The 57,671-nt window shown below is 40.1% G+C and carries 47 protein-coding genes, 1 tRNA gene and 2 pseudogenes; 46 read left to right on the top strand and 4 right to left on the bottom strand.

The genetic code is table 11. The annotated features are described in order from the left end of the window. Positions 1-122: 122 nt before the first annotated feature. From A2536_08435 to A2536_08505, 15 genes and pseudogenes are all read left to right on the top strand, one after another. Positions 123-452 (top strand): annotated as a pseudogene (locus A2536_08435) (antirepressor). A gap of 151 nt (positions 453-603) precedes the next feature. Further along, positions 604-828 carry a hypothetical protein gene (locus A2536_08440; GenBank protein ID OGF46791.1) on the top strand — a complete coding sequence of 75 codons (225 nt, stop codon included), beginning with the start codon at positions 604-606 and terminating at the stop codon, positions 826-828. 39 nt (positions 829-867) lie between these two features. Then, entirely contained in the window at positions 868-1,533 is a 666-nt protein-coding gene (locus A2536_08445; protein OGF46792.1) for a hypothetical protein, read from the top strand. A gap of 85 nt (positions 1,534-1,618) precedes the next feature. Further along, on the top strand, positions 1,619-2,149 hold the full coding sequence (locus A2536_08450; GenBank protein OGF46793.1) for a hypothetical protein: 531 nt from the start codon (positions 1,619-1,621) through the stop codon (positions 2,147-2,149). Positions 2,150-2,621: 472 nt separating this feature from the next. Beyond that, positions 2,622-2,879 carry a hypothetical protein gene (locus A2536_08455; protein ID OGF46832.1) on the top strand — a complete coding sequence of 86 codons (258 nt, stop codon included), beginning with the start codon at positions 2,622-2,624 and terminating at the stop codon, positions 2,877-2,879. Continuing rightward, a complete protein-coding gene (locus A2536_08460) occupies positions 2,876-3,493 on the top strand; it encodes a hypothetical protein (GenBank protein OGF46794.1) in 618 nt (205 codons plus the stop codon). The genes A2536_08455 and A2536_08460 overlap by 4 nt, the downstream gene beginning before the upstream one ends. A gap of 142 nt (positions 3,494-3,635) precedes the next feature. Further along, on the top strand, positions 3,636-3,824 hold the full coding sequence (locus tag A2536_08465; GenBank protein ID OGF46833.1) for a hypothetical protein: 189 nt from the start codon (positions 3,636-3,638) through the stop codon (positions 3,822-3,824). After that, complete coding sequence (locus tag A2536_08470; protein ID OGF46795.1) at positions 3,794-3,994, top strand: hypothetical protein; 201 nt, start codon at positions 3,794-3,796, stop codon at positions 3,992-3,994. Before A2536_08465 ends, A2536_08470 begins: the two co-directional genes overlap by 31 nt. A 21-nt stretch (positions 3,995-4,015) precedes the next feature. Continuing rightward, a complete protein-coding gene (locus A2536_08475) occupies positions 4,016-4,330 on the top strand; it encodes a sulfur reduction protein DsrE (protein ID OGF46834.1) in 315 nt (104 codons plus the stop codon). 15 nt (positions 4,331-4,345) lie between these two features. Then, positions 4,346-5,470: a cysteine desulfurase NifS gene (locus tag A2536_08480; GenBank protein OGF46796.1), complete on the top strand. Its 1,125-nt coding sequence runs from the start codon at positions 4,346-4,348 to the stop codon at positions 5,468-5,470. Positions 5,471-5,690: 220 nt separating this feature from the next. Beyond that, positions 5,691-7,115, top strand: a complete 1,425-nt coding sequence (locus A2536_08485; protein ID OGF46797.1) for a hypothetical protein — start codon at positions 5,691-5,693, stop codon at positions 7,113-7,115. Positions 7,116-7,538: 423 nt separating this feature from the next. Next, the gene (locus A2536_08490; protein OGF46798.1) at positions 7,539-8,294 is read left to right on the top strand and encodes a hypothetical protein; all 756 of its coding nucleotides are present in this window, start codon (positions 7,539-7,541) and stop codon (positions 8,292-8,294) included. Between the two features lie 61 nt (positions 8,295-8,355). Beyond that, complete coding sequence (locus tag A2536_08495) at positions 8,356-10,032, top strand: hypothetical protein (protein ID OGF46799.1); 1,677 nt, start codon at positions 8,356-8,358, stop codon at positions 10,030-10,032. 3 nt (positions 10,033-10,035) lie between these two features. Beyond that, on the top strand, positions 10,036-10,884 hold the full coding sequence (locus tag A2536_08500; protein OGF46800.1) for a hypothetical protein: 849 nt from the start codon (positions 10,036-10,038) through the stop codon (positions 10,882-10,884). Between the two features lie 26 nt (positions 10,885-10,910). After that, positions 10,911-11,711 carry a hypothetical protein gene (locus A2536_08505; GenBank protein OGF46801.1) on the top strand — a complete coding sequence of 267 codons (801 nt, stop codon included), beginning with the start codon at positions 10,911-10,913 and terminating at the stop codon, positions 11,709-11,711. A 189-nt stretch (positions 11,712-11,900) separates the two neighbouring features. Here the strand turns inward: A2536_08505 and A2536_08510 are convergent, their stop codons facing one another. Beyond that, on the bottom strand, positions 11,901-13,475 hold the full coding sequence (locus A2536_08510; GenBank protein ID OGF46802.1) for a peptide chain release factor 3: 1,575 nt from the start codon (positions 13,473-13,475) through the stop codon (positions 11,901-11,903). Positions 13,476-13,687: 212 nt separating this feature from the next. Between A2536_08510 and A2536_08515 the strand changes: the two genes are divergently transcribed. The 15 genes and pseudogenes from A2536_08515 (at position 13,688) to A2536_08585 (ending at position 31,137) form a co-directional block, all read left to right on the top strand. Next, a complete protein-coding gene (locus A2536_08515; GenBank protein OGF46803.1) occupies positions 13,688-14,569 on the top strand; it encodes a hypothetical protein in 882 nt (293 codons plus the stop codon). A gap of 152 nt (positions 14,570-14,721) precedes the next feature. Next, on the top strand, positions 14,722-16,506 hold the full coding sequence (locus A2536_08520) for a hypothetical protein (GenBank protein OGF46804.1): 1,785 nt from the start codon (positions 14,722-14,724) through the stop codon (positions 16,504-16,506). Further along, the gene (locus A2536_08525) at positions 16,503-17,498 is read left to right on the top strand and encodes a hypothetical protein (GenBank protein ID OGF46805.1); all 996 of its coding nucleotides are present in this window, start codon (positions 16,503-16,505) and stop codon (positions 17,496-17,498) included. The genes A2536_08520 and A2536_08525 overlap by 4 nt, the downstream gene beginning before the upstream one ends. A 211-nt stretch (positions 17,499-17,709) precedes the next feature. Further along, entirely contained in the window at positions 17,710-18,234 is a 525-nt protein-coding gene (locus tag A2536_08530) for a hypothetical protein (GenBank protein OGF46806.1), read from the top strand. Next, on the top strand, positions 18,227-18,541 hold the full coding sequence (locus A2536_08535; protein ID OGF46807.1) for an NADH-quinone oxidoreductase subunit K: 315 nt from the start codon (positions 18,227-18,229) through the stop codon (positions 18,539-18,541). The genes A2536_08530 and A2536_08535 overlap by 8 nt, the downstream gene beginning before the upstream one ends. Positions 18,542-18,546: 5 nt before the next feature. Further along, positions 18,547-20,613 (top strand): annotated as a pseudogene (locus A2536_08540) (hypothetical protein). Further along, the gene (locus A2536_08545; GenBank protein OGF46808.1) at positions 20,601-22,106 is read left to right on the top strand and encodes an oxidoreductase; all 1,506 of its coding nucleotides are present in this window, start codon (positions 20,601-20,603) and stop codon (positions 22,104-22,106) included. The pseudogene A2536_08540 and the gene A2536_08545 overlap by 13 nt, the downstream one beginning before the upstream one ends. 20 nt (positions 22,107-22,126) lie before the next feature. Then, positions 22,127-23,575: a hypothetical protein gene (locus A2536_08550; GenBank protein OGF46835.1), complete on the top strand. Its 1,449-nt coding sequence runs from the start codon at positions 22,127-22,129 to the stop codon at positions 23,573-23,575. A gap of 37 nt (positions 23,576-23,612) precedes the next feature. Further along, positions 23,613-24,263: a hypothetical protein gene (locus A2536_08555; GenBank protein OGF46809.1), complete on the top strand. Its 651-nt coding sequence runs from the start codon at positions 23,613-23,615 to the stop codon at positions 24,261-24,263. Between the two features lie 202 nt (positions 24,264-24,465). Continuing rightward, the gene (locus A2536_08560; GenBank protein ID OGF46810.1) at positions 24,466-25,329 is read left to right on the top strand and encodes a YicC family protein; all 864 of its coding nucleotides are present in this window, start codon (positions 24,466-24,468) and stop codon (positions 25,327-25,329) included. Further along, positions 25,319-25,939, top strand: coding sequence for a guanylate kinase (locus tag A2536_08565; GenBank protein OGF46811.1), 621 nt, complete (start codon positions 25,319-25,321; stop codon positions 25,937-25,939). The genes A2536_08560 and A2536_08565 overlap by 11 nt, the downstream gene beginning before the upstream one ends. Before the next feature lie 185 nt (positions 25,940-26,124). Continuing rightward, positions 26,125-26,328 carry a hypothetical protein gene (locus A2536_08570; GenBank protein ID OGF46812.1) on the top strand — a complete coding sequence of 68 codons (204 nt, stop codon included), beginning with the start codon at positions 26,125-26,127 and terminating at the stop codon, positions 26,326-26,328. Positions 26,329-26,422: 94 nt separating this feature from the next. Further along, positions 26,423-27,082: a uracil-DNA glycosylase gene (locus tag A2536_08575; GenBank protein OGF46836.1), complete on the top strand. Its 660-nt coding sequence runs from the start codon at positions 26,423-26,425 to the stop codon at positions 27,080-27,082. Continuing rightward, positions 27,054-28,910, top strand: coding sequence for a primosomal protein N' (locus A2536_08580; protein ID OGF46813.1), 1,857 nt, complete (start codon positions 27,054-27,056; stop codon positions 28,908-28,910). The genes A2536_08575 and A2536_08580 overlap by 29 nt, the downstream gene beginning before the upstream one ends. Positions 28,911-29,235: 325 nt before the next feature. Beyond that, on the top strand, positions 29,236-31,137 hold the full coding sequence (locus A2536_08585) for a hypothetical protein (protein ID OGF46814.1): 1,902 nt from the start codon (positions 29,236-29,238) through the stop codon (positions 31,135-31,137). 269 nt (positions 31,138-31,406) lie between these two features. On the opposite strand, the gene A2536_08590 is transcribed toward A2536_08585, so the two are convergent. After that, the gene (locus A2536_08590; GenBank protein ID OGF46815.1) at positions 31,407-33,752 is read right to left on the bottom strand and encodes a glucosamine-6-phosphate deaminase; all 2,346 of its coding nucleotides are present in this window, start codon (positions 33,750-33,752) and stop codon (positions 31,407-31,409) included. 212 nt (positions 33,753-33,964) lie between these two features. Between A2536_08590 and A2536_08595 the strand changes: the two genes are divergently transcribed. From A2536_08595 to A2536_08615, 5 genes are all read left to right on the top strand, one after another. Next, positions 33,965-34,771 carry a hypothetical protein gene (locus tag A2536_08595; GenBank protein OGF46816.1) on the top strand — a complete coding sequence of 269 codons (807 nt, stop codon included), beginning with the start codon at positions 33,965-33,967 and terminating at the stop codon, positions 34,769-34,771. 189 nt (positions 34,772-34,960) lie between these two features. After that, the gene (locus A2536_08600) at positions 34,961-35,515 is read left to right on the top strand and encodes a hypothetical protein (protein ID OGF46817.1); all 555 of its coding nucleotides are present in this window, start codon (positions 34,961-34,963) and stop codon (positions 35,513-35,515) included. Positions 35,516-35,659: 144 nt separating this feature from the next. Then, positions 35,660-36,187, top strand: a complete 528-nt coding sequence (locus A2536_08605; protein ID OGF46818.1) for a hypothetical protein — start codon at positions 35,660-35,662, stop codon at positions 36,185-36,187. 86 nt (positions 36,188-36,273) lie between these two features. Then, on the top strand, positions 36,274-36,903 hold the full coding sequence (locus A2536_08610) for a Zn-dependent hydrolase (protein OGF46837.1): 630 nt from the start codon (positions 36,274-36,276) through the stop codon (positions 36,901-36,903). A 590-nt stretch (positions 36,904-37,493) separates the two neighbouring features. Beyond that, positions 37,494-37,679 (top strand): hypothetical protein, encoded by a 186-nt coding sequence (locus A2536_08615; protein OGF46819.1) that lies wholly within the window; start codon positions 37,494-37,496, stop codon positions 37,677-37,679. 271 nt (positions 37,680-37,950) lie between these two features. On the opposite strand, the gene A2536_08620 is transcribed toward A2536_08615, so the two are convergent. Next, positions 37,951-38,886: a hypothetical protein gene (locus tag A2536_08620; GenBank protein ID OGF46838.1), complete on the bottom strand. Its 936-nt coding sequence runs from the start codon at positions 38,884-38,886 to the stop codon at positions 37,951-37,953. A gap of 357 nt (positions 38,887-39,243) precedes the next feature. On the opposite strand from A2536_08620, the gene A2536_08625 reads away from it, so the two are divergent. From A2536_08625 to A2536_08655, 7 genes are all read left to right on the top strand, one after another. Next, positions 39,244-45,462 carry a hypothetical protein gene (locus tag A2536_08625; protein ID OGF46820.1) on the top strand — a complete coding sequence of 2,073 codons (6,219 nt, stop codon included), beginning with the start codon at positions 39,244-39,246 and terminating at the stop codon, positions 45,460-45,462. A gap of 104 nt (positions 45,463-45,566) precedes the next feature. Next, positions 45,567-46,709 (top strand): hypothetical protein, encoded by a 1,143-nt coding sequence (locus A2536_08630; GenBank protein OGF46821.1) that lies wholly within the window; start codon positions 45,567-45,569, stop codon positions 46,707-46,709. Positions 46,710-46,722: 13 nt separating this feature from the next. Further along, positions 46,723-48,159, top strand: coding sequence for a hypothetical protein (locus A2536_08635; protein OGF46822.1), 1,437 nt, complete (start codon positions 46,723-46,725; stop codon positions 48,157-48,159). Continuing rightward, positions 48,152-49,483: a hypothetical protein gene (locus tag A2536_08640; GenBank protein ID OGF46823.1), complete on the top strand. Its 1,332-nt coding sequence runs from the start codon at positions 48,152-48,154 to the stop codon at positions 49,481-49,483. Before A2536_08635 ends, A2536_08640 begins: the two co-directional genes overlap by 8 nt. 112 nt (positions 49,484-49,595) lie before the next feature. Then, positions 49,596-50,483 carry a hypothetical protein gene (locus A2536_08645; protein OGF46824.1) on the top strand — a complete coding sequence of 296 codons (888 nt, stop codon included), beginning with the start codon at positions 49,596-49,598 and terminating at the stop codon, positions 50,481-50,483. A gap of 125 nt (positions 50,484-50,608) precedes the next feature. Continuing rightward, positions 50,609-50,685 (top strand) — tRNA-Arg (locus A2536_08650). Between the two features lie 178 nt (positions 50,686-50,863). After that, positions 50,864-51,091: a hypothetical protein gene (locus A2536_08655; protein OGF46825.1), complete on the top strand. Its 228-nt coding sequence runs from the start codon at positions 50,864-50,866 to the stop codon at positions 51,089-51,091. 174 nt (positions 51,092-51,265) lie between these two features. On the opposite strand, the gene A2536_08660 is transcribed toward A2536_08655, so the two are convergent. Then, positions 51,266-52,150, bottom strand: a complete 885-nt coding sequence (locus A2536_08660) for a hypothetical protein (GenBank protein OGF46826.1) — start codon at positions 52,148-52,150, stop codon at positions 51,266-51,268. 198 nt (positions 52,151-52,348) lie between these two features. On the opposite strand from A2536_08660, the gene A2536_08665 reads away from it, so the two are divergent. From A2536_08665 to A2536_08680, 4 genes are all read left to right on the top strand, one after another. Continuing rightward, positions 52,349-53,491 carry a hypothetical protein gene (locus A2536_08665; protein OGF46827.1) on the top strand — a complete coding sequence of 381 codons (1,143 nt, stop codon included), beginning with the start codon at positions 52,349-52,351 and terminating at the stop codon, positions 53,489-53,491. A gap of 405 nt (positions 53,492-53,896) precedes the next feature. Next, on the top strand, positions 53,897-54,958 hold the full coding sequence (locus A2536_08670) for a hypothetical protein (GenBank protein ID OGF46828.1): 1,062 nt from the start codon (positions 53,897-53,899) through the stop codon (positions 54,956-54,958). A gap of 322 nt (positions 54,959-55,280) precedes the next feature. Then, complete coding sequence (locus A2536_08675) at positions 55,281-56,375, top strand: hypothetical protein (GenBank protein ID OGF46829.1); 1,095 nt, start codon at positions 55,281-55,283, stop codon at positions 56,373-56,375. A 326-nt stretch (positions 56,376-56,701) separates the two neighbouring features. Continuing rightward, a complete protein-coding gene (locus A2536_08680) occupies positions 56,702-57,457 on the top strand; it encodes a hypothetical protein (GenBank protein OGF46830.1) in 756 nt (251 codons plus the stop codon). Positions 57,458-57,671: the final 214 nt, after the last annotated feature.

A 57,671-nucleotide genomic window follows, 5' to 3' on the forward strand; every position in this document is an offset into this window, starting at 1 on the left:
GGAAATAGGATATGGCAAATCTAAACGGGCACGAAGTTGGAAACGACGGATACAGCCAAGAAGAGCCTGTAATCACTACGTCACCGTTCTACTCGACTAAAATATCTTACAAGAGGTGTGAAATGACAGATAACGCGTTAGCTGTATTTGAAAACTATAAAATTCGGCGGCATTACGATGAGGAAAATGAGATGTGGTACTTCTCGGTGGTTGATATCATTTCCGTGCTAATTCAACAGCCGGATTATCAATCTGCAAGAAATTATTGGAAAGTATTGAAAAACCGGTTAAAGAAGGAAGGAAGTGAGTCGGTTACAAAATGTAACCGACTGAAATTGGAAGCTGCTGATGGCAAGAAATACCTTACTGATGTAGCCGGTCCGGAACCCCTTTTGCGTCTTATTCAATCTGTACCAAGCCCAAAAGCTGAGCCTATCAAATTATGGTTTGCAAATCAAATTAGGGACAGCGACCAATAAAAACACGAAAGTGAACGCATAAATAATAAAACGAAATGACAAGTGCCCTTGCTACATTGGTGGTCAATATTGAAGATGCTGTCTGTGTAAATGAGAACATTAATTTCAGATTCAGGAGAAGAAAATGGGAAATAATAAAAAGAAGGATGAACTCTGGCAGGAGGCGTACAGAAAATGCCGGCTTTCGGCAAGACATATTCAAATGGCGAAGGAGATGGGACTTAATCCTCTAAGTTTAATTAAAAATATTCCTAATCCCAAGGATCAATGGAAACTCCCTGTCAGAGACTGGATAGAAGAAATATATGAAAAAAGATTTAAAAAAAATATCGGAGATAGCCCCTCTTGAGACGGGCAAACACAATAAATGTTTGGTTGAGGAGGATATTTGTTTTTTGAAAGCGAAATCTCGAAATATAGAAAATGGAGAAGCGTTGGTTTAGAACTGGTTAATAACCGGATATATAAAGGTTTGCCAAAAGAATATATTCTTGAAGCTGCAAAAGACTTGCGTATATTGAAAAATGAAATAATTGTTTTTGGAGAAAATGATACAAACTATTTGCCGGATAGAGCAATTTATGATATTGAAAGAAACGGCGAATTCTGGATTGATCAATATATAAAGACACTTGGAAGCAGTTTAACTCGCAAAGAATACAAATTTGCAGAGGCGATGAAAGATTCTTTTTATTCATTGTTTTTTATCAATGATTCTGAAGAAGGCAAGTTGCTTCATGTAATGGATGTATTTTCAGGGGAGAAATATCGGATAATGGATATTAATTTGAGCCAGTCAGATATGGAGTCCGGATTTTTATTGTCTGCAAGAATTCTTTCCATTGATGGGATAAATTTCGCATCCGGAGCAAGTTGTATCTTCAGAAAAGAGCATCTTGCGGAATTAAAGAAAAACTTTACGGAGCTTTATGAGAAAAAGAAGAATGAAATGAGCTGGCAGAAAATGATGAGAAAATACAGTTTTTATTTTTATCTTATGGCGAAGAAATATAATGAAGTGAAAGTATATACAGATACAGGAACGTCTTTATGAGGAGCCGATCCAAATTAGGGACAACGACAAAAAATTGGGGACAGCCCCAGGGTCGGTGCAGTCCCCTGACAGTTTGTGAGGAAAAATGATTATAAGATGTACCGTAAAACTTATGAAAGAGATGGGGATAGAACCGAAAATGGCGGCGGTTGATGCCGGCGGCAGTACAACTCTTGGGGATTGGCATGCTAATTTGTTTTATCTGGATAGGAAGAAGAATGTTATATTTATGAATGATAAAACGGTGTATACCGTTATTGCTTTTCAGGTGAACAGGGAACAGATTCGGGATTTGGGGAAGATTTTGAGGCGGGAACTGGGGAAAACTCTTCTTCAGGACGGTGTGGACGGCGCTTTGATACAAAAACTGGTTGAAGAAATAAAAAATGTGAGTTTTGGCCCTACGAATAACAGAAGAGTCGTAGGGGCAATGGTTGATCATACTAAATATATGTGGAACTATATAGATAACCCGGATACCGGCTGGAGCGAGGAGAACTTGAGCAATACCATCAAGCTGATGAACAGGACTCCGATGCTTGCTCCGGCGTATGTGTATGCCGTTGATTTGCTTGGAGTGCTTCTTGGAATTAAAATATCCACAAAAAAAGATTGAAAATATAAATTCATCAACAAGGCGGAAAGATATGAGCGACAATAAATTTAAGGTAATTGAAGGCGGCGCGGGGAAAACTCCGGGGTTAACTATTTTGTTGACCGAAAAAGAGCGGAAATTTCTTCTTGACGAATGTATTATTGATGATCCCGATATAATAGAGGCAATTGAAACTGCTCCCCTCAATGGCAAAAATTACACCCTTACACTGCCCGATGAAGATATGGAACATCTGGACGGGTGCGTGAGTTTTGTTTATGGCGAGTATGCCGCAGAAAACCACGGAGGTAACTCCGTGGATGAATGCGGCATGAATAATAAATTGAATTCCACTTGCCGAAACTCCGGACGTAAGTCCGCAGAGGTTTATAATCATGAGAAATCAAAGAAGAAATTAAAAATTTGTGAAGGCATCTTAGATAAGACAGATCCTGCGGTCTACGGTGAAGACAGCATTTATGGAGATGAACTTATTCGAAAAGAGCTTCTGAGGCAGCAGCTCATTGAGGTAATAAATACGCAGATAAGCGAAAATAATCCTCCGGAAACAAAACTGACCTACGACAGGCTGATGAAACAGTTTAAAGACCATGATGAAGTTATGAGGCATATCGGCTGTGTTATCGTTGCTGAAATATTTGATGTGCTAAAAAAGAAGGAACCGTACAACAAAGAAAGATATGTGGAAAAATTGAATAACCTTCCCGACCTTTCCTGGATGAATGAATGAAAAAAATTAATCTGAAAAAACGCGCTCTACTTTTGTCTTATTTCACTGTCTTATATAATATTGCCGAAGGGCTGATATCGGTTTTTGCAGGGGCTGCGGCGGGGAGTATTTCGCTTGTCGGGTTTGGGTTGGATAGTTTTGTTGAATCTTTATCCGGAGGGGTGATGATATGGCGGTTTTCTCCGGGGAAAAAAGTAAGTGAAGAGGAAGAAGAAAAGATAGAGAGAAGGGCGGAAAAATTCGTAGCGATGACGTTTTTTATCCTATCCGCTTACGTTTTATACAGTTCCATAAGTAAACTCGTTTTACATGAAGTGCCGCAGACAAGTATCCTGGGGTTTGCTATAACAATACTGTCGCTCATTATTATGCCGATACTATATGTTATGAAGTACAGGACCGGCATGCAGTTGAAAAGCCGCAGTCTTATAGCGGATTCGAAAGAAACTCTTGCGTGTTGTTATCTTTCCGGAGCTGTTCTAATAGGTCTGATTCTTAATGCGTTGATTGGATGGTGGTGGTCGGATCCTGTGGTCGGGCTCATTATAGTGTATTTTCTTGTAAAAGAAGGAATAGAAGCCTGGAAAGGCGAATGTGAATGTTGTTTGGAGTAATGTGACCTGGATCATATAGGGAAAACAACTTCCATGAGATTATTTAGTAAGGAAATATTTTAAGTTAATAAAAAAAAATGATCCCCACCCTATCCCTCCCCTTAGAAAGGGAGGGAAGTATATGGAAAGGAGAGAGAAAAATATGGCTGAAAATGTGATAATAAATGAAGTAACGTGTACGGGGTGCAAAAAGTGCGTTGATATGTGCCCGCAGGGAATACTCTATATTGACGAGAAGACGAAGAAATGCAAAGTGACGGATGCCTCAAAATGCGACCGTCTCGGGGGTTGTGAGAGAGTATGCAAAAGCAAATCCATAAAAATATCCTAAAGGAAAAGAAAATGGTATTCAAAGTAATTATCGGAGTTGTCGTCGGTGCCTTAATCGGCGCGGGAAGCGGATACTTGTTCAGCTGTGCCGGCGGAACCTGTCCTTTAGCCGGAAGTCCCTGGCGCGGAGCCATTACGGGAGCTATACTGGGCTTGATTTTTACAATTTAAAAACCGGAGGTCTCTATGAAACTGGGAATAGTAATATATTCAAATGAAGCAGAGGTGGTTTGGAACGCGTTCCGGCTGGCAAATTTTTCGCTTGGAGAAAAGGATGATGTAAGTGTATTCCTCCTTGCCAAGGGTGTGGAGTATGAAGCCCTTTCTGGTGCAAAATACAATATAGTTGAGCTGGCGCAAAAGCTTTTGGATGCAGGCGGCAAGATACTTGCATGCGGAACCTGCCTAAAACAAAGGCAGAAAGACGGCAGTCAGTTGTGTCCTCTTTCAACAATGAAAGATCTGTACCAGATGATAAAAGAATCGGATAAGGTTGTAACATTCTAAGGAGTTATTTCCGTTATGGAAAAAATCTATCTGGATTATAATGCTACAACGCCTATACATCCGCTCGCGGCAAAAGAGATGGAGAAGTATATTTATGAATACTTCGGTAATCCTTCGAGTTCGCATTGGGCGGGGAAGAAGGCGCATGACGGGGTTGAAAACGCGCGAAAGCAAGTTGCCTCTCTTCTGGGATGCTTGCCGGAAGAGATTGTTTTTACGAGCGGCGGTACGGAATCAAATAACTATGCTATTCGCGGCGCAGCGGAACTGCTTAAACATAAAGGTAATCACATAATTACTACCCGGATAGAGCATCCTGCGGTCCTAAAACCGTGTCAGTACCTTGAGAAAAAAGGATTTGAGGTGACTTACTTGCCTGTAGATAAGTATGGCCGCGTAAGTCCTGATGCTGTCAGGAAAGCAGTAAAACCTTCTACAATTTTGATAACTATCATGCATGCGAATAATGAAGTGGGAACGATTCAGCCGCTTAAAGAGATTTCTGAAATTGCAAAAAAATATAAGATATTATTTCATACGGATGCCGCTCAAAGCGTCGGGAAGATACCGACTAAGGTTGAGGAGTTGGGCGTTGACCTTCTTACGGTAGCCGGGCATAAGTTATATGCGCCGAAAGGTATCGGTGTTCTCTATATCAGAGAAGGCGTAGGTCTGCAGCCGCTGATATTAGGAGCGGGTCATGAGCGTGGTCGCAGAGCCGGGACGGAGAATGTTATACAAATCGCAGGCCTGGGAAAAGCTTGTCAGCTCATGGAAAAGGAAATGGAGAAACACTCTAAAAAGATAAAAAACCTGAGAGACTATTTTTATCTTGGAATAAAGAAATTGAAAGTTGAAACGATGTTTAACGGGGATCCGGAAAACGGTCTTCCTAATACCCTGAATATAAGCTTCAAAGGTATTAACAGCAATAAACTACTGGAAAAAATACCGTCCCTGGCGGTTTCCACCGGCTCGGCTTGTCACGCGAATTCTTCTGAACCTTCGAAAGTTCTTATGGCTATGGGGATGAAAAAAGAGGAAGCCTTTGGCGCAATAAGATTTAGTTTGGGCTTGTTCACGACAAAAAATGATATTGAACATGCATTAGCAATACTAAACAAAGCCCTTAAGAAGTAAAAGTAAAGTTATAGCTCATTTCTTAAACTCTGAAGTTCATTAGGATTTCGATAGGTCTAATTTCCTCCCTCTTTTCTCTAATCCCTTTGCCTTTCCTTTGTTTTTGTAGTAAAATACAGATGTAATTGATTTATTGGGTGAAAAGAGAAGGGGCGTTGTTTAATAGGAGAGACTATTGTCTCTAATTTTAAAGAAACAGCAAATTTTATAATGAGGTTTCATGGAAATTAAGCAGGTTAAAAAGCTTATAAGGCAGAAAGAGGGCTTGCACCTTGAGTTTAAATCCGGACGCGATGGTGTTGGGAATTCTTTTTATGAGAGCGTTTGCGCGTTCATGAACACAGAAGGGGGGGACATTTTTGTCGGCGTAAACGACAAGGGCATTGTGGACGGGGTAGATCCTGCTTCCTTGGAAAAAACAGGGACAGAGATAATAACCACCCTGAGCAATTCCAATAAAATTGATCCTGCGGTATCTCTGGAGCCGGTACGATATGAACTCAACGGGAAGAGCATCTTGCACCTTTCGGTTCCTGAGAGCTCAAGAGTGCACAAGCTAAAGGGAGTTGTTTATGCGAGACGGGGCGAGAGTGATCTCAAACTCGCTTCTCAGGACGAAATATCAAAAATATATATAAAAAAACAGAACTATTACGCGGAAACAAAGGTTTACAAGGATATAAAGTACAAACAACTAGACGGGAAGACCATAGCTAAGGCGCGAAATTATATTGCCTCAGGGAAACCGGGACATCCCTGGCTGGCTTACAAGAATGAAGAGTTCCTTGAAAAAGCAGAATTGTATAAAAATTCAGGAAGGTCTGCTGATAAGGGCCCGACTCTGGCTGCAATTCTTCTGTTTGGTAAAACAGAAACAATACGCTCGATTATGCCTCAATATAAAGTGGACTGCCTTGTAAAGAGAATCAATGTTGACAGGTACGATGACCGCCTTGAGATCAAACAAAACCTTATTGAAACATATTTACTTATGATGGGGTTTGTTGAGCGATATCTTCCGGATCCGTTTTATATGGAAGGTTATACAAGGTTAAGTCTCAGGGAAAAGATATTCAGAGAGATTGCAGGGAATTTGCTTGTACACAGGGATTATACCAGTGCTTTTCCTGCGGAATTGATTATCTATAAAGATAGGGTTGAAGCAACGAATCCTTGTATTCCGAGAAGGAAAGGTCCGATAACACTTGCCAGTCACTATCATGTTCAAAAGAATCCTCTAATATCAGGATTTTTTCAGCAACTTGGCTGGGCGGATGAAATCGGCTCCGGCATTGTCAATGTAAATAGATATCTGCCAAAGTATGACACCAAAGGCAAAGCCGAGTTTTTTGAAGATGAGATATTTAAGACGGTTATAAGCTTGGGGGGTACCCCTCAAGCTACCCCCCAAGCTCGGGAAGAAGAAAGAACCAATGCTATCCTTGAATATTGCAGGGAAGCCAGGAGTATGAGTGAGATTCAAAAACAACTAAAAATAAAAGACCGAAAATATTTCAGAAGAGAAATAATAGCTCCGCTTGTGAAAAATAAAATATTGGAACTGACAATTCCGGATAAACCAAACAGCCCGAATCAGAAATATAGGGCTACAACACATGGAAAAGCCTTACTTGAAAACAAATGATAATAAATACTGTCAGTACTAGTTGAGTGCCAGTACAGTATCAGTCGATACTAAGTTGGATGTAAGGTTGAGTGCAAACAAAAGGAAGATAACTAATCTATGCTGAAAAGATATACAAAATATAAAGATCCAAGGATAAATGGATGGGGGAGATTCCTCATGATGGTTATTTTCGTAGTTTTGTAGTTACTCAACTATAGGGCGCCTTTAAAAAGCTCAATATCATGTCTTAGACAGATCCGCCTCAGGCGGAAATTGAGCAACTACAAGAAAAATCACGTATTTCCCCCTTATTTAGACTAATCAGAGAAACAGTAATGTTTAGCAAGGGAAAATAAATGGTATACTAATTTAGCTAACGGTATATTGACGGCTTGTCAGTATACCAATTAAGTGAATTGATATGACAACGAGGGATTTCTGATGACGGAATTTAAGGAAACTGTGAAGGTTGTTTGCATAAGTGATACTCACGGACTTCATAAATCTATGGAAAAGAAACTGCCTGCTGGGGATATGATTATTCATGCCGGGGATTGTACAAATGTCGGAGAATTGGGACAGATTGCTATGTTTTTTGATTGGTATGCTGAACTGCCTTATAAACACAAAATACTGATAGCAGGTAATCATGATTTTGGGTTTCAAGATAGATTTAATGATGTACAAAAGTTTTTAGAAGGAAGAGGAATAACCTATCTTCAGGACTCCTGTGCGGCAATAGAGGGCGTAAAAATATTCGGCAGTCCCTGGACGCTGGCTTTTCAAAACTGGGCATTCATGACAAATGAAACAGGTTTGGAAGAAGTTTACAGAAAACAAATTTCTCAAGAAGGAAGTCCGGATATTATAGTAACTCATAGTCCGTTGAAAGGTTTTCTTGATTCAACAGTCACTGAAGGAGAACATCTGGGTTGTAATGCCTTGCTTACGCCAATTAGGTTGCACTTTCCTCAATATGTCATTCACGGGCATATTCACGGCGGGTATGGTAAGCACAAGTTAAATAAACAGACTACTCTAATCAATGCGTCTATCTGTAATGAAGCATATGACCCTGTTAACAAACCAATAGTGATTGAAGTTATTAAAAACAAAGATTTGAAGAAAGAGAACAAAAAGCTGCGGGAATTATTTAAAAAGACGCTGTCCGCCTGCAAGGCGAGATCTCGCCAATGAAGTATTGGCGGGGATCCCTGATATCCCAAAAAATCGGATTTCGGGATGACAAAGGGAGAAAATGAATATACTGAACATTGGACATATTGAAAATCTGGCTTTGCCTCTGGTTTATGAGCGGGGGCGGGAAATATTTGATTGTGAAATAATAGAGGATTTCAGAGAAGACAGCCGTTCTGTTACCGCGCGCGTTGAAGCCAGTGGGGGTGACGTATTTTATACTGTGCATATGGAAGAAGATGACTCTCTTGAACTGTCGGCGCATTGCAACTGTCCCTATGAAGGTGAAAAGTTCTGCAAGCATATTATTGCTGTCTTTTTGGAACATAACAGCCGGCATGTGTCCGGAAATATTGAAGCCGCTAAAGAAGAAAAAGACAAATTTGAAGCGTCGCTTCTTGCAAAGTCCAAGGAAGAACTTGTGAAAATAATTAACGAGGGTTTGCCGGAAGAAAAGAAAGAGGAATTATTACTCCGTTCTATTATCGGTGGAATTGAGATAAAAGAAGCCTCTGCTATAATGAAAAAGAAAATAAACGAAACTTTCAGGAAAAACAGGTATTTTGGATACAAAGGCGCGTACATCGTTGCCGAAAAGTCGTCTGAAATAGTCAACGCAATCGCGCGGATAGGATCAAAAAACACAGAAGAAGCGCTTGAGCTTTTAGGTCACTTTTTCTCGAAAGCGAAGAATATATTTAATGATGTAGATGATTCAGGCGGTAGTTTTGGCATGGAAATATCGGCTGCTGCCGGATATCTGACAGAATTACTGGATATTGCAAAAAGCTCTGTAATGAAGAACAGGATAATCAAGACTCTCTACAAAGAATGGTGTGACGACGGTTACGGGTATTATGACTGTCTGAAAGTCGTACTGGAGTCCGTTCATCTGACAAAAGAAGAAACAAATCTTTTAATCCCGGATATTGAGAAAGCAATAAAAGACGCTGAAGAAACACTTGGAAATGAAACAGACGGGTTTAATAAAACCAGTATGAGGATAGACATTCAGTTTTGTGTCCAGCTTTGCGCTTTTTTGCGCGTTAACTCCGGAGAAACGCAGGAAGGAATAAGTTTCATGAAAAAGCATCTGGCCATTACAGAAGACTATGAGACTCTGGGGCAGATTTTAATGCAAAAAGGATATCTTGAGGAAGCCGAAAATGTGTTAAAGGAAGGACTTCTTAAACAAAGAGGATTAAAAGACGATTTGTTTAATAAACTAATAGCTCTTTATGAAGATAAAGGAGATTCTAAAGGGTTGGCTGACATATTGATACAGAGATATAAATATAGACCTTCTTTAGAATATTATAAGAAAATTAAGTCGTTAAGGCCCGATAACTGGCAAGAGATCAAAGGAAAACTTATTTTAATAGCAAAAAAAGACAGATCGCCGGATATCATTGTTGATATTCTTATAGAAGAAAAAGAACTGCTGCAGGCGTATGAACTGATACTAACGTATCCGGAAGACAGATATGCCATGGAAAGATTCGGCAAGTTATTCTCAGCTTCGGATCCTGAGAAAGCAATATTTTGTTTTCAAAAATGCGTGGAATACATTGTGCCGGACGGAAGCACGCATTACTGGAAGGCCGTAGGATTTATAGACCGGATAGAAAAACTCTGCAAGAAATTAAAAAAAGAGAGTGTTTTTCAACAATATATTGATACCATTAGAATTAAATATAGACTCAAAAAAACTCTGATTGAGAGGATACGCAAATATTAAATCATGGAAAACAGAGAACTTTTTAGACATATGGCAGAGGAGTTTGTAGGGAAAGTTAAGGGATTTGAGAGCGTCCTGGAGATTGCCCTTGCCGGCTCGGTGGCGGGGGGAGACCCAAACCCGCTTGACCTTGATATTGCCATGGTTTTGAAAGATGTTAAGGATATTATTGATATAGCGAAACTTTCAAGACAGACTCGCGCCAAGATACTGAATCTGGATATTTTTGTCTTTGATAAATCCGCGGAGTATCTGGGAAGAATATGTCATAGAAAAGAATGTCCCGGAGGTTCTGTTGATTGTTATGTCGAAAATTGCGGGAAAGTGAAGCATTTAAGGATGCTGGAAGAATTTGTGTTTGATCAAAAATCATTTTTTAGAAAGAAGATAGAGATATTATACTCGGAAGGGGAAAGCGTGCTGTTGAAAAAACAAATAGAAGTAATGAGCGCCCTTGACCTTAAGGAACCGGAGGGTAAGGAAAATACGGAAACTAAAGAACTGAAATGTCTTGAGTGTGGTAGATACTTTAAGTTTACTCCGACTGAACAGAAAAAATTTACCAAAAACGGATTTAAACCGCCAAAGCGGTGCGAAAAATGCAGAGACAAACAGTTTTTTGAAGAAATGGGAGTGGAAGAAGCAGACCTTGAGGAACTAAAGATTGAAGAAAAAGACGGGTACTTTTTGGATGATGGGACGCAGGTGGAACCAAAGTATATTCCAAAGCCGGGTTTGTGTTTGCTTTGCAGGTATGACAGTGATCCGGAGCAAAAAATTCTCTGTAATTTAACGCGCATTGACGGGCAAAACGGTAAGGAGTTTTTCTGTGAAGGTTTTGAAAAGAAGTAAATATCTGACAGGAGAGGCGGGTTGAAATGGGGAAGGAAGTTTTAAGCTTCAGAAGAGCTAATGAAAAAAATAATTTAAAAGTGAAGGATTCAAAGCTTGCCAAGGAATGGCACCCCGTTAAGAACGGGAAGCTTACCCCTGATGATTTGCAGGCGGGATCAGGAAAGAGCGCCTGGTGGATGTGCAAAAAGGGACACGAATGGCAGAGCGTTATCAGAAATAGAAATAAAGGAGCGAGATGTCCTTATTGCTCTAAGATAAAAGCCAGCAAAGAGTATTGTCTTGCCGTGCAAAGGCCTGATGCTGCAAAAAATTGGAATAAAGAAAAGAACGGGAAGCTGACGCCAAATGATGTAACCGGCGGCTCAGGAAAAAAAGTATGGTGGATTTGCAAAAATGGACACGAGTGGGACGCTGCAATATCAAGCAGAAATCAAGGATTTGGCTGTCCCTGCTGCAGTCATCATAGGGTATGTAAAGATAGCTGTCTGGCGACGAATTATCCGGATACGGCTAAAGATTGGCATCCTTCAAGGAATGGAACACTCACTCCTTATGATGTGATGCCGCACTCGTCAAAAAAAGTGTGGTGGAAATGTGAAATGGGCCATAATGAGTATAGGCCTATAGGCGTAAGAAGAGAGCTCGGATGTAAAGATTGTAACTATGCTTTAAGGCAGAGCTTGAAACAAAAAGTGGTTATGAGTTCCGGCGGAGGTATAGCCCGTGAACTCACTGCGAAGCTTCGCAGGACGTCTAAAATAAAAGCAAAATATATGAATAAAGAGATATTTAACCGGCCGTTTGAGAAATTAAAGAAAAAGTAAAAAGACGCTGGATTCCGTATCTAGTACGGACATTACCCCCAACCGTACCTTCCTGGTGGAGCAGAGAATCGAGAATAGATAAGAAGAGGATAATGAATAGATCAGGGGAACGTTAAGCAAAGGTTTAAATATTAGACCATATATTCTTTGCGAAATCCACCTGGGCGGATGAACTAGGGAAAGGGGAATTTAACCTTTCTTAAACTCTGAAGTGAAATGGAACTCTACGTCCGGGTACTTTTCCATGAAGTAGTTGAGGGACCATTCTGATTCCGCAAAGAAGACCAGGTTCTTATCCTTATCGTAGCCCAAACTGTCGGCTTTGAAACGGCAGAAATCCTCAAACATTACCGGGTTTTTAGAGGTTATCCAGCAGGCTTTGTAGAACTTTAGCGGCTCAAAACGACACTCGGCGCCGTACTCGTGTTTTAAGCGGTATTGAATTACTTCGAATTGTAGTTGACCTACTGTTCCGACGATCTTGCGGCGGCCATAGGTAAAGGTGAAGAGCTGAGCCAGACCTTCATCTGTGAGCTGGTGGATTCCTTTCTCCAGCTGTTTTGCTTTCATGGATGTGTGGATTAGTTCTTTAAATATCTCCGGAGAGAAGCTGGGTATTCCGTGGAATTTGAGCTCTTCGCCTTCGGTTAAAGTATCTCCTATCTTAAAATTCTCCTTGTCATACAGTCCGATAACATCTCCGGGGTAAGCTTCTTCAATGAGCTCTTTCTTCTGTCCTAAAAAGCTTGCGGGGGTGTTGAAACGAAGTTCTGTTCCTAAGCGGACATGATGGTAGAATTTATTCCTTTCGAATTTTCCGGAACAGACTCTGAAAAAGGCAATACGGTCCCGGTGACGGGCATCTAGATTTGCGTGTATCTTGAAAACAAAACCGCTGAAAGCCGGTTCTTCCGGAAGGACCTTACGGCTTTCGGTCATCATAGGCCCCGGTCCGGGCGCAATTTCGACAAACGTATCCAGAAGTTCTTTAACTCCGAAGTTATTAAGCGCGCTGCCGAAGAACACAGGCGCCAGAGTACCCGAAAGATAATGAAACTTGTCGAAGGGATCATAAACCCCGTCAAAGAGCTCCATATCTTCTCTTAACTGCTTTGCGTGGTTCGCCCCTATCTGTTCGTCCAGTAATTTGTTTTTGAGGTCAGAAACTGCGATAACATCTTTTCCCTGGGAGCGCATAAGATAAAGGTTTTGATTGTGGAGGTTATAAACACCTTTAAAGTCGGAACCCCTGCTTATGGGCCAGCTTAAAGGCCTTACCTTTATATTAAGTTTGTTTTCCAGCTCATCAAGGAGTTCAAAAGGGCTTCCGCCTTCTCTGTCGAGTTTGTTTACAAATATAATAACCGGGGTATTTCTCATGCGGCAGACTTTCATAAGCTTTTCTGTCTGCTCTTCCACGCCTTTGACACTGTCTACCACGAGGATCACACTGTCAACTGCTGTGAGCGTTCGATATGTATCTTCTGCAAAATCTTTGTGACCCGGAGTATCCAGAAGGTTGATATTCATTTCCTTGTATTCAAAACTCATTACCGCCGAGGCAACCGAGATTCCTCGTTGTCTTTCTATTTCCATAAAATCGGAAATTGTGCTTTTTTGGATCTTGTTTGATTTTACCGCGCCTGCGCTCTGTATTGCCCCCGCGAAAAGCAAAAACTTCTCCGTAAGGGTTGTTTTCCCTGCGTCAGGATGACTGATTATTGCAAAAGTCTTTCTTTTATTTATCTCATCTATTTGGCTCAAAAATACCGCCTCTTGAAAAAAAATAACCAGCTTAAGCCGGCTATGTTAATATCTTTCCCTGTAGTCCGGGGACTAAAGCTATTATAACTGTTTTGATCTTGTTTGTAAAACTCAAAATCATTTATTTGGGAATACTATGTATGTTACAATAATTAAATATATTATGAATAGCCGGAGTAACACTCCGGTTTATGATTAAAAGGAGTAACCTCATGTTAAGAATATTTTTACGCCCGGTATTATTTTGCATGCTCTTTGTGTTTTCGGCTTCAGCCGAAACTAAAAATGCTATCCTGATATCTCTTGACGGAGCGCAAAGAGCGCATCTTTATGAACTGCTTGGCGCCGGTAAGTTACCTGCAATAAAAGAGTTAAAAGCAAACGGTGCTCTTGTGGAGATAAGAATTGAGGGACATCAGACGGAAACCGGCCCGGGACACGCAGAGATGTTAACAGGGCTTTCAAAAGAGATTAACAATGTAGTAACCAATGGAAACTACAAGGCTATACCTGAAGGATTCACTATTTGTGAGAGATTGGAAAAAGCTGAGGGGAAAAATAATATTATAACGGTAATGGTAATGGGAAAAGAGGGGTATATGGGTGCGAAGAAATCTTCCCAGCCATATTTTAATGCAAAAAATAATATTGATGTCTGGGACGGGGATGAAACGAGACTCGTAGAAGTTGTCGGTCCGAAAGCCTTAGGTTATCTGGAACAATATAAGGATAAAAGATTTTTTATGTTCTTTCATTTTAAGGATACGGATACAGAAGGTCACGGTTATGGTGAGAACTCTCCGGAATATGAAGCCGCTTTTATCCTTGAGGATGCCTGGATCGGGAGAATTATGGAGAAGCTAAAGGAGTTGAAGATCTACGATAAAACCCTCATCTATGTTACGGCTGATCATGGTTTTAACGAGGGGTCAAAAAATCATAATAAATCTCCGGAGATATTTTTAGCTGCAAATGATAAGACGGTTATAAATAATGGTACTCAGGCGGATATTGTGCCTACTATTTTGAGTCAATTTAATGTAGATCTGTCAAAACTCGAACCGCATTTGTCCGGAAAGCCGTTGAATAGGTAAGTATCTTCGTAGCAAATTGACTTAATACATTTGTTTTACTTGCTTCTTTAATTGTCTGAAAATTTAATTAATAGCAGGTGATTTAATTCATTGGATTTGATAAAATAATCAGCCATAGCTTGTAGGCAAATATCTTTTTGGAGGATGAATGTATGTTTAAAAAAATGATTTTAATATTTGCAGTTATCTTATCGTGCATTTTCATCCAGGCCGCGGAAAAGCTCATTCTGGTAAATTCGACAACTTTTGACGGATTGACTCCGGCAAGGCAGTATATAGAGGTAAATGGTGTCTGGATTAAACATATCTACCCTCCTTCGGTTTTGATTGTAGATGATAAAAACAGTGAAAAAATAAAAAACATTCACGGAATAACCGGGATTTATACGGATAAAATTGAAAGTCAGGTAATAAGTGCATTAACCGGCTCGGCAAATATTGGCGCAATTGCCTGGAATCAAAACCGGGATTCTCTTAAAAAAGCACCTGCGGCACCAGAAGTTCTTCCTTCCTATTTCTTTGACGGGAGTGATTGTCTTATTTCGCCTGACTACAATGCGGCAAAATATAAAAGTCCGGGTTTTTTTGGTAAGGTGCTTCCTGAGCCTGCTACTTATATGACTACCGGTTATCTTCTTGGGAGTACTGCAATAGGTATTATCTTTCCTCAATGTAACGGGACTAGTGAACCAATCGTGCATACCTGGACCTTGGGTGAAATTGCTACTTATACAAGCACTTATCAAACTGAGATGAATAAATTTATTGCCTCGGAGCCAAAAGCGCATATTACTTTTATCTATGAGATTAAAACAATCCCTGTAGACTTTGAGCCGGCTAACTATGGGAGCACTACTATAAGCGTTGAAACAGCGGGTATTGCCAAATGGATGCCTCAAGTGCTAACGGCTCTTGGTGTTTCCGGTCAAAGAGCGTATTGCAATACTTTGCAGAAGAATTATAAAACGGATTGGGCCTATATGGATTTTGAGGTAGAAGCTACAAATGGAAGATCGTTTGCATACTTTGGCGGGCCTTATACCGTTAACTTTAACCATGCTGCTGGAGCCCATGAAGCGGTTCATATCTATTATGGTCAGGATGAGTATTCGGGAAACGGGAACTCGGATGCTGCTACAACCAGCGGGTATTATTCCACACCGAACACTAATTATTTAGGTGCTGTTGAACCAAACTGTATAATGAAAACAGGCACAGGTACAACTTTTTGTACCTACACAAGAGCTCAGCTGGGTTGGGTTGATTTGAATGCAAATGCTGTTATGGATTTGCTTGAAGTACCGCCTTCCGGAACTGTATCTTTAGGAGGTAAAATATTAACGGGAGTAGCTAAAGCGGGAACCCCTCCCGGTGTTTCTTCTGATTTTGGACCTTGTTGGGGTCCGATATCAGGCTTTACCATAAAAGATATATCTTCCGTCATGTATCGTGTGGATGGCGGAGATTGGGTACCGGCTTCTGCCTCAGACGGGAAATTTGACAGTGCGTACGAACCATATTCCTTCTATCCTACTGCGGAGCATGAAGGTACTACTCATACTCTTGATATAAAATTTACGGAGGCCGCAGGTCTAAGCACTACTATATCAACCACCGTCGGGGTTCTTGATATTCTGGCTCCGGTAAGCAAAGCGGTTTGTTATCCGATTCCGTTTAATCCGAGAGAAGAGGGCGCAAAGTTAAATATTGCCACCGGGGCTGTAAATCAATCCTTTACAGTTGCCATATATAGTATGTCAGGAGAGAAAATAAGGACACTTTCTGAAGCGGGAACAGAAATTTATGCGGATACCGGTTTTGCTTCCTGGAACGGAAAAAATACGGCAGGAGAGGAAGTTGCGAGCGGTATATATTATGTTGTCGCTACGTCAGGTACTAAGACTGCCAAAGGTAAACTATTGGTGAAGAAAAAATGAGAAAACATAAATTTAAAGCACTGATAATTCTTGCTTTTGCCGCGCTCGTTCATGCCGGCGCCGGAAGCACAGGAAATGAAATTTTAAAAATCAATGTTGGTGCTAAGCCTATCGGAATGGGCGGTGCATTTACCGGACTTGCAAACAATGTTGATGCGATATACTATAATCCCGCGGGGCTTGTTCAAATAGAAGAAATGGAGCTTTCCCTTATGCATTCGGAATATATTGTAGATACCCGTTGTGAGTATGCAGCAGTGGCTTTGCCTGTTAAAAATATGACTTTTGGTGTTAATACGGTTTTTGTTTGGAATAGTTTTGAAAAGCTGGATGATTCAGGAACCTTACTTGGAACTATTCTTGTTTACAACTCTGCTACAACTTTTTCCTGGGCTATTGTTCCATTACCTAAGGCAATGCCCGAGCTTTCACTCGGATTAAATGCAAAATATACTTACATGTCTCTTGACGATTTTTTTCAAAGCGCGGTATTTTTTGATCTTGGATTGCTGTATCTTATTGATAAAGATCTGAGTATCGGTTTTATTGCAAAGAATTTCGGGGCGACATTAAACGAGACGAGTGATCCGGCTCCTATTACTGTGAGAGCGGGAGTCGCGTATCTGCTTTCTGTGAATGAACCTGAAAAAAAGAAGATAAAAAGTGTCGGGAATACCTCAATGAGCTCCGGAGTTAAAAAATTCAATAAAAGACAGGAAAAAGGCAGGAATGACGGAAGATTCCGGGGAAAAGATTTAATGCTTACGTTAGATGTGGAAAGGCCCCGCGGCGGTATTTTTTCGGAAGCGTTTGGCGCGGATTATCTGTTTATGGAGGATTTAAATATTCGTGCAGGTATTTCTCTTAAAGGCACGGAAGCAAATATCTCTGCAGGAGTCGGTTTTGTCTATGAAAACTTAAAAATTGATTATTCTGTTATCCTGTCAACTTTTGGACTGCTGCATTACCCGTCTTTGACCATAAACTTTTAGTTGAAATTCGAGTAGATTATCTGTTGTTAAGACGGATCTTTTGACGAGATGCAAATGCGATGTCACAGATAAAACAATATCTATCAATAGTTTCATGTACCACACGTAATTTCTCCTTGAAAAAATGCTCCTATAAATGATATAATTTTTAGATTAACGGTGCTTTTGTATCTTGACGCCGTTACTTGTTTTTTTAAGGAGAAAGTAAAGCATGGATTTGTCTTTTATAAGTGTAGTTCCGGTAACTTATGGGATATTTCTTTTATTCGCAGTAATTGCTATTGCTTCTGCATTTTTAGTGGTTTCGGTCAGAAGCGTCATGCATTCTGCTTTGTTTTTAGCGGTTTTTTTACTTTCTGTTGCCGCCATGTTCTTTGTTTTTGATGCGGATTTCCTCGGGATTGTCCAGATACTTCTCTATGTCGGAGGGGTTATTGTTCTTATTCTCTTTGCCGTAATGCTTACCTCTAGGGTACAAAGTCATCTTTTACAGCAGACAAACGAACAGAAATTTCCGGCAATCATTGTTTGTGTTCTGCTTTTTATAATGCTTTCTTATGCTATTTTGACCTCCGGTTTACAGGGTTTTGAAAAATCAGTTTTGCAGGGAGGAATTACCGGAGATGTCGGACGGCTTTTACTCACGGTATATGTGCTTCCTTTTGAAGTGGCATCCGTAGTTCTTCTTGCCGCTTTGATAGGTGCAATGGCAATTGTAGGTAAAAAAGATGAATAGTCTGTATTTTTATACAATATTAATAGTCAGTCTGGTGCTTTTTTTAATCGGTGTTTACGGCGTATTGACCAGAAGAAATGCTATTGGTATTCTAATGGCGATAGAGATTATGTTTAATTCTGCAAATATTAATCTGGTTGCGTTTAACAAATTTCTTAATTTGGAAAACTCTATCGGGATAATATTTCCGATATTTATTATTACGCTTGCCGCGGCGGAGACTGCAGTCGGGCTGGCTCTTATTCTTTCAATATATAGAAAACTTAAGTCTGTGTATGTTGAGAAAATGGATCTTCTAAAATGGTAGAAAAAATGACGCTTCTTTTATTGATACTTATCCCACTTTTGCCGCTTCTGGCGTTTGTCGTTAACATTTTCTTCGGCAAAAGGGTCGGAACTAATGCGGCTTATGTTTCCCTGGCGGCAATTTCGGTATCTTTTGTTATATCTTTGTATCTCTTCTTTGGCATGCTGGCGGGTGGTGAGAAAATAGTCGAATACACCTTTGACTGGCTTAATTTCGGCAGTTCGGGTGTCAAACTCGGCATAATGCTGGACGGTTTAACCGCTGTAATGCTTGTGGTCGTGACGACTGTAAGCTTGCTGGTTAAACTCTACTCCATCGGCTACATGAACGGGGATCCGAGGTACTCCAGGTTTTATGCATACCTTTCCATGTTCACCGTCGCGATGCTCGGTCTGGTGCTTGCGAACAATTTCCTGCTTTTGTTCATCAGCTGGGAACTTGTAGGGCTCTTTTCTTACCTCCTAATCGGTTTCTGGTATGAAAAAAAGAGCGCTTCAGATGCGGGTAAAAAAGCTTTTATAACGACTAAAGTCGGTGACCTGGGTTTCTTCGCGGGTCTTTTACTTTTGTTTACAGTTTTCGGCACGTTTAATTTTAAAGAGCTGGGAGAACTTGTAATCGCGAATTTAGCTTCCGGCAGTGTGACTGTCGGCATGCTTAACCTGATTGGGATCTTGATCTTCTGTGGTGCGGTCGGGAAATCGGCGCAGTTTCCTTTACACGTCTGGCTGCCTGATGCGATGGAAGGTCCGACACCTGTTTCCGCTTTGATTCACGCTGCTACAATGGTTGCCGCAGGTGTTTATCTGGTGGCCCGGACTTTCTTTATTTACAAATGCGCGCCTTTAGCCATGGCCGTTGTTGGTTATACCGGTGCTTTCACCGCGATCTTTGCCGCTTCTATGGCGCTTGTAGCTTATGATATTAAAAGAGTACTTGCTTTCTCCACCGTGAGCCAGCTCGGGTATATGATAATGGCACTGGGCGTCGGCGGTTATACCGCGGGAATGTTCCACCTCACGACGCACGCTTTCTTTAAAGCCCTTTTATTCCTCGGTGCCGGTTCCGTAATTCACGGCTCAGGAACACAGGATATAAGGGAGATGGGCGGCCTCGGGAAGAAGATGAAGATCACTATGGTGACTTTCCTGATCGCCTGTCTGTCTATATCCGGTATTCCGGGTTTCTCCGGCTATTATTCCAAAGAAGAGGTTCTTTCTGCCGCGTTCAACAGTGGAAATATGGTCATTTATTGGGTGGGTACGATTACCGCTTTTATGACTGCATTTTATATGTTTAGATTATTCTTCATGACCTTTACCGGAACATCGCGTACAGAGATCCATGCGCATGAGTCTCCCAAAACTATGACGGTGCCTTTAATTGTGCTGGCAGTGCTTTCTATCGTTGCCGGCGGGCTTTTTGTTATGGGACATTCTTTTGAACATCTGGTGTATTTTGGTGTCGAGGGAGCGGGGGAAGGCGGAGCGGAAGCGGGTTCTCATTTTGTCAGGAACATGTCTATAACCGTTGCCGTGCTCGGTATCACTCTTGCTTTCTTTATGTACTACCTTAAAAAAATATCCCCGGAATATCTGGCTGAAAAACTGGCTTCAATACATAAACTTCTTAGTAATAAATATTATATAGACGAACTGTATGAAATAATATTTATAAAACCCGTGAAAGGATTAGGTAACTTCCTTTTTAAGTTTGACCAGAAGGTTGTGGACGGCGCGGTTAACGGCTCCGGCTTTATGACGGTACTTATGAGCAAACTGCAAAATCTCTTTGATAAAGTAATAGTGGATGGTGCCGTAAATGGTACCGGTTGGATCGCGAATAAAGGCGGAGAGATACTAAAACAGTTACAGACAGGATTTATACAAAATTATATTCTTATTGCAGTATCCGGACTCTTCGTTATCGTCTTGCTCCGGATAATATTCAAGTAATTTGCTTTAATTGTAAAAAATAAAGAATTATTAGAGCTGTTTGGGTTTGTATCAGTGGAATCCAGTAGCTTTGAAATCTGTGGAATCTTTTTAATGGAGGTTGTATGCCGATTTTAACATTAATTACATTCTTACCGCTTGTGGGCGCTATAGTAATACTCTTTGCGCCGAAGGGGAAGGATAACCTAGTGCGCTGGGTCTCAGCTGTTGTCACGTTCCTTACCATGGTGCTCGGTTTCTATGTGTTCTTTACATTTAATAGAGGGACTGCAGACCTTCAGTTTGTTGAAAGAGCAGCCTGGATACCTTCTTTTGGCATCTCTTACTTTATGGGGCTGGACGGCTTGTCGATGGCGATGTTAGTCCTTACTCCTTTTCTGTCGTTTCTTGCTGCGGTATATTCTTTCAATATAAAAGAGAGAGTGAAAGAGTATTTCTTCTTTTTCCTTCTTCTTGAAACAGGAATGATCGGCGTTTTTGTGGCATTAGACTTCTTCCTTTTCTATATATTCTGGGAGATCACTTTGGTACCGATGTATTTCTTGATAGGGATCTGGGGCGGACCGAGAAAAGAGTACGCCGCTATCAAGTTTTTCCTGTATACGTTGTTTGGTTCCGTAGTAATGCTCCTTGGTATACTGGCTCTTTATCTTTCGAGTCCTATTACTGCTGCAAATCCTACACATACTTTTGACATTATTGAATTATCAAAGATTCACGGTCTTACCCCGGGTTTTCAGCAGTATATTGTTTATGCTGCTCTTTTTCTTGGTTTTGCTATCAAAGTCCCGATTTTTCCGTTCCACACCTGGTTGCCGGATGCTCATGTGGAAGCTCCTACCGCAGTTTCTGTAATACTTGCGGGTGTACTCCTTAAGATGGGTACCTATGGACTGCTCCGTATCAGCTATACAATTCTTCCTGAAGCGACTAAATACTTTGCTATTCCGCTTTTAATACTGGCTTTTATAAATATAGTTTACGGTGCGTTTGTCGCCATGGCGCAAAAAGATCTAAAAAAGATGATTGCGTACTCCTCTGTAAATCACATGGGTTATTGTCTTCTCGGTATGGCGGCCTTATCGACCGTAGGTTTAAACGGAGCAATACTTCAAATGGTGACTCACGGAATTATAACCGGGGCGCTCTTCTTTTTAGTCGGTGTTATCTATGATCGCGCGCACACCCGTGATATCGAGGGCTTTGGCGGACTTATGACTAAAATGCCTGTTTATGCAGGTATTATGATTCTGACCTGCCTTGGTTCACTGGGTCTTCCGGGACTCGCCGGTTTTGTCTCTGAATTTATGTGTTTCTCAGGCGCATTTAGTTCTACCGTAAATCCCGTGGTTTTTAAAATATTCACCGGGCTTTCTGTTGCCGGACTTGTTATTACGGCAGCCTACTTTTTGATAATGATACAAAAGGTGTTTATGGGCCCGCTTAACCCGAAATGGAAAGACCTTCCTGATATGACGGTAAGAGAATATATTGCAATTGTGCCTTTGATTGTTCTTATGCTCCTTCTTGGTGTAATGCCTTTAATAGCTTCTGGTATATCTGTTGAAAGCGTTAACTCCCTTGTTGCGCTGCTCGGGGTAAAAATATGACGGGAGTGATACCTGTTGAGATGCTTCAGGGTCTACTTGCTCTTACCCCTGAAGTATTTGTCTTATGCCTGGCGTTCCTTGTTATTGCGGCAGATATTCTTCTTCCGGTTAAATCAAAGAGGCTTATTCTTGATATTGCAGCTTTTGGATTTGTTTTTGCTCTTATATTGACACTGGGAAATCTCCGCCAGCAGGGCGCTTATTATTTTTATAATGCTATAATAGTTGATTCCTTTGCAGGTTTCTTTAAAATAATAATTCTCGTCTCTGCAATATTTATGCTCATGATGAGCAGGGATTACAAGCCGCTGGAAGATAATAAAATAGGGGAGTACACCTCTTTGGTGGTTCTTGTAACCCTCGGGATGATGCTGATGTCGGGAGCTTCCGATCTTTTAATGCTCTTTTTAAGTGTAGAATTTGTAAGTATAACTTTTTTTGTGCTTGTAGGGTTCCTTAGAAAGGATATGAAAAGCGGGGAGGGAGCGGTAAAGTATTTTCTTCTTGGCGCTTTCTCTTCCGCAGTCTTTGTTTACGGTGCTTCCTTTATAGTCGGAATTACAGGAGCCAGTTCATTTCTTTCTATTCAAAAATATATTATAGCAAACGGTGTCAGTCCGTTATTTATTATTGGTCTAATAATAATGCTTGTAGGGTTTGGCTTTAAAATAGCTCTGGTGCCGTTTCATATGTGGGCGCCGGACGCATATGAAGGAGCACCTACTCCGGTTACTGCTTTTCTTTCTGTAGCTTCAAAGAGTGCGGGAGTTGCAGTACTGGTTCGTACCTTTTTGGCTATCCTTCCGGAAAATGCCAATGTTAATCTGATACTTGCCGTACTTGCCGCGATTACAATGACGGTCGGAAATCTTGTTGCTATTACACAAAACAATGTAAAGCGCTTGCTGGCTTACTCCGGTATCGCCCATGTCGGTTATATTATGATGGGTTTTGTGGCTTATGGTTTACTCGGCGTGGAGTCTGTGCTTATTTATACTCTCGCGTATCTCTTTACAAATATGGGTGCTTTCGCTTTTGCGATAGCTATCTATAACAAAACCGGCAGCGATGATATAAGAGATTACGCCGGACTTTCGGTTGTAAGCCCGGGTCTTTCATTCGTATTTTTTGTTTTCCTCCTTTCACTTGCGGGAGTTCCGCCTACGGCGGGATTTTTTGGAAAATTGATGGTTTTGGGTGCGGCCATTGAAGCGCATTATGTGTGGCTGGCTGTAATAGGCGTGCTTAACAGTGTTATTGCTCTTTATTTCTACGCCCGCATCGCCTATTATATGTACTTTGCGAAGGAAATAAAAATTACTGAACCTTTGAAATTGTCAAGGCCGTTAAATATTATCATTTACAGCTCTTTATTTATGATACTGTGTATTTGTATCCTTCCGGAGCAATTTTTACTCCTTGCGACCCGGACGGTCAAACTGCTTATAGGCTCTTTTCATGCTTTTTAGGACACTATTTGCGTGCATACTTTTTCTAGGGCACTTATTGGCAGCGGAAAGTACTTCCGGTACACCGGCTACCACGACTTCTATGATAACTTCCGTACCTGTGTTGCCAAATTTAAAACCGGAACTGGATAAACAGGGCCAGGAAATAGAACAAATAAAAGTTGCGCACGAAAAAATAGAAAATTCTTATAAAGAATTGAATGCAAAGTATGAAGCTCTTGTCAAAGCAAACTCCGAAATACTGAAAACTTTTAAGGCTTTTGAGGCCGGACTGAAGGTTAACGGTGATAAACTGACAATTGCGGAAAAAAACCTGGAGAATCTAAAGGTAACGCTTGATGTGGTTAATGAAGCGCTGGCCGAGACAAATAAAAAGGCTGAAGCGGATAAACTCATTTTAACCGGGTTGAAAACACAGACAGAATCTTTTAGAGTAAAACTTGATATTGCCAAAGATGATATTAAGGTGGGGTCTGATGAAGCCAGGGCTCTTAAGGATGCCTTATCGATCATGAGAACAAATTTTAACTCTAATATTACTGACACAATAGAATTGAAGAAAAGTGTAAGTGAAATTAAAGTAAAGGAAAGCGGCAAGCCGGCAGAAGGTATTATGGCATGGGAATACCTGGGGATTGTTACTTCAGGAGTGGCAGTGCTGGCGTTGGTGCTATCAATTACGAAGTAAAAAAGTTGCGGGTGACGGGTCGCGAGTTACGAGTGCTAATTAATGAGTTGTGAAATTGAATAATGACACCGTTAAAAAAGACTTTATCTCGGTTTGTCAACGGATGCTGACAAGTATATATTATACATATCGAGAAAAGCTTTGCTTACAAACTTTAAAAACTTTATGAACCTTATAAACTGGAGCTCACAGGAGCGGCACTATGAAAAGCATGACGGGATTTGGCAGGGGGAAGAACGAGTCCGGGAATATTAAATACGCCGTGGAGATAAGCTCGGTAAATCACAAGTATTTTGATGTTAATTATAGGATGGCTTCCCAGCTTATACAGTTTCAGGAGAGAATGAAAGAAATATTAAGAAAAGAAATTGACAGGGGAAGGATTGATCTTGCGATATTTATCCTTGAGGGCTATAAAAATCAAAGAGTTGCCATTAATCATCATCTGGCAAAAGAATATATAAGATCTGTAAATGATTTGAAAAAAAATCTTCATATTAAAGGGGATATTACACTGGCCGATGTAATCAAGCTTCCTGACATATTTAGAGTTTACGAAGAAAAACAGGTAGGCTGGGATCAGATTAAAGAAGCCCTTGAGAAGGCCCTCTCAATGTTTGTGAAAGCGAGAGAGCGTGAAGGGGGAAGAATTAAGAAAGATTTTGTTGCCAGAATTAATACCTTGAAAAAACTCTTAGAGGGTATTGAGAAAACTAACCATAAATCGAAGGGTGACAATAAAAAGCGCATAGAAGATAAAGTAAAAAGCAATTACAAGGATGTTAAAATGGACGCCGGCAGGGTTTACACCGAGGTTTCCCTCATGGTTGAGAAAAGTGATATTTCCGAGGAAATCACGAGACTTAGGAGCCATATTAATGAATTCTACCACATAATAAATTCAAAGGGTACCAAAGGTCGTAAATTGGATTTCCTTGTTCAGGAATTTCTGAGAGAGGTAAATACGATTGGAAGTAAATGCAGTAACAGCGCAGTTTCGCATATGGTGGTTGCTTTTAAAGAAGAACTGGAAAAGATCAGGGAGCAGGTCCAAAATGTTGAATAGCAAAACTTTTAATTCAGTTGTTAAGCGAGCCGTGAAGCCGCAGGGTTTACTGGTTGTAATTTCCTCGCCTACGGCAGTCGGGAAGACTACAGTTTGTAAGGAGCTGGTAAAGAGAGGCAAAGGTTTAATTGTTAATTCTATTTCTGCCACCTCCAGGTTGCCCAGAAAAGGAGAGCAGGAAGGTCTGGATTATTTTTTTGTAGGCAGGAAATTTCCGGAACTTATCAAGCAGGATTACTTTTTGGAATGGGAACAGGTCCATGAGAGTTATTATGGTACGCCGAAAAAATATATTGAAGAACAGGTGGCAAAAAATAAAGCGATAATTTTGACGATAGATGTAAAAGGAGGAGCCACAATAAGGAAAAAATTCAAAAATTCAGTCCTGATATTCCTTCTTCCGCCGTCGCTGGAAGTAATGAAAAAACGTCTGGAAAAAAGAGGTACAGAAACTGCGGCGCAGATCAAAGTGCGGCTTAATACTACCGTAAAAGAGTTGGAATATCTTAAAAAGTATGATTATTTAGTGGTTAATGACAGCTTAAATGAAACGGTAAAGACAATTGAAAGCATAATCCTGGCAGAAAGACATTGTATTGGCAAAAAATAATTTGGGTAAAAAAATGTAGTACAGACAGGGTTTATCTGGTATAATAACGCTTTCAAAATATAAAAACTGGTACTGGGTACTAGGTTCGCATTTTGGAGTTATTAATATAGTAATACCACATTAATGTAAGACTTTATGAACTTTAAAAACCTTACAAACTTTACAAACTGTTTTTAGGAGGAAGAATGAGTACATTTTATCTGGAAAAGTTACTTGATAAGGAAACGAATAAATTCAGGGTTTCTGTTGTTGCAGCACTACGGGCAAGAGTGATAAATGAAAGGGAAAATGATGATAAGAAGTCCTATGCCAGAGTTGCCACACAAGCGCTTGAGGAAGTTTTGAATCATAAAGTGAAGTATGTTGAATCAAAAAAGAAATCCAAGTAATAGTATCTCTGAAGTAGTCAAAGCGCTTCAGAATGAAGCAAAGCAATCCCTGGAAGACGGGTTTGTTTACTTTAAGGAAGATTTAAAGGCAAGTATGAAGGAAACGGTAATTGTGAATAAAAATAAAACCAAAAGCAGGATAGAGCCTGTCTGCCCCGTTGTTATTACCAAACAAGGTAAAGCCAATGCAAAAGTTCTAAAAGCTTATTTCGAAGAGATAAAAAACTGCAAAAAATGTTCTCTTTGTAAGACCCGTACTAATTTTGTTTTCGGAGAAGGCAGTCCTGAAGCAAAGCTTATTTTTATCGGGGAAGCTCCCGGCGCGGATGAGGATGAACAAGGAAGGCCTTTTGTCGGGCGGTCAGGGCAGCTTCTTACCAAAATAATAGAGGCAATCGGGTTTAAAAGGGAAGAAATATTTATTTTAAATATCTTAAAATGCCGTCCGCCTAATAACCGGGCGCCGGAACCGGAAGAAATAAAACTTTGTATTCCGTATCTTTACAGGCAAATAGAGATATTAAAACCAAAACTCATCTGTACTCTTGGAAATCCGTCAACTCAGACTTTGTTAAACACTAAAGAAGGAATTACAAAGCTTCGCGGCAGGGCGCTCGACTGGAATGGAATAGAGGTGGTGGCGACTTTTCATCCGTCGGCCTGTCTTAGGAATCCTGCTTATAAGGTGGATGTATGGAAAGATGTAAAATTCCTAAGGAAAGAATATGACCGTCTATGCGGAAGTAGCAATTAATGCCCCTTCGGGGAAAACTTTTCACTATATAGTACCGGAATACCTTGCCTCTAAGCTTAACTTATTTCAAAGAGTAATAATACCCCTTGGTTTCCGTAAAACAACGGGTTTTGTGGTGTCTTTCCCTAAAGAAAGTACAATTAAAGGGTTAAAAGAAATAATCGGGCTTTATGATCCGTTTCCTGTAATTGCACAGCCTCTTTTCTCGCTCGCAAATTGGATCTCAAAAGAGTATTGCGCTTCGTTAGGACTTACCCTGCATGCCATGTATCCGGGAAAATTGAAATATTTCCCGACGAGAAAAAAAGAGTGGCAGCCGGAATGCGGACTTATAATCAGGAACGGGAAAAATGAAGTAAGCGGGATTGAAGCTCCCCTTTCTGACCGGGTTGATTACTATCTGAAAGAAATAGAAAATATTTTACAGGAGAAAGAGACTGTACTCCTTCTTGTTCCGGAAGTTGCACACATAGAGACCTTTGCGGCACAAATTGAAGAGCGGTGTAAGTCACCTGTTATCCGTTTTAGTTCGCGGCTCAGTCATGGCGCAGCTTTTGAAGCGCTCAAAGGGATGCTTTATCCTTTTCCGAAGGTTATTGTTGCAACCAGGCAGGCGGCATTTCTTCCTATAAACGGGCTTTCGACTATCATTGTGGAGGAGGAGAACTCTTCCGCGTATGAAAGTGATGAAACTCCGAGGTTTTCAACGGTTTCTGCGGTACTTAAGAGGGGTGAACTTGAAGGGTTAAAAGTACTTCTGGGGTCATACTCTCTTTCTCTGAACGCGGTGAATAAGTATCCTGTTGTTCTGAGAAAGTCACAAGACTATGCCTGTCTTGAACTGGTTGATTTCTATGATAAAAATAAAGTGATATCTTTCAAGCTGGATAATGCTTTCAAAGAAGCTTTGAAAAACGGGGGCCGTGGTGTTTTACTCGCAACCCGCAAGGGTTTTTCCACTTCACTCCGTTGTAATGATTGCGGGGAAACGGTTAAATGTGAAAAATGCGGTGTCGGTGTGACTATTCATAAAGAGGATAATACCATCCGGTGCCGTTACTGCGGTAAAAAAAGTAAGATACCTGACAGCTGTTCGTCTTGCAAAGGAATTTTGCTTTATGCCGCGGGGCTTGGTGTTGAAAAAGCTGCCCAGGAGATAAAGAAGACTCTGAAATATGTCCCGATGGAGAGGATAGATTCTGAACTTTTAACCAAGGGGTCGGAAAAGAAGGCCGCTTTAAAAAGATTTGTTGATGGGAAAACTGAAATCATCGTCGGGACTCAGTTGGCGATGCCTTATGTGAGAGAGATGAAAAAGGGAGTCGTGGGGCTTCTTGGTTTTGATTATGTAACAAATCTTCCTTCGTTTGATTCCACGGAAAAAGCTCTGGAACTCGTACTTTCTATTTTGGATGCTTCAAATCCGGGCGTAAAGGTGTTTGTCCAGGTGATGAAAAAAGAAAACAGGATAATGGAAGCACTCATTAAAAAGGAAGTAGAAAAGTTTAAGAACGAAGAGCTTAAAATGCGGGAAGTGCTGAAATATCCGCCGTTTTACCGGCTGGGCGAGATCCTGATTTCAGGGAAAACCGAAGAAGAAGCAGGAGTGAGAGCAGTAGAATTTATGGATTGCCTGGCAAGAAAAGGGGATAAGAATGTTGAAGTTTTAGGTCCTATCCCTGCCTGCCTCCCGTCAAAAAAAGGCAAAGCCGTGCAGATACTGGTCAAGGGTAAAACCGGAGTCAGCGAAGCGGTATCTTATGCTATTGCTCTTCTTGAGAAAAAATATACAAATGTAAGAAAATGCTTGGATGTTACAATAAAGTAAAAATAGAGTAATAACTAAGAATAAAGCACTAAGCACTAAATAGGAAGTTTATTAATAATAAGCACATTGATTTTGTTTAGTGCTTGAGAATTAGTTATTCAGACTGTGTCGCAATTAGAAAAATATATTTTACTACACAACAGATTGTAGTTGCTCGATTTATCAAGCCTATATATTGTGGCCGTGAAGCTAAAAATTGAATTGCGACACAGTCTGTATTAGTGATTAGAATTTAGATCTTAATTATTGAGTTTAGATTCGTCTTGCAAGTAATTAGTATTTGACCTATAATAATCTTATTAAATGAGCTCTAAAAGGAATAAAAATGAAAAAACATCTCTTTCTTCGTTTACTTCCCCTTCTTTTTTTGCTTTCCTTACTTCCCTTGAACGTCTTCGCTGAAAAGTATGTTTTTAAAGATGGGACGCTGATAAACGGTAAGCTGGTCTCAGAGACAGGTATGCAGTATACGGTTAAGACGGACATCTTCGGGGACGTCACTTTTTTAAAGGAACTTGTTAAAGAGGTGGTTAAAGAAACTCTCGGAATAAAAGAAGAAGTTAAAGATGTTCCGAAAGTGTATAGCAAACCGGTAAAGATCTCGATTATGGACTTTGAATTACAGTCAAATAATCCCATGTACGCCTACTTCGGTAAGGGTTTTGCCGAGTTTATAAGTGTTGAACTGTCAAAGTCGAAGGATATTGCACTTGTGGAAAGAGAAAAGAGACGTGAAATAATTGAAGAGCAGAAATTCACGCTTACCGGACTGGTTGACGAGAAGGATAGCATCAAGATAGGAAAGATGCTGGCGGCTAACTACCTGGTCACCGGAAAAATAATTGATATTGTTGGAAGGATCTTTATAACTTACCGCGTGGTAGATACCGAGACGGGTTTGGTGTTATTCGACGGCAAACTCGAGGAAGATCCGGGAAAATATGACTACATCTCGGCTTTTATTGCAAAAGCAGTTCTCGTTAATTTCTCGGCAGTTGTCCCGGCTGATACTGAGCTAAAGATTGCCAGAGCACAGTCAAAATCGGTTGAAGTCGCAGTTAATTTCTCTCAGGCCGTTAATTCCTATGATAAAAAAGATTATGTCTCGGCGAAGAAGGACCTGGCGGAAGCAAAAAAACTTGACCCGACCAATGACGCTGTTAAATTCTATATAAACAAGCTTTTTAAAAATACGACTAAATTTAAAGTTATGCCTGAGCTTTATGTTTCCTATCAGAATCCGGCATTTTTGAGTTTCCTGGATTCAGATACTTTCTTTTCTTCAAGCAGCGGGATAACCCCGGTAAATGATCCGACACTTTTAATTGCCACACCCGGAGCAGAGCAGGGAGTTGCTGAAAGCGCAACAAAGGGCTTAAACGCTTACTACTTCCCTGTACTTTCGGGTTTTGGTGTGGGTTTTGAATACTTCTCCTTTGCCATTAAAGATGCCATAAATGGACAATATAATAGTATCGGTTCCGCTCAAAGCGGGGGAAAGCCATATTACACTGTTGTTGCAAACAACAATATCACGGACTCCGGAGTTATCGTTACGGCAGGAGTTAAAGTTAATAAAAATTTCTCACTTGGGCTCGGAACAAGTATGTACAATCAAACAAGGAGTTTTTACCTGCTCAATAAACTGTCATTACCTCCTTTGGATGAGAATAGCTCCGAGTACAGCAAGAGAGCGTCTACGGCTCTTGCCTGGCAAGCAGGATTGGTGCTGATGGATGATACGGCTTCCGTGCTCTTTGATTCTTACTATGCCGCTACGAACGAAAAACTGTATAAGTATTCATTTTCTCTGGATGATTTTACCGCTTACAATGTTCCTGCCGTTTTGGAGAACACGCTCAGCTTCTCTTTGAATGACAGGCAGACGTTCCTGGTATTAAAGCAGAATAATTATCTGTACAGTGATGTCAACTATTACATCGGTAATCTTACGCCGGCGGCCGAACAGTGGTTCTTTAACACTTTTTCGCTTAGGGCGGGGTATGAGCTTACGTATATGTACCTTCTGGGAGTGAAATCAACAGGCGGAGGCTATACGATTGGCTTTACTCTCCCGTTTGAGTTTCTGGTAAAACTTAATCTTGATATAAATTATACCGCAAGGCAGCGTCCGTCAAGGAATCTCGAAGGTCTCAAAATTGACGAGAAAATACTTTTTATAACGGTATCCGCAAGCGAGCTTTTCTTTGGCACCAAGAAAAAATGACCCGGAAAATCAGGTCTTCCGCCGCGGCGGATGCCGAAATATATTTATGTTAAGGAAGGCAGATGGCACAGATAGAACAATGATCTATTAGGGATAGGTCAAACATTATTAGAACTATATTAATATCGTTACAACGCTTTTACTTTCCGCCACAAAGCGTTGGCGGACTCCGTTTCACTTCGCGAGTTTCGAATTCGACTTTCCATTAAAACAAATATTTAGTCGTCCGCCGGTCTTTTTGGAGGATAGAGCTTCGAATTTGTTTTATGTTATTCCGTCAGCTTCTTCAACGACTGCGCGTGGGTGAAAAATTCCTTTGGTGTCATGGATTTTAAGAAGACCATACCTCTGGTTGCGCGTGTTCTGGCGACCGGGTGCGATAAAAAGAAGTCCCTGCCAAGACAGGTCTTTATTACCGAATACTGCTCCACCATTATTTTCTGCGCCAAGTCTGAGAAAGGTCCGTCGTATTCGTAGCTCGGGAAGGATGCGGATCTTTGCGAACCGAAACAATCGATAAAGGCGGTACGCATGATTGCGAGAGAATTCATTGAAACCGGTACGAAAATGTCGGCTTCCGAGGGGTGGAACCTGAACCAGACATTCCTGTAACCCCAGACTGTTACTTTTCTTGTTTTATCCTCGTTAAGATATATCTTTAGGGCTTCCGCTATTGTCTGTAGTATCTTGTAATGTGTATCCGGTCCGCTGGCTTCCGGGTCAAAGGCAACGGTAACTATCGTGGGTTTGGTTTTTCTAAGGAGTTCAAGCGTCGGCTGAACATCACGTTCGACTTCGGGGTTCTGTGTGAAAATATCCCCGGTATAAAAACCGAGACGGAGATGGAAGATATGGTCACAACTGAACCCGAGATGACCCCAGGTAAGTTCTTCTTCCCACTCACGCACCGTCCCTTTTAGTTTCTGGACGAGCGGACTGTCTTTTTTCCCGGGATAGCTTGTTGAAAAATAGTCGTTTAGCTTCTTAATTTCTTTAAGTATCTCCACGGGAGTTGTTTTTTCTGTGAGTTCCATCAGATTCCGGAGTAAACGCCTTGTTTCACCTTCTACCTGCATCTCTTTCTTGTTGGCCGCGACACCGTCCAGATACTGATAAATATCCCTGTTACGGCTTGCCTGGTTGTCTTTTGCAAAATAGCCTTTCGAAAGAAGTTCTCCAAACTCTTTATTTATAAGCTTTTTCTCCAGATTATTCATGATGGAGAGGATATAGGAGCTGGTAACAGAAGTAAAACCGCTTGTTAGAGTCGCAAAATAATGTTCGTTCTTCGGATTTCTGACCAAGTGAAGGATGTAAGGGAGATAGCCGAGCATTATATCGTCATGATGAGGCGCGGTATGCAGTATCACCTGATCGGAGAGGTTTTCCGAACCCTTTAGCATCTTTTCTTTAATATCGCAGGCAATTTTGGCAGCGGTGTCTAAAATATCCCTGTCATGTTTTAAAAGATGATTCCCGAGTTTGTCAGCCGCGAGATCCTCCGTTTCCAGTTCGATAAGCCGTTTCTTATTCTTATAAGCTACATCTATTAAGATCTTTTCTTTTGCTTCAAGGGGTATATTATTCCCGTAAGCTTTTAGATTTTCAAGCCGTCTTTCTGTGAGCCGTGCTGCTGCGCCGTGGGTAATGTAAAATGCCGCGCCTTTTAGATTTTGGAGGGCGGTTGCCGGATAAAGGACCGAAGGGGTATTTTCCACTGCATCTTTTACGACCTTTGCTTTGGATTCACCTGCCGCAATGATAATTGCAGTTGCGGTTGGGTTTGTGGTAATAGTCTTAAGTCCGATGGTTATAACTACTTTCTGGCGTGATATTTCAATGCCGCCCAGATCAGTTGCCGCGGCCGCCGCTGTTTCATAATTAATAGGAATAAGCCTGGTCGTAGAGAAGTGGTCCGAACCTCTGATGTTAAACCCTATATGCCCGTCCGGACCTATACCTCCGAGAAAGAAACCGATACCTCCGGCCTTGGATATTTTTTCTTCGTATTCCATAGAGAACTGATCAGCCGCGGTAATGGCATTATACTGTAACCTGTCCGCTTCGGTTACCGGCTGTCTGAATCGGAGGGAGAGGTCAACTTTGTTATTTCCAAAGACCGAGCCGAGATTTTTACCCTCAGGTGCGCCGTTAACCCAGGTGTCAATTAGAATGGCTTTTTTTGCATCGAGGCCGAATTCTTTAAAATAAAATTTGTGTATGTAATAAGCAAAACTATTTTCCTGAGAGGGATTTAGCGGGTAAAATTCGTCTATTTGTACGAAAGTAAAAGAGGAAATATCCGGTTTTTTGGATGTATCTATGCCCCAGCTTTCGAGATCTTTTTTAACTTCGGCTTTACTCCAGTTGGAGAGGTAATGATTGGTCCATTTGATGAAATGCTCCGGAGTCTTGCCGGTAGGAAGTGACACAACACCTTCCGGATTTTTGATCATCCACTCTACAAAACGAAGAGCTGTAAGCTTGCCCAGAGAGGGAAAGTCGGAAACTTCTATTACTTTAAGCTTTTCTGTCGGAGTGTAAATAGCTTTCTTTTTTGTTTTTTGGATGGCAGTTGCTTCTACTTTTGAACTATTATCATAATTTCGCATTATTTGCCTTTCTTTTTTCTAAGATGTTTGATAAAATTAACAGGCTGTAGAAAATATAATAATGGTACTAAATAATGGTCATAACACAGCCTGTTATCTCACCATTTGCTCTCAAATGGCGGATAAAGCAGAAAGGTATTATAACATTATTTCCTGGATATAACAAGTAACACTTAACATTTGTTTGACTACATTTAACATATGGAGCTTGAAAAATGAAAATAATAGACGTTCACACTCACTTCTTTCCTGACAATATCGGACCATCTACGGTAAAGATGCTTGCCGAGAAGGCAAAGATCAGCGCTTCCGGAGACGGGACTGCAGCTTCAATGCTTGAGTATATGAAACTTGACGGAGTTACAGTTTCGGTAAATGACCCGGTTGCGACCAAAAAAGAGCAGGTGAAAGGTATTAATAAAAGAATGATAGAGTTTAACAAAACTTCAAAGAACATTATCGGCTTTGGAGCTATGCACCCGCTTTACATGGAGATAGGCAATCCGGTGGAAGAGATCGAGTTCCTTGCCGAAAACGGTATAAAGGGTATCAAACTTCACCCCGAATATCAGACGTTCTATCCTGATGACCCTTCTATGAAAAGTATTTACGAGGCTTGCGCGAAGAACAATATAATTACACTTTTTCACGCCGGAGTTGATTTTGCTTACCCCGATCTGGTGCATGCTACGCCAAAACGTCTGTTGGAAGTTTCCAAGGTAACCGGACTTAAAATGATACTCGCACACACGGGTTCCTATCAGATGTGGGATGAAGTACTCGAGGTCCTGGCCGGCAGGGATATTTATTTTGATACTTCGTATTCCGCTGAGATAGACAAGGATACGATGAATAAAATAATAAGAAAACACGGTGCAGAAAGAATGATTTTTGGTTCCGACTTCCCCTGGATGAGAGCAAGAAAAGTGATAGACATGATAGAAAGTTTAGGGCTGGATACAGATACGAAAGAAAAGTTGTATTATCGGAATGCGGAGAAACTGCTGAATATAGAGATTTAGTCTATAACGTCTATAAGCAAAACTTTTCTCGATAGGAAATATATTTAGTTGTCAACATTTGTTGACATGCGAGATAACGGTCGAAAAGTCCGTAAAAGTAAAATCGTTGAAGAATTTACTTTTATAGACCTTTAAGGACATTTCTAGACTTTAATGGACGGCGGACTGTAAAATAAAGGATGGAGCAAAATGAAAGCCCCGGAAAAAATAAATGGTAAACGTCTAATTCTTCGTCGTTTCAATCACGTCGATGCTCCTGCTGTTTATGAATATGCCAGACTTGAGTCGGTGAGCCGTTGGACAATTTATATGCCTCATCCTTATCCTAAGATGGGGGCGTTAAAGTTTATAATGGATGCCAATATTAAATTCAATAAAGGCCGGCAGTATAACTATGCTGTTGTACTAAAAGGCGGAAAAGATGAGCCGATAGGCGGATGTTCTATCCATGATATTGATACCGCAAATAAAAACGCCTATTTTGGTTATGTGCTCGGAAAGAGACACTGGGGCAAGGGTTATGCGACGGAAGCTGCGGGTATGATGCTGGAACTCGGGTTTAAAACCCTTAAATTTCATAAAATGTCCGCAAATGTCTTCCCTGAAAACCCTGCGTCGGAACGTATACTTAAAAAATATGGTATGATACTTGAAGGAATACAAAGAGAAAAGTATTTCAAGAAAGGGAAGTGGAGAGATTTGCTGAATTATGGAATACTGGAGAAGGAATACAGGAAAAGATAAGTACGAAGTACTAATGACTAGTGACTATTTTGTTCAAGTATTCAAGATCAAAACAAGCTGTGCTTATTTAATGTTTGCGGAGAAAAACTTCCGCTTTCCTTAAATAGTCCTTAGTCATTTGATTTGTTTTCTTGGAGGTATATAATGGGTCGGAAACTTGTGTTTATATTATGTCTTTGTTTTATGATGTCTGCTCAGTTCGGGACTGCTGAAAAAGAAAATAAATCAAAGTCCATTGAAGAAAAGTTTTTTGATTATGTAACGGGAAAGGGGAAGTCGTATAAGGAGTTGAAAGAGTATCAGGAGGATTATGAGTATCATTTGAGATCGGGGCATATGCTTTCTATGGCCTGGTTTTATAAAGGAGAGATCCGGATCGCGATGATATTCATGCTTGATAACTTCGGGAATTATGTTCTGGTAAAAAATCTTTTTGATTGGGAGAAGAAGACGGTAAGAAAAGGAAAACTTACTCCGGAGAAATTTCAGCAGATAAAAGATGAGATAAACAAAATCAAGGCAGAGAAAGCAGCACCTAAAATGGGTAAAGAATTTTATCTTTCATTTAGAAAGGGGTTGCGCTGGAATAGTAACACCTGCGATATAGCAAAGCTTCCGAAGTATGTTGAAAACATGATAACCTCTGCAGGCATAGCTCCGGATTTTAAATGAGCAGGATACTTTCTTTTACTCTGATGGCGGTCTTAGTTATTTTATTTGCAGATTTAAATGCGGCAGAAGAAGGGGCGAATATGAAGATGGCTGAGAATATTATCTGGCTGGGGCATGACGGGTTTTTAATTAAAGGGGAGAATGCGTCTGTTTGCATAGATCCGTATAAGGTAAAGGTTAAAGACAGTTATCCTCCTGCAGACATTATAATTATTTCACACGAGCACGGGGATCATATGTCTCCTGACGATATTGCGAAGTTTGTCGGCGAAAAAACTGTAATTATTGCGGCTAAGGATGCTGCAGAAAAGCTTAAAGGAGCAAAGGCACTTCTTCCCGGAGAAAAGATTAAGATTGGAGATATAGACATAGAAGCGGTTCCTGCGTACAACATAAATAAGAAATTTCACACAAAAGAGTCAAATAAAAACGGTTATATCGTTACAATCAACGGTGTGAGGATATATCATGCCGGAGATACTGATTTTATTCCGGAGATGAAAGATATTAAATGTGATATTGCCCTGCTTCCGGTCTCCGGAAAATATGTGATGACTGCTGAAGAAGCAGTTGAAGCCGCAAAGACAATTAAGCCAAAAATAGCTATCCCGATGCATTATGGTTCAGGCGTTGTGGGGACAATAGAGGACGCTAAAAAGTTTAAAGAATGGCTGAAAGGTACAGGAATAGAGGTTGTTATTAAAGAAAAGTACTAAGATCAAAACACTAAGCACTAAACTTAAGAAAGTCCATTAATATAAATACTAAGATGTTGTTTTGAATTTAGAATTTGTTTTTGCTATCCCTCGATCCTTTCTTCCATGAAGAAACTGGCATCACCTGCAGAAGTATTTTTAATTGCATGATTTACATCCACGGAATCTGATGACTTCGCCTTCTTTTAGCTGGGATTTACATGAGCCGGATCTCCGCATTCAAGGGTAAGCCAAATAAAGTCGATTCCATCAGTTATAATCTGTTTGATTTTCGCAATTATTTAGAATCCTAAAGATAGTTGGTGCATTTGCTTTGGCAATGCTATAATAAATAGTACTAAAATATTTTCAAAAAGATATGGCTTAATTCATTTGTTTCGGAGCCTCTGGGAAAAATATTGCTTGTTTTTTTGAAAAAAAGTAGTAAAATACAATTAAATAGAGTTAAACACTGGTAAAGAGAAGCCGTAAAGGGGGCTAAAGAATATTAAAAATGAAACTTCCGCCCTTCTCTTTAAGACTAGACCGGAGTATTAAATAATTTGTTTTTGTATGTAATTTATTAAAGGTATTCAAAAAAAGGAGGAATCATGGCGGTAAAAAAAGTAAATGTTTCACCTGCTGCAAATAACAGTGTCAGCAAAGAGAAGTTGTTGAAGGAAATAGAAAAAAAGGCGTACGAGCTATTTGTCAAAAGAAATGGTAAACATGGAAACGATTTGCAGGATTGGCTGGAGGCGGAGAAAATAATAAAAAAACAGTATAAAATTAATTAAAATAGTTAAAAAAAACTATTTTTTACTGCATAGAAAAGTATAGAAATAAAGATGGGGAGATTTTCAGATTTTAGTTCATTGTACCCATATCTTGTATCAGTGTCCACCTGTGGTGATATCTCGTCCGCTATAATGCTGTTTGAGAGCTCGCCAATAGGCGGGACAAAGGCGGAGAATCATATAGTATTGTAACAATCAACCATTCATGTTTCAGGTTCATAGCCCTGTACCCGAATGAAAAGAGTGGTACAGGGTCAGTGAAATAGCTTTTTTAAAAGTCCTTCCAGAATTTTTCTGTCTTTTTTATAATTAAGAAAGTCACAACGCCTATAATTATCATTCCCAGGACAAAAAGCGAGTAGCTGAGTGTTGTGTTTTTTGCTCCAAAAATATTCATAAATTCGGACATACCGCCTACGCCTGCAAAGAAGCTTGGGACAGCCACTGCAATCACCAGTGCGTTTAAATTCTTCATCATGAAATTAAGATTGTTGCTGATGAGTGAAGCTCTTGCGTCCATTAAGCCTGATATAACCTGAGAGTATATTTCCGCCATTTTATAACACTGCACGTTTTCTATCGCCAGATCGTCTAAGAGTTCAAGATGGGCGGGTGAAAAATTAAATTTGGCGGCATTTATTTTTACTTTGTCAATGACATGACTGTTTGAACTTATAGCGTTCAGATAAAAAACCAGACTTTTTTCCAGTTTAAACATATTAAGGAGCTGCTGGTTTGTTACGGAGGTGTTTATTTCGCTTTCCAGTTCGTCATTTACCATATTAATTACTTTTAGATGGGCTTCAAAGTGCCCGATAGACTGATTAATAAGTTTTAAGATAGCATCCTGGATATTTCCGATATTTTTAAAATACTCGCTCTCGAAAATTGGAAAGTCGTCTGCAAGACACAAAATAAGATGGTCGCTGAAAATAAAAAGTCCGAATGACTTGACTTTGAAAAGAAAATCATCTTCAGAACAATAGCTTTTCGGAGTTTTTAGGATTAAAGTTATATGGTCCGCTACAAATTCAATACGTCCGAGTTCATGAGGGTCCAGAGCGGATAAAATAGTATGTTCGTTAATCTTTTTTTCTGTTATTAGGTATTTCTTTTCCTGTTCGTCGGGATCCACATATATAGAGATCAAAGCGGGCTGGTTAACTGCTTCTATAAGTTTGCCGTCAGCGACAGCATATTTTTTTATCATAAGTACTCCTTCAAAAAACATTAGACACACGGCATACTTGCTAAACCATTGGTATATTTTACTATAAAAAAGCAGCTTAATACAAGAATACATTATTATATAATGAAAACATCCCTTCTTTGAGCCAAAGGTAAGATAAGGATTCTCTCTCTCCTTGAGAGTATTAAGTTAAAAGAGATATCCGACTGTAATCTATATAACATTGACATATTTGGTATTTTAGGGTAAAATAATTAAAATTGCTTATTTTTCAATGTAAACTGTTAAACAGTAAGAGGTTAACAGTATTATGTTACCGGGCTTAAGTGCCTTAATTTTATTAAAATGATAGGGAAATGCTAAAGGAAAGGAGCAATGCATCAGTGTAATAAAACCTGTTATTTTGCATTTGCACTATTTCCTATTGCTTTATTTCATGCCTTGAAGAAAATCAAACTCACAAAAATATTATTATTAATATTTATATTATTTGCTTCTACCTTTCAGGCTGCTGATTACGTTTGGGATGGCGGCGGCGGTAATTCGGATTGGTCTACTGGCACTAATTGGGCTCCGGATGCCGGGGCAGGTGGTCCCGGAAGCGGTGATAACGCGTTAATCGACACGGGTGCGACGAATGTTACAATAACAGGCGCGGCTTCAGTACTTTCTCTTGTAATTACTAACGGGGCAACACTTAAACTGGACACCACTTTGAATGCTTCCTCCGGTATTGCGATTGGAAATACCTCGGTATTAATTTGCGGGGCAGCAACTGTATCAACGGGAAATCTTACCAATACCGGATCTTTAACTTCCTCAAGTGCCGTAATAAATTGCAGTAATTTCATTAGTTCTAATACGTTTACCGCCTCAGGGGCTACGGTTATCAGTTCTTCAGGTAACGTAGATATAAGCGGAACCTTCACTCATAATAGCTCTACGACACTATATATGAGCGGAACGAAAAGTTTGTCTTCCACTGTGCCCTTGTATAATCTGACGATTGTTTCCGGTGTTATTGCTTTTAACAACTCGATAACGCTGGTCGGAGCTCTAACTGTTGACAGCGGCGCAGTACTGGAAGTAGGCACTAATAATCTTTTCACTGCGGGAAATATTTCCAGCAATGGGGGAACGCTTACCAATGTGTCCGGGAATCTCTCCTGTGCGGACTTTTCCTCTACAGGTGCGTTTAGTTCTTCCGGCACAACAGCCATAAGTACGACGGGTGATGTAGCAATAAGCGGAACTTTCACCCATAGTAATTTTGCCTCGTTTTACATGAGCGGAACGAAAAATTTAAGTTCGACCGTGCCTTTGTATAACCTTAATGTAATCTCTGGTGCGGTAACCCTGACAACTTCCCTGTCTCTGTCCGGGAACCTTTCAGTTACTGTTGCTCAAACGCTGAACCTTGCTGCCAACGATCTCTCGATTGCGGGAAATATTAATAATTCCGGCGTTCTAAATACTTCTACCGGTAAAATACGCTGCGTGGATTTTACTTCCTCGGGTGCCTTTGCCGCTACGGGTACGACAACAATCAGTACTTTTGGCGATGTAATGATCAGCGGAACCTTTATGCACAACAGTTCGACTACACTTGCCATGACCGGAACAAAACTTTTGAGTGTTGTTCCTGCTCTTTACGACCTGCAAATCGTTTCCGGAGCTATAACTCTTCTCGGGGATATTTCTCTTGCGAATAATCTTACGGTGAACAGCGGGGCGACTTATAATTTAAATATTTATAAGCTTCTTGTTTCCGGGAATATTACTAACAGCGGTATACTAAATACGTCTACGGGTGATATTTCCTGCGGGGATTTTATTTCTTCGGGAACCTTTATAGCGGCAGGAACGGCAGTAATAAGTACTTCCGGAGATGTTGCTGTTACCGGGGTATTTACTCATAACAGCACGACTACTCTGGCCCTGACCGGGACCAAGACACTGACAACTTCGGTGCCGCTTGGAAATGTAAGCATAAACTCAGGTGCTATCAGTCTTTTGTCAAATGTGAATATTGCAAATAATTTCGGGCTATACAATGCTGCCGTCTTCCATGCTACGGCAAAAACGATAACCATCCAGGGGAATGTCAGTATTCCAAGCGGGGCTTTTGATTTTAGAGGCAGCGCTCTAAATATCCTTGGTAGCTGGGATTCCGGTACAAGTCCTTTGACTGCATCTCAAAGCGTGTTGTCTTTTACGGGCTCCACTAACCAGACGGTTAATATGTCGGGCAATATACTTGAAGAGATTATTGTTAATAACATCGGTACACCGGGAAAAGTTGTCTTTTCTTCAGCGGCAGGGATCCGTGTAAGCGGGAATCTGACCGTAAGCGACGGCGTAATGGATCTTTCCGTGAATGACCCGTTTATTTATTTTTCCGGAGTGTTTAATGTGGGAGCGCAAGGGAATATATTAAAAGGCGCTTCAGGCGCAGGCGGAAAAATTATTTACGAAGGCGCTTCGACCAAAGAAATTATTTCAAACAGTCAGGATCTGGGCGATGTTACCGTAAGTTCCGGGACGGTTTCTATCACTAAAAATTTAAAGACGGATAATCTTACCGTAAGTTCCGGGGCAGTTTTGCAAATCAACGCAGGTTCAAATTCCGTAATTTTTACCATAAATAACGGCAAGACGCTTTTAAACAGCGGAACTATTCAGGTGCTGAGTGATGTAAACGAGTTGAGATTTGAGTCGGATGGTTTGGCAAACATTGACGGTGCAGGAGGCTTCATCTCCGGTTCAGGTAAAATATTTTATTTGAAAAATATCAGTATGGTTCCGGCACTTACCCTGAATACAAATGATACTGTGATTCTGGGTGGAAGCTGTACTTTTAACGGATTGATGCTTAATAACCAGGCGGTCTTTACGCAGGGGACGAATTTCACACTGACTCTTAAAGGGGATTTTCTTGTGGATTCAGGAGCCACATTCAATAAGGATGCGGGGACAGGAAAGATATATTTTAATAACGTCGGAAATCAGACAGTCCGGATAGGAAATAAAGATCTTGGCAATATTGAAATAGGTTCAAGTTCAACCGTCAAATTTGAAGAACAAGCTACGGTTAATAATGTTTCGATTCTTTCCGGAGGGCTTTTCCAGTTAAACGGTACTTCTTTGACCACGACTTTAAATGTGGAGAACGGAGGAGTTATTACAAATGACGGGTACTTTCAGGTCTTTAACTCTACAAAACCCGTAACCCTGCAATCGCCCGGGAGTTGTACTTTCAGCGGGACGGCGTTAAATTTATTGAACCAGTCGATTTACTTAAGCAATGTTGTTTTTACTACGGGTACAACTCTTTCAACCAATGAAAAGATCTACCTCGCGGGAAATTGCACGTTTACAAATCTTTCAACTTCGGCGGCGAGCGCGCATATTTACCAGGGTGCAAACAATAATCTTACTTTGAACGGCAACCTTACCATTCTTACGGCAACTTTTAATCCGGATACCGGCAGCGGTCAGGTAATCTTTAACGGCGGCACCACCCAGGTAGTAAATGCCAACAGTAATAATATCGGGAAAATAGTCGTTACCGGAACAACAAATCTAAGTATCTCCAATAACATCCAGTTAAACGGAATTACTATTGATAACGGGTCCTCTTTGGTTTGTGGTAAAGCGGATAATGCTGTAACAATAACCGCAGGCGGACTGATTACCGTAAACGGCTTGCTACAGTTTACCGGCCCGCAATTAGGTGATGAAATAGTATTGGCTTCAAGCTCTTTGGGTAATCCTTATTCGTTAAATAAAACCGTACTTGGAACTGTTACATTTTCCAGGGTGAAGATAGGGGATTGCACAGCGACAGGAAATACGGTTGATGCTTCCAATAACTGTATAAATACCGGGGGGAATACTAATGTTACTTTCCTTTCTGTAACCTGGGTAGGCGGCGGGTTGAATAAAAATTACAGCAATTCCGCGAATTGGGACCTTAACTTTGTTCCTTTATTTGATGACAATGTGATATTTGACGGCGTAAATAATTGCATCATAGATGTTCCTTCTGCCCTGGGCAGACTTACTATGGCCGCTACTTACACAGGAACTGTTACTGTCAATACCGCTACTGTTACGATTAACTCGGATATGAACTTTCTGGGCGGAACAATTGTTGATAACGGGAATATAATCTATTGCAAAGGAAATTGGAATAAAAGCGGAGGGACTTATACTGCTACAGGCACCGTGATAATGACTGCTTCTACGGGTACGGTATATATAACGTCAGGTGGAGCGCCTTTCAGTAACCTCACAGTAACCGGGAATGCTCTCTTTTATCCGCAGGATGCGCTTACGGTAAATGGTAACCTTACCGTCTCGGCCAATGCTACGCTAAGGCCGCAAAATACTTTGACGGTAAATAATAATGCGGCGATAACGACAAATGGTCTTCTTGATTTTAACGGAAAGGGAAATGCTTTAAAAGGGAATTTTCAGAATAATGGCGGCAGTTTTACGACGGGCAGTACGGGTTTAACATTTTCTGCGGCAACCGGGACAAAAAATATAAGTACTGGAGGAAATAACTGTACGATCAACTCCTTGGTCTTTGATGACGGTGGAGGTAACGCGGTTTTTGTATTGCAGGATTCTATTAATGTTCAAAATGACCTGACAATAAACGGCGGGACGGTGCAAGCAGGAAGTAATAATATAACGATAAAGGGGAATTTTGCGAATAGCGATATTTTCAGTGCGGGTACCGGATCTGTAATTTTCAATAAAGGCGGTTCGCAGAGAATTACAGGCGGGACTTCGGTTTATAATAATCTGATAATATCAGGAGCGGGTACAGTTCTGGATACAATTACTAATCTTAATCTTGCAAACTTAAATATAGGAGGCAATGCATCATTTTCGTGCGTAACAAGCGGTGTAAACATTACTGTTGTTCCTTCTGGAGTTATCACTGTAAATGCTTCGGGGACGTTGGACATAAGAGGAGCAGTGTCGAATATCTCGCTGTCCGGTGTCGGCGGAGCCGATTTTTATCTTAACAACTCGGGGAGTGTGATATTTTCAAAGGTAAGCATAAAGGACTGTGATGCCTCCGGCGGATCTGCGCTGGACGCAACAACAAGTTGTGCTAATTTGGGGAATAATACTAATATTAATTTTAGTTCTCCAAAATGGAACGGAACAATTGATAATAATTATTTCAATCCGTTAAATTGGAATACGGGGTCCGTTCCATTAAGTACGGATTATATTTCTTTTGAAACCGGCTCTGCAAATTGCAGTATTAGTAGTGATGTCTCTGTAAATAATTTTTCAATGACGGGTGTATATTCAGGCATAATTTCACTTGCTGCGGGTAAAACTTTTACCGTTAACGGGACCGCCTCTTTAACTGCGGGTAACTTTAATTGCGGGAGCGGAATATTAAAAGTAAAAGGCGGTTTTTCCGCTTCTGCCGGTGTTTTTACGGCAGGAACAGGTACACTGGAGTTTGCAGCTTCCGGAAATCTTACAACTAACGGAAATGTTTTAAATAAGCTTCTTATCAGCGGTTCAGGAACAATCGTAAGCTTGAAAGATAATCTTACAAACAGCGGGATAACTGTAGGAAGCAGCACGGAGTTTAAATGTCTTGAAAATAATATTTCTATCACAACTACTGCAGGTGAAAGTATCCTTATTGCTGGGGTATTTACTCTGATTGCTGATGCAACAAGGGAGATAAAGCTCAGATCCGGTACGACAGGTTCAACCTTCTACCTGACTGTTAGCGGAACTGCTTCTGTTACGGGAGTAGATTTTAAAGATTGTGACGCTAGAGGCGGTACAAAAATTAACGCAGCGAATGATTGCGTTGACAGCGGCAATAACTTTAACGTTTCTTACTTTTACGGAACCGTAGTTCTTGCAAGCGCCGGCGCGGAAGTTGAATATCCGGCGGATGTCCTCACAAAAATATCCATACCTGCCCTGGCGCTGGAAAAAGACAGTAAGGTGAGTATTGATCCCGTAAATTTGCCGTCGAATCGGGGTATTGGTTTTGAAATGAAAGCCAGCGGTTTTGTTGACGGAAAAGCAATTTCCAGATTGAGTGCGCAGGCGACGATAACTATACATTACCCGGCTGTTTTTACCGGTGTAACTGCCGGAACTTATATAGAGGATCAGGATGTCGCTATCTTTTATTATAACGGTGTGGAATGGGTGAAACTCGGAGGCGTGCTTAATACGGCGGCAAAAACAATAGCTATAAAAACCGAGCAACTGGGAATGTATAAAGCCAAAGCTTCGGTACGTGCAACGGCTTTTGCGCTGAATCAGGTGGTGCCAAAAAAGATCTTTACCCCTAATAACGACGGGGTAAACGACCAGATACGGTTCTACATCGAAAATCCGAAGGATAATGAAGTCGTTGCAAAAGTGTATGAATATTCCGGTGAGGAAGCAGCTGATCTGCAATTGGATCCTACCGGAACGTACTATTATTGGGATGGAAAGAACAGAAGCGGGAATACTGCGGGTGTAGGAATATATCTTTATCAGTTTAAAGTTGACGGTAACGTTATCAGCGGAACGGTGGTGCTTGCAAAATGAGATTAATGAAAATACTACATAGGCTACTATGTCTATGCACAGTTTTATTTATGCATAGCAATGCATTCGGCGCTTTCAGCGACGATGGTGCTTTGGCAAGAAGCATGGGTGCTGCCGATGCTGTTATTTGCCAGTCAGAAACTGCTTTGAATGTTTTTTATAATCCGGCAGGTCTTGCCCCTATGAAAAACATAGAAGTAACTCTGGGTTACGGCAAAAGATTCATGGGTCTTACGGACGGGAGTGATATAGGAAATTCTTCCCTTGCAGTTGCCGTAGGAGCCGATAAATTGGGCGGGTTTGGTATTGCGTGGCAGAATGCAGGGCTTGCCGGCAGTTATCAGGAAAATCTTCTTATCTTTTCTTGCGGTCAGCAATTTATTGAAAATTTCTATCTGGGTGCCAGTTTAAAATACTATTCAACTGAATATCTGTCCGATGCTTATACCGTTATAGATCCACTTTTTACTTCTAATGGTTATACGAAAAAGAGTTTTGGCGGTGATGTCGGAGCTTTGGCTGTAATTGCGACTCTTCCGCTTAAGATAGGACTCACCATCTCCAATATTCTACAGCCGGATTTTGGGCTTGGAATACCGGATAAACCGCCGCTGGGCATTAAAATGGGTTTAGCTTATTCCGTGGATGATATGAACTTTGAGCTTGATGGTAAACTGGAAAACTCGAAAGGGACCATCAGCATTGGCGGAGAAGGCTGGCTTTTACAAAAGCGCCTTGTTATCAGGAGCGGTTTTCAGATCTATGACCGCGGACTAAAACAAATAACTCTAGGAATCGGCTACAGGGAAAACCAGTTTGATTTTAATTATTCTTTCAGCTATCCCCTGTCCGGTTTTTCAGGTACGGCAGGGACACATCAAACCAGTATTTCATTCAGGTTTGAAAACCCGTTAAAATCTAAAATCGTTTCTCAACTTTCAGAAAATGGGACGAAGGTTCTGATTCCTGTCCCTGAAGTAAAAACTTCAGCTCAAACGGAAAATATCAGTACACTGGTAATTACGTCTTCTTCAAACAGTGCGGAAGAAAACCGGAAGCTCCTGCATGAAAAAGAGGAGAGCTATACTGTTCAAACAGGAGATACTTTAAAGAGTCTGGCGATAAAGTTTTATAATGACCCAAAGCTCTGGACCTTGATCTATGAAGCAAATAAGGACAATATTAAAGTTGGTACTTTGGTACCCGGAACTGTTCTTTTAATACCGAAACAAAAACAAATTCAGTAAAAGGAATATTGCATTGACTGATGAAATAATTAACGACATATTAGATAAAATGGCAGCTTTCCGTGAGCAATTACGGAATAATACCTTTAACAGGGAGATTCTTGCTGATTTGGATCTTTTGACCCAGTATATAAAGGATGATATCGGCGGTAGATTGAAACTGGAGCGGGATAGTTGTGACAGTCAAATAAAAAATGAATTAGAAGGGCAAAGAACCCGGATAATTCATCTTGAAACAGCCTGTTCTGAACTTGAAAAACGTTTGGCAGAAAAGGAATTGAGCCTTAGAGAATCTGAAAATAGAGCGGCCAGGAATGAACGGGAATGGGAAAATATTGATAAAGAAAGGAGAAAAGACCTTGTGGCTTTAAGTGAAGAGCTGAAACAGATGGAAGAAAATATTATCAGGGTGAAGAAAGAAAACGAAAATAATAAAAGATTAAAAAATGAAAGTGAAGCTTGTGTGTTGAACATGAAAGAAGAATATGAAAAGAAGCTTGTCTTGGCCAAAGAAGAGTGCAAGGATGTAACGCAGGAAAAAGAAATTCTGGAAAGTAAATTAACAGAAAAAGAAGAGGAAACAAAAGGGCTTAATCAAAATATTGCTGAGCTGAGAAACAGGCTGGGGATGATCTTGCAGGAGACCGGAGAACGGGAAAAGAAAATGCTTTCCGGCTTTGCAGAACGGGAAAAGGAGATTTCTGCAGTCTGGAACAGGAATATGGCAGCTTTGGAGAAAAAGTATCAGGAGCTTATAGAGGAGAATGCTGCAGGAATATCTCTTCGTTTGAGAAGCTGCGTTAACTCAGTTAGCGGTGTTATTCAGTTGATTTCCGATAAACTGCTGCTTATAAAGAATAGAAAACAGAAACCGGAGGACGAGGAGAATGTTAGAAAAGACCTTGCCTCAACACTTCTTGAGGTAGATACTATTGCGAAAGCCGTTAAATCTTATCTGGAACTTTCAAGAGTTCCGGTTATGAATATTGCGGAGATAAATATTTATGAAAGCATAAAGAAAGTTCTGAATTATTATACCGAGCAAATAGAAAAACAGAATATTAAAGTTGTATATAATCATGATGAATTGGTCCAGAATTGCATCGGGGACAGAGAAACAATGCAAGCAATATTAAATGATATTCTGCAAAATGCTGTTGAAGCCATGACAAACGGGGGAGTTCTGACTATTTCTGCGGATAGTGCGGTAATCGGGCCGGGTAAATACCTTAAAGTATCAATAAGCGATACGGGTATCGGAATTGACCCCCGGATAAATGATAAAATATTTCTTCCATTTTTTACTACAAAAGAGAATGGAGAAGGTATGGGTTTGTCGAGAGTTAAGCGTAATATGATTTTGAACAGAGGCAGCATAATAATTGAAAGCAAAAAGGATTTGGGGACTGTCGTTCACCTGACTTTCTATAAAGGAAAATTGGATGCTTAATATTCTGATAATTAGCGATGAAACAGCCGTAAGAAGCAACTTCTCGAAAGTTTTAAAACCGAGAGGTTTTAATGTTGCTGAAGCCGGAAGCGGGCAGGAGGGGATCCGTTTAGTAGAGAAACAGGAGTTTGATCTGGTTTTTGTTTCTTCCCGTCTCCATGATGTTGACGGAATAAGGATTCTGGATCTTGTAAATAAAAAGAAAAGGGATTTACCTGTTGTTCTTTGCTGCGGTCTGGATGAACTTTCGATTGCGATTCAAGCTGTCAAATCCGGAGCTTACGATTTTATTGAAGAACCTTTTAAAAATTCCGATATCTTGAGAATTAGCCGGGAGATACTGATTAAGAGCGGGAAAAGTGGTTTGAATGCTTCTATGGATATTGAGGAAAGCCAATATGTCTCGGATGTTGCCAGAAAAAAACTTAAATATTTGGGTATTGGAATAGCTGTCTTTCTTCTGGTTTTAGTCAGTGTTTTGGAGATTAACAATTTATATAACAGAAAAGCGAAAAATAAGTTATCAGTTGAAAATTCTGACAGTGTTGTCAAAATTGAGCGGATCGAAAGAAAAACGGAAGCAATAAAAACTGAAAATTCAATAAAACCTGATATTGCGGTAGAAAAAAAGAAGGAAAAGGTTGTTATCGATCTTCCTGTCATATCAGCAAAAGAAAAAATATATCCGGTATCTTATTTCCACCCTTCAGGAATATACAGATCCGGGGAATATCTTTGGGTGTGTGATTGGTTTTCCCAAAGTATCTATAAGCATAAGTTAGACGAGAAGCTGACGCTTCTTAAAACCTTTAGCACGGGTGATCTTCATCCTTCAGGTCTTGCAATAATTAATGAGTATTTGTGGGTCACTGATTCCTGGGATAGGACTGTTACTAAATTCAGAATAGATAATGAATTGGTTCTGGTTAAAACATATAAAGTTCAGGAACAGTCCCCTTCCGGATTAATGTTTGACGGAACCAGTATTTGGCTTTGTGACGCTACTTCAAAGAAGATAAGCAAGCACTGGATGGATAATGAACTGACCATGTCTTACAGTCTTCAAAGTCCCGGGGAAAGTCCTGTTACGCTTTACTGGGACGGGACTAATATTATTTCCGGAGACCGTGATTCCGGCATTATTTACTTTCATAAGAGCATTTATAATTTACTTGAAGTTGAGAAATTTCAAAACGAAACCCTTAAAAGCAAAAAAGGAAAATTTTCCGGTTTTACTTCGGACCGGGACTATTTCTGGATGGTGTTTGATGGTATAGGAAGTATTTATAGATTAAGTAAAGATAATGTTAAAAAGTCACGTTAGAAAATGTTTTGGATAAGCCGGTAAATGCTGGTAGGAATTGTAGCTGTTGTATCTGAACTTAGTGTTGGATATTTTTCATTTTTTAGCGGGGTAATGGGAGAAACAGAAAAACATGGCAGAACAGCAAAAAAGAAAGCATAAGAGGATATCTGTAATAATGACCAAACTTGTTTTGGAAGATGTTGAAGGCAGTACCAATATCAGGTTAATCGGAGATATTAATAATATCAGTCTCGGGGGGATTGCCTTAGAAACAAAAGGGCATTATGAGATTGGAATGATCTTTAAGATAAACTTTATTCTTCCAAACGGACAAGAATTCAAGAATCTTACGGGTAAGGTTATGTGGATCTCAAAAAGCTCTGATAAATATTATGTCGGAATAAGAGTTACAAGGTTTGGCCTGTTTGATAGAATAAAGCTTGCTGGCTGCCTGCTTGAGATTATGAACAGCTATTTTGTACCTGAAAAAATGATGATTTTAAAAAAAATAGTTGAATTCTTTAAAAAGGCCCGTACAGCCGGTGTTCTGGATTTAAGACAGCGATCTCTGATTACTGAAGCGGCGCTTAAAATTGATTTTGACAGAGTCTATAATTTATTCTTGCAGGTGGAATCTGCCGGAGGGAGAACTATTAAAATAGGAGAATTTACGAAAATAGTTGCTTCTTTCTCTAAAGCTGTTGAAATTTTGCCCAGGGACTTTGACCCAAGTATTATTAAGACTGAGTTGCTAAAATATAAAGAAGAGATAGAATTGTTTGAAAATATTCGTAATAATGAGGTAAAATATTTTTCTGCAATAGGTATACAGGGGTACGAGGAAGCTTTTTCTGTTCTCCTGGGTCTTTGTCATAATTTAGAGGGTGTTGTCGAAAAACACGAAAAAGATCAGGCAAAAGCTTCGAAAGAAGAGAACAACAATAGATTATCTTTGATATATTTTGCAAACGTAATGTATTCAAGAATAGCGGATATTTATAATATTATGGAAAAATAGTATATTTCCATAAAATAATAGCCGCTTTCAAGACAAGTTCTTTTACCTCTGCTAAATTCTCCTTCAATATAGTATAATATAATATATTTAAAAGCAAAATATACCCTGTTTTTGCAGGTAATAACGCGCCCGTGGCCTAATTGGATAAGGCACTAGCCTCCGAAGCTGGTGATTGGCAGTTCGACTCTGCCCGGGCGCACCAATTGAGTACGAAGTACGAGAAGAAAGGGAAGAAAAGGAAGTAGACAAAGTAAAAGAAGTGAGTAAAGCGGTATTTGAGTTATTCTAATATATTATAACTCCGTTAAAGAAAGACCTTATAGACTTTATGGACGTTATGGACTTTTAGACAGTTGTCTTAATTCAAAGGAGGACTATTTATGAAAAAACAGACCGGCGCATCATACATCAAAGTAGTCATATTCGTACTGGTTTTGTTCGTGGTGGTATATCTTGCGATAAAGTATGCGGGGAAACCGGTGAGTCAGGTACTGAATCAAGGTGCTGATACAGCCAAGAGTAAAATTGATAAAGCTCAGGATGCGGCGAATACTGCTGCAAAAGCGGCTGAAGAAGTGATAAAAAAGGCGAGAGACGCTGCAGAATAAATCAAGCTGTTTAATGTTTTCTCGATGAAAATCTGAGGATGATTGTGGAGAAAGAAAGAAGTTACGGGAAGTACTGAAAAAACAGTTTATAAAGTTTGTAAAGTTTTAGATTAGGGTGGTATTATTGGTTACCCATAAAAAAATCTCAAAAAATATCCTTCAATGATTTTACTTTTATAGACCTTTATAGACTAAAACAAAACCCTTCTTTTTAACAAAAAAAGAAGGGTTTTGTTTATTATATCTCTTGAATGCTGTTGCAAAATGCTGGGATGATGAAAAACCGAACTTCATTGCGGCGTCTGAGACGTTTCCTTTGCCGGTCTCAAGAAATTCTCTGGCTTTTAATACTTTTTTCCGCAGTATATATTCTGCGGGAGGCAGTCCGGTTTCCTTTCTGAATCTGGCTTTAAACCAGGAGGTTGAAAGCCCCATGTGTACAGCAAGGTCAGGGACTCTTACATTGTTCTCCAGATTTTCGTCAATATTTTGAATGACCCTGTTCATGTTGCCTTCTTCTTGTTTGTTTGTTTCTGTTGCACATTTTAAAAGCTCCAGAATTAAGTTAACAAACGCGTTAGAAAGCGCGATATTTTTGAGCGGATATTTTGAAAGTAGAAGCAGGTGATGAATATTAGTAAAAGCCCGGTGCAGATTCCTTGAGGCAGGAAAATACCTTTTTTTTATTCCAAGAAGCTTTTTGACTAAAAGGTTGCCTTGTTCTTTATTAAGACCAAACATGTTTTTATTGCCGGTTAAAGGCAGAATATGTATCCAGTAAAGCTGCCCCTTTTCCTGTGACTGCCTTCCGCTGCTGTGCATCTCTCCCGGTTTTGTGAGAAAGATATCTCCGCTTTTCAACAGGTAATCTTTTCCGAAAACGCTGTAATTCTGATGTCCTTTTACCAGATAGCAAATCTCAAAGCCCTTATGAGTATGTGATTCAAGGGGTTGAAGCGCTTTTTCCGTGTTGTAACTGCCAAAAATCGGTATTTCCGGAAAGCCGCAATCTGTCAGTTTAAACCTTTTATAGATTATCTTTTGTCTGTCTTTTCTCATGTATATAATTATACTGTATATAAAAATAAACGCAATATAAATCGTATTGTGATATAATTACTATAGAAGCAAGCGGAATTTTACTCTAAATGAAAGTTTGCGATGAGAGGTAAGTACAATATGTGGATGAATATCATAACTCAATATATTGTTTTTTGTCATTCGTAATTTGTAATTTGCCGATTGAAAGGGGGCCTTATGAAAATGGATTTTAAAAAGCACAATGAAGAAGCGAAAAATGTATGGGATGCATATTTGGCTGGAAAACCTGTTCGTGTTCTGATGATTATAGGTTGTAATGCCCGCATGATTTTGCTGGATCCGAAATTGAACAACAAAAAAATAACTTTTAAACAGTATATTGAGAATCCTGATGTTATGCTTAAAGTCCAAATGGAATTTCAGAGATGGTTGAAACTGAATGTACCTCAGGATGCTATTATGGGAATTCCGCCTGACGGGCTTCCCGTAAGTGTGGACTTTCAGAACTGTTCTGAAGCCGCCTGGTTTGGGGCTGAAATACATTATAGAGACGGGCAGGTTCCGGACACGGAGCCTATTTTAAATGGCGATAAGAAGCAAGCTCTTTTTGATAAGGGTATTCCGGATCCTTTTGACGGTATAATGAAGACAAAAATTAATTATTATGAATATTTTATGAAGAAGCAAAAAGAGGGCTTTTGCTTCGAAGGTTCTCCTATCAAATCAATAACCATGAGCGGGCTCGGGACTGACGGGATTATGACCGGAGCTGTTAATCTGAGAGGGGTCGAGATATTTACCGATTTTTATGAGGATCCTGATTATGTCAGAAAGCTGTTTTCTTTTCTGACAGAAGCAACGATTAAAAGAATAAAAGCTTTCAGAAAATACTCAAACCAACCTGAAAAAAGCAAAGGGATTTCCTTCGCTGATGATAGTATTGCCAATATTTCCACAGAGATGTATAAGGAATTTGTATTGCCTTTTCATAAAAAGCTGGCAGCTGAATTGTCTGAAGGTGGTACGGGTTCGATACACTTGTGTGGAGATGCAACCAGACATTTTAAGACGATAAGAGATGAACTAAATATAATGCAGTTTGATACCGGCTTTCCTGTCGATTTTGGCCGGCTAAGGAAAGAATTAGGCAAGGATGTTGAAATATACGGAGGACCAAACATAAATTTATTGATGAGAGATGATATTCCCGCGATAGTGGCGGAAACAAAAAGGATATTGCAGTCGGGAATAGCGGATGGAAAATTTATTATAAGAGAAGGTAATAACCTTGCGCCGGGAACTCCTATGGAAAATCTTTGGAAGATGTATGAGACGGTGAAAGAATTCGGGAAATACTAACGAAGGTTCCACGTTCCATGTTGCTCAGGATAATCACGTAAGAAATCATCCAAAACGTCTTGCGTTAATGTATCGTTTTTTATTAAGAGTTGAAGTTTTATCCGCCTGCTTCCCGCCGGGAACAAATATATTTCTTTGAACAAAAAGTCTATTTGGGGACTCTTAATGCACGTAAAGGGAATCTTTAGTTTAGTATTTCTCTTTATTTTATATGAAAATCGTGGTAAAATGTGCAAGTAAATTAGTTCTAAACAATGGTAAACAGGAATCTAGAAAATTTTAAAAAGTCAAATATAATAGGATTATTATTTTTGTGTCAGTGTCCACCTGCGGTGAGATCTCGCTAAAGGCGGAGAATCCGGCAGTTTTGTAATCAGTGAAATCGATTTAAATTGGAGGAGAAAAATGAGGAAATTTCTGGTTTTGTGTGCTGCTTTAGTGTTTTTGACCGGTTGCGCGGAAGAGAGGAAGTTTATAAAATCACCGTTTGGAGGACCGGATGTGTTGGTTTGTCAGGCTCAGGGTTATTTTGCTTTTTCTTCGCTTCCATATAATGTTTACCGTAATCGGCAGACTGATAGTGTTCCTTTTCCGGGATTTATAGTAACTGAAGCAGAGGGAAAGGTAGTGATTGATACCATAATCGGAGGGCAGAATGTTTTTAAGGAGTTAAGAAGAGATGACCAGGTTGTGGCTGTAAACGGAAAAACAGTAAAGAATAAAAAACACTTTTTGGAATTGATCAGAGGTGAAAGATACGATGAAATGTCATATCTTACATTTCGGAGATATACTTCGGAGTTTTCAATTGCAATAAGACTAAGCCAGATGAATATGTCCAGGATGTATACAAATCTTGAGAAAAAACTCTTGGAAGGTGCAAAAGTAAGTGTCGCAATAATTCCCAGCGCAAACACAACCACCACAAGTATTTCCGTAAATGTCCAGGGTCTTATTGAGAATGATAAAGCTTACATAGCTTCTGCCTATGAGAAGATGTTCATAACAGAGTTTAATTCGTATCCTAATTTTTCGGTGATAGACAGAAATATTATAGAAAAAATAATTAATGAACAAAAATTTCAGATTTCAGGAGCTGTTGATGATGCAACTATACAAAAGTTAGGAAAAATAATAGGTGCCTCCAATTTGTTTTTTATTACTATGAGCAGGTATGAAGACTCGACGAATTTTGTGGAACGGCTTGTTGAGGTTGAGACAGCAAGAGTTGCTTATAGCGATAATTATACCTATGTGAAACCGAAACCGGTTGTGGTTGTAAAAAAGAAAAAAGGCAAAGGCGAGGATGATGATGAGGAAAAAAAAGATAAGAAAAAAGAGGAAAAACAGCCTTTGATTATTAATATAAATAATGTAAACACAAATACCAATGTGATTTCAAACACTAACATTAATACGAATAACAATAACAATTCAAGTAATCCGACGATTAATATTAGCAAATAAAGCAGAAACAGCAGTTGAAGCAAGTACAGTAAGAGAAGGAAGTTGAGCGAACCTTGAACCACTCCCGTGAAACGGTCGGGTTCATGGTTCTGTACCCGGAAGTTTTGAGTGGTACAGGGGTCTAAATATCGAACCTTAAACCTTTACGAAATCCGCCTAGGCGGAAGAAGCAAAAACAGTAAATACAGTCAGTGAAAAAATCGTGAACCATTCAAGACTACAGGTACATGGTCCATGTATCAGTGTCCACCTTCGGTGAGATCTCGCCAAAGGCGGAGAATCCTGAAGTTTTGTAATCTGTGGAATCTTATTTGGAATAAGGATGACCTTGAAAGAGAAGTTGGAAAAGAGGAACAAGAAACAAAGTAAAATACTGCGCATGGTCTTTATCTATTCCGGGTTTGCCGCAGTAATTCTCTTTGTTTTCTGGCTTAAGGCGGTACTCTTGCCTTTTGTAATTGCATTTGTGCTGGCGTATTTGTTAAATCCCACTGTTGACTATTTTGAAAAAAAAGGCATCAAAAGAGTCTTGGTTATTCTTACCTATTTTATGGTTATTTTTTCCGTGGTTACCGTGCTTCTCTTCATATTTATTGATTTTACGGCCAAGGAAATATTGGTAATACAGGACAAACTTCCCTTTGTCTCCGGTAGAATAGAAGAAATAATTGGAGAATATTCCTTAAAGGCAGAAAAATACTTTCCAAATTCAAAGCCTGCCGAGCTGAAATCCCTGCTTATTGAAAACACGCAGAACATGACGGCGGAAATAAGTAAAAGTATTGTCGGGATGTTTTCTGATATTATCAATTGGATAAGCAGTGCGACAGGAAGTTTGATGAATGTTTTGATTGTGTTATTCTCTTTGTTTTATCTGTTAAAAGATTGGAAAAAGATAAAAGAGGCAGTTAAAAGAGCGGCACCGGTTTCGTATCATGGCATAGTGGAAAAACTTGCAATTAGTGTGAGCTTCCAAATTAACAGATATATAAGAGGCCAAATTATTGTAGCTTCCACTGTAGGTCTGATAACAATGTTCTCGTTGTATTTTCTTGGTTTTGAATACTATTTTATTCTTGGTGTTATTACAGGACTTTCAAATCTTATCCCCGTAATAGGTCCTTTTATAGGTATGTGCGTGGGAACAGCACTGTCTTTTTTTATACATGAACCGTTTTTTAGCGGGATACTAAAGGTGCTAGGAGTCTTGTTATCCGTACAATTACTTGATAACATAGTTATAAGTCCGCTAATCATCGGAAAAGCAGTAAAAATTCACCCGGTTACGGTTTTAATTGTTCTTTCTTTCGGATGGTTCTTCTTGGGCATCCTTGGAATGCTGATATCCATTCCGTTTTATACTACAATGAAGTTTGTTATTGCGGAAATATACGGTTTTCATGTGCAAGTGAAGTAATCGAAGCAAGTTGAGCAAACCTTGAACCACTCCCGTGAAACGGTCGGGTTCATGGACCTGTACCCGGAAGTTTTGAGTGGTTCAGGGGTCTAAATTTCAAACCATAAGTCTTTGCGAAATCCGCCTAGGCGGAAGAAGCAAGTACAGCAGGGACAGAAAAAGAAGTAGAGGAATCAAATACAGAAAGTGAAGTAAAGAAAGTACAGAAAATGTAGTTTTTGCCGGAGTTTATGTGGTTTTTGGCATTATTTTTAGAATTTATCATTTTGTTGGTTTTGTTTCGAATTTCGAGTTTAAAGTTTCAAATTTGTTTTAATGGGGGTGCAGTGAAGCCTCTACAATTGATTTTTAAAATACTTGTTCTGTTTTTTCCGGTCATATATCTTTTTTCTGATGCAAAAACTATCCAAACTGCGAACCAACTTCTGGAAAGCCGGCATCTTCGAACAGAAAATCTACAGGATGCGCAAAAAACAATATTGAAAGGTATTGAAGAGGGTGAAATAAACGGTGAAATATTTACTGTGGCTTCCAAAATATACTTTTACCTGGGGGATACCGAGCCGGATAAGACGATTAAAACAGCTTATTTTGAGCAGGGCATAATGTACGGTAAAAAAGCTGTTGCAGCGGCTCCAAAATCCGATGTGGCGCATTTTTGGTATATGGGAAATACTGCCAGGACCATACAGCTTAGGGGTATCTTAAATGCTTTATTAGCCGTAAAGGAGATAAAAAAAGAAATTAAGCTTATTCTTGATCTGAATCCAAAAAATGTCGGTGCAATTTCCGCTCTCTCAAGTTATTACGCGGAAGTGCCGGGCATTCTTGGCGGCAGTATAGAAAAATCAGAAAAACTGATACTTCAGGCGCTGGAGTACCAGCCAAAATATACTTTTTTATATATTGATACCGCCAATGTTTATATCAGGCTTGGAAAATTAATGGAAGCAGAGAAGTATCTGAATACCATGTTGAAAATTGAGGAGCCGGTTTCAAAGGCGGATTTTGAGCTGCTGGATAAACCAAATGCACTTAAGATGCTTGCAGAGATAAAAAAATTACAATCTTCTCCGGAGTGACAGGAGAAGCAAAGGAAGCAAGTTGAGCGAAGGCTAAATATTAAACCATAAAGCTTCGCGAAATCCGCCTAGGCGGAGGAAGCAAAAACAGTAAACAGAGTGAGTAAAGTGGAAAAAGCATTTTCTCGTAACTCGTCACCCGATATCCGCCTGTTAGGCGAGATCTCTCCAAAACATTGGAGGACCCGTAACGTTCTTTAGTATTTTACAGGAG

Source organism: Candidatus Firestonebacteria bacterium RIFOXYD2_FULL_39_29, from assembly GCA_001778375.1.
Lineage (GTDB): Bacteria > Oederibacteriota > D2-FULL-39-29 > D2-FULL-39-29 > D2-FULL-39-29 > D2-FULL-39-29.

Excerpts from the sequence above, each read along its gene's own strand:
- A2536_08615 (OGF46819.1), top strand. The coding sequence starts at position 37,494 with ATGGCGGTAAAAAAAGTAAATGTTTCACCTGCTGCAAATAACAGTGTC.
- A2536_08575 (OGF46836.1), top strand. The coding sequence starts at position 26,423 with ATGAAGGAAACGGTAATTGTGAATAAAAATAAAACCAAAAGCAGGATA.
- A2536_08525 (OGF46805.1), top strand. The coding sequence starts at position 16,503 with ATGAGAAAACATAAATTTAAAGCACTGATAATTCTTGCTTTTGCCGCG.
- A2536_08670 (OGF46828.1), top strand. The coding sequence starts at position 53,897 with ATGAGGAAATTTCTGGTTTTGTGTGCTGCTTTAGTGTTTTTGACCGGT.
- A2536_08470 (OGF46795.1), top strand. The coding sequence starts at position 3,794 with ATGCAAAAGCAAATCCATAAAAATATCCTAAAGGAAAAGAAAATGGTA.
- A2536_08545 (OGF46808.1), top strand. The coding sequence starts at position 20,601 with ATGCCGATTTTAACATTAATTACATTCTTACCGCTTGTGGGCGCTATA.
- A2536_08665 (OGF46827.1), top strand. The coding sequence starts at position 52,349 with ATGAAAATGGATTTTAAAAAGCACAATGAAGAAGCGAAAAATGTATGG.
- A2536_08595 (OGF46816.1), top strand. The coding sequence starts at position 33,965 with ATGAAAATAATAGACGTTCACACTCACTTCTTTCCTGACAATATCGGA.
- A2536_08500 (OGF46800.1), top strand. The coding sequence starts at position 10,036 with ATGGAAAACAGAGAACTTTTTAGACATATGGCAGAGGAGTTTGTAGGG.
- A2536_08550 (OGF46835.1), top strand. The coding sequence starts at position 22,127 with ATGCTTCAGGGTCTACTTGCTCTTACCCCTGAAGTATTTGTCTTATGC.
- A2536_08605 (OGF46818.1), top strand. The coding sequence starts at position 35,660 with ATGGGTCGGAAACTTGTGTTTATATTATGTCTTTGTTTTATGATGTCT.
- A2536_08460 (OGF46794.1), top strand. The coding sequence starts at position 2,876 with ATGAAAAAAATTAATCTGAAAAAACGCGCTCTACTTTTGTCTTATTTC.
- A2536_08675 (OGF46829.1), top strand. The coding sequence starts at position 55,281 with ATGACCTTGAAAGAGAAGTTGGAAAAGAGGAACAAGAAACAAAGTAAA.
- A2536_08485 (OGF46797.1), top strand. The coding sequence starts at position 5,691 with ATGGAAATTAAGCAGGTTAAAAAGCTTATAAGGCAGAAAGAGGGCTTG.
- A2536_08640 (OGF46823.1), top strand. The coding sequence starts at position 48,152 with ATGCTTAATATTCTGATAATTAGCGATGAAACAGCCGTAAGAAGCAAC.
- A2536_08610 (OGF46837.1), top strand. The coding sequence starts at position 36,274 with ATGGCTGAGAATATTATCTGGCTGGGGCATGACGGGTTTTTAATTAAA.
- A2536_08645 (OGF46824.1), top strand. The coding sequence starts at position 49,596 with ATGGCAGAACAGCAAAAAAGAAAGCATAAGAGGATATCTGTAATAATG.
- A2536_08465 (OGF46833.1), top strand. The coding sequence starts at position 3,636 with ATGGCTGAAAATGTGATAATAAATGAAGTAACGTGTACGGGGTGCAAA.
- A2536_08515 (OGF46803.1), top strand. The coding sequence starts at position 13,688 with ATGTTAAGAATATTTTTACGCCCGGTATTATTTTGCATGCTCTTTGTG.
- A2536_08580 (OGF46813.1), top strand. The coding sequence starts at position 27,054 with ATGACCGTCTATGCGGAAGTAGCAATTAATGCCCCTTCGGGGAAAACT.
- A2536_08480 (OGF46796.1), top strand. The coding sequence starts at position 4,346 with ATGGAAAAAATCTATCTGGATTATAATGCTACAACGCCTATACATCCG.
- A2536_08630 (OGF46821.1), top strand. The coding sequence starts at position 45,567 with ATGGGTGCTGCCGATGCTGTTATTTGCCAGTCAGAAACTGCTTTGAAT.
- A2536_08520 (OGF46804.1), top strand. The coding sequence starts at position 14,722 with ATGTTTAAAAAAATGATTTTAATATTTGCAGTTATCTTATCGTGCATT.
- A2536_08450 (OGF46793.1), top strand. The coding sequence starts at position 1,619 with ATGATTATAAGATGTACCGTAAAACTTATGAAAGAGATGGGGATAGAA.
- A2536_08625 (OGF46820.1), top strand. The coding sequence starts at position 39,244 with ATGCATCAGTGTAATAAAACCTGTTATTTTGCATTTGCACTATTTCCT.
- A2536_08565 (OGF46811.1), top strand. The coding sequence starts at position 25,319 with ATGTTGAATAGCAAAACTTTTAATTCAGTTGTTAAGCGAGCCGTGAAG.
- A2536_08440 (OGF46791.1), top strand. The coding sequence starts at position 604 with ATGGGAAATAATAAAAAGAAGGATGAACTCTGGCAGGAGGCGTACAGA.
- A2536_08560 (OGF46810.1), top strand. The coding sequence starts at position 24,466 with ATGAAAAGCATGACGGGATTTGGCAGGGGGAAGAACGAGTCCGGGAAT.
- A2536_08660 (OGF46826.1), bottom strand. The coding sequence starts at position 52,150 with ATGAGAAAAGACAGACAAAAGATAATCTATAAAAGGTTTAAACTGACA.
- A2536_08530 (OGF46806.1), top strand. The coding sequence starts at position 17,710 with ATGGATTTGTCTTTTATAAGTGTAGTTCCGGTAACTTATGGGATATTT.
- A2536_08600 (OGF46817.1), top strand. The coding sequence starts at position 34,961 with ATGAAAGCCCCGGAAAAAATAAATGGTAAACGTCTAATTCTTCGTCGT.
- A2536_08505 (OGF46801.1), top strand. The coding sequence starts at position 10,911 with ATGGGGAAGGAAGTTTTAAGCTTCAGAAGAGCTAATGAAAAAAATAAT.
- A2536_08585 (OGF46814.1), top strand. The coding sequence starts at position 29,236 with ATGAAAAAACATCTCTTTCTTCGTTTACTTCCCCTTCTTTTTTTGCTT.
- A2536_08655 (OGF46825.1), top strand. The coding sequence starts at position 50,864 with ATGAAAAAACAGACCGGCGCATCATACATCAAAGTAGTCATATTCGTA.
- A2536_08495 (OGF46799.1), top strand. The coding sequence starts at position 8,356 with ATGAATATACTGAACATTGGACATATTGAAAATCTGGCTTTGCCTCTG.
- A2536_08535 (OGF46807.1), top strand. The coding sequence starts at position 18,227 with ATGAATAGTCTGTATTTTTATACAATATTAATAGTCAGTCTGGTGCTT.
- A2536_08570 (OGF46812.1), top strand. The coding sequence starts at position 26,125 with ATGAGTACATTTTATCTGGAAAAGTTACTTGATAAGGAAACGAATAAA.
- A2536_08490 (OGF46798.1), top strand. The coding sequence starts at position 7,539 with ATGACGGAATTTAAGGAAACTGTGAAGGTTGTTTGCATAAGTGATACT.